Consider the following 57671-nt stretch of genomic DNA (forward strand, 5'->3'; position numbering starts at 1 on the left):
GCCCACTCCCGATCCAGGCCCCGTGCCGCCGCACCCGAACCCGGACCCCACCTTCTGACGCTCCTGGATTAAATACGACGGCGGCGGGGGGGGGGGGGGGGGGGCCCCCCCCCCCCCCAACACCTGCGAGGTGGTCAGTGTGCAATCGCATTGGTGCGTGCATTGCGAAACGTCATGCTGACCCTGCTTGCGGCTACCGCAGTCCTAGGATGAAAGGGATGACCGAGACCCAGACAAACCAAACTTTCAGCCTGCGCAGCATCGCACTCCCGGCCTTCGGGCCCGCGCTGCTGTTTTGTATTGGAGAAGGTGCGGTCCTTCCGGTCATCGCTCTCTCGGCACGCGACCTTGGCGCTTCCGTTGCAGTATCGGCGCTGGTAGTAACGCTCATCGGTATAGGCTCCTGGCTCTTCAACATCCCGGCGTCGATCATCACGGAGAAGTTCGGCGAACGTTGGTCCATCGTTGGGGCCGGCGCTTTGGGTGCCCTTGCCTTGGGCGCATCAGCCTTCGCGCCCCAGGTGGAGAACGGCCTGTGGTTGTTGGCAGTGTCCATGACCTTGGTGGGTATGTCGGCCAGCGTCTTCAACCTCGCCCGGCAAAAGTTCCTCACCGAAGCCGTCCCGGTCATCTTCCGGGCACGCGCCCTCTCCACCTTGGGCGGCGTGACCAGGATCGGCATCTTCATTGGGCCCTTCGTCGGTGCTGGCGTGATGCAGTTCGCCGGTATCAGCGGGGCCTACTGGGTGGGCTTCGCGGGCATGATGGCGGCTGCAGCCTTGTCGCTCACCATTCCGGATCTGGTGGCTCCTGAAACGTCCGACGGCGGTCCCCGCCCTCCGGCGTCGACGTTGCGGAGCGTCGCCGTTTCGCACGCGGGAGTGTTCCTGACCGTTGGTTTCGGGATCCTCCTGCTGAGCGCGTTGAGGGCATCGCGACAAGTTGTTATCCCGCTGTGGGCGGATCACCTGGGGCTCGACGCCACACACGCGTCGCTGCTCTTCGGGCTCTCCGGGGCGATCGACATGCTGGTGTTCTATCCGGCGGGAAAGCTGATGGACAGGAAGGGCAGGCAATGGGTAGCTGTCCCGTCCACGCTGATCATGGGCACAGCGCTGATATTGATCCCCTTCACTGGCGGATTCGTCTCCTTGCTACTGGCCGCCCTGCTGATCGGATTTGGCAACGGCATCAGCTCGGGGCTGATCATGACGTTGGGTGCCGACTTCTCACCGGACAACGGCCGCAGTCATTTTCTTGGCATTTGGAGGTTCATCGCAGATTCGGGGGCAACTGGGGGACCGGTGCTGCTGTCCGGGTTGACGGCCGCGGTCTCCTTGTCCCTGGGCGTCTGGGCCACCGGGATACTGGGGTTCGCAGCGGCGGCGGTGTTCGCCGTCGCGATTCCGAGGCTGAAGCACCGCCGTAACTACTAAGGAGGTCAGCGTTCGAACGGATTCAGGGCTCAAGGGATGTCACGGTTAGACTACCGTGGTGCCAGACAACCAGCCCGCTGATACACCCGTCCCGACTTCCTTCCAAGACCTTCAGGCGTTCCTCTCGGCGGAGGATGTACCCGAGGGACTGATTGAAATTCAGTACCGGGGCTTGCCCATCGAAGTCCTGAACCTGCCCTCAAACTCGGATACAACGCTGGTGTGTTTCCATGGCGCAGCTGAGAAAGATGTTCGTCTGCCGTGGTTCCTGGGTAAAGGCGTGACCGACGGGCTGTCCGTCAACCGGATCTTCATTTCAGATCCCAGCCTTAGGAAGTCCGCTGACCTCAATCTCGCGTGGTACGCCGGATCGAGCGAACAGCCAGACCTCCAGGAAACGTTGGCGGACGTCATCAGACGCATCGTACGGGCGACTGGAGGTTACAACGTGATCTTCTTTGGCAGCTCTGGCGGCGGATACGCCAGCCTGGCATTGTCGAGGTACTTCACGACGTCGCTTGCGCTTGCGGTCAATCCCCAGACTTCAATCTCCCGCTTCTATCCGGGAGCTGTAGGAAGGTACATGACTCACGCCTGGGAGATGGAAGGCCGAGACGTGTCTGAGCTACCGGGAACCGTGGCTCACGACCTGCTGCCGTCATATGCTGCCGGTTTTGGACACACCGTCGCCCTGATCCAGAACGCTAAAGATTGGTTCCATATTCAGAATCACCAGACCCCGTTCCTGGATGTCGTGGGCGAATCGGAGAACCTCTTCATGCTGATGGATCGCTGGGGACCTGACACTGGCGACGGGCACACTCCACCGCCAAAGGAGCTGTTGCGGGCTTGCTTCGAGGAGTTGGCTACTTGTCGGGGGGACTGGGCAGCGGCATTGTCATGTTGTGGATTCCAAACCGAAACTACCCGGCATGATGTGAAACGCCGTGTGGTGGACACCGCACCGGCTCCTGCCAAATAAGCCGTAAGAAGGGCCTATGTAATCTAGACGGCACATGGTTACTGCCTGTTGATGAACAAGGTCAGGGCGCAAGCAGGCGGTGCCCGTCGAGAGAGTCGTTCACTCACCTTAGCTGTCACGCATGGCAGCCTTACTTCCCCGGACGTCCGAAATCTCCGGCGGTGACCCCGATTCCCGCGTGCCAACGCCACGACTCACACCTCTGTAAGGGCGCCTGAGATGATATGCCTAGGGAATGCGGCTCGCTGTTGCACACTTGCCGATCGGTAGGGTGGACTGACGACAAACTTGCGCACCTTGGGCCTGTCTTCATGCTCCATCGATTTTCTGGCTTCGCTCAAGGGAAGCGTCCGGGTCGCGCGTCTGACTGCCCGAAGCTGAAGGCCGATCAGGATCCAACCACTTTTAGATGCGTAGATTCCCTCGGGCCGAGCCGCCTCAATTGTCCAGCAGACTTTTGAACAGTTGCCATGGGTCAAATCACAGTGCTCCTCGACAAGCTGGACACCGGCGCGGCAAGGACTTGTACGCCGCAACTGTTGAATACGGTGACTCCGCTGACTGCTGCTAAACAAGACCACTGGAAAGGACCGGTGCGGCACCCGCAAACATTGCCCAACGGCTAGTTAGGCCATTTCCCAGCTCGCCCAGCACTTCTACAACTTTCCTGCAACCTTGAATTTCTCGGGACGACAGGGGAAGTCGTTGGACGGGACCATGAGCTTGCCCTGACAAGCCGCGTCGCCAAAACTCTGCGTGAACTCGAACCAGGTTTTCATTCGTCGGCGGCAAGTTAGCTTTGCCGTCGACTGAGGACGACTACTTGGTCGATATGCTGTTCTTCCACATGGACGCGCGTTCACCGAGTGGAACTCATTACGCAGAAAGTTTACTGGGTTGATGGTTCTTTCAGGAGGGCTTCCAAAATTGCTCGACCTTCTTCCGGCGTCGGAGTTAACGCTATCGCCTTTCTCACGTATGCAAGGGCTGCGGATCTGTGACCGGCTAAGTGTTCTGCGATTCCGGATTGAATGAGGACCTGGGAATTGACTGGAGCGAGTTCCCGCGCTTTTGCCAACGTCCTCTGGGCGTCCCTAATAGATCCAAGTGCGAGTTGGCCCACTGCCAACGACGTCAGCGATTCGATGGAATCTGGCGTCGACCGCAGCGAACGGGTGGACCAATCCACGGCGAGGGAGGCGGCGGCGGAATCGCCTGCTGCTGCACGTCCTGCGAATGCCTGACCGGCAAGCAGCGCCACGTCTGAATCCCATGGCCGGGCACTCTCAGCTGTCTGGAAGTCTTTTGCCGCCTCGGCAAGCTGCCCGTTGATGACTGAATCATTCCCACTCTTCAAGTAGAGCTCGCCGACGGTGGCCATGCCCGCAACGACCATGAAGGCAGCCAACCCTCCAATCGCTCCCACCCTCCCTGCGCTCACGAGAACTCGTGTACCGCGGGTGGGCGACAGGGTGTGCTCCTGACTGTTGGGCTTTCTCACAGAGGGTTTTTGTTTCTTCGAAGGGATCCCGACGCAAAGTGATCCGGCGCAGAGACCTGCGAGTGCTGTTGTTCCGGGAGTCGGGAAGTGGGTGAAGAGGACCACGGCAAATGCGACAACGGCGGCGAGGGATCCAAACAGGAAGAGCCGGTCGTCAAGTAAGTGGGCGCGCCGAATGTTTTGGAAGGCCAGCCAAGTTACCGCGGCACAGAGTAGTAGGTTTGCGATTACGAGGAAGACACCGCCGTCGGTCCACCACTGCAACAGGATCAGGTGGGGGCTGTCCGCAGGGAAGTCGGTGCCGACTCGGGCTGCGAAGCCTTGGCTCTGGAAACGCGGAAGGGAATCGACGAAGTGTCCCGGACCAATTCCCCATAGCCAATTGGAGCGGATTAGTGCCCATGTATCTGCCCACAGATCCAGGCGTCCTGTGACGGTAGACGAGATGAGCAGTCGATCCCGGACAGCGGGTAGGGCAAATATCGTTGCGACGCACGTGACTCCAGCGGCGGCAAACCACAAGGAGCCTTTGGCGGAACGGGACGACTTCCAACGTTGTACCATCCGGTATCCAAGCATGCCCAGGCCCACAACAATCAGCACGATGATTACAGCGCGCGAACCGGAAGCAATGGCGACCATCGCTCCGGCCGCGGAACCCAAAATGTCCCCAGGTGTTACTTTCCATAGGGCAAACGGGAGCAACGCCAGACAGCCTGTCAGACCCACAATTCCCATGTCAGTAGCGTTACCGAGAGTCGCACCATATCGGAAACTGCTGGTGTTGCCAAGAATCTCCACCCCGGTGGCTTCCAATGTTGTCAGAAGAGCCAATAGAAGCATTGCCAGTGCCAGACATCGTCTCCACAAGGTCCTATTCGAAGCAGCAGAACCGGAACCGAGGGTTTTTGCTCCGACCAGAAGGAGCACAAGATAAGTGATGATGGCGGGCACGCCTTCGTAGCGAGGCCATCTGCCCCAAAACTCGGGGCCGAAACCGTCCGTCGCCACTATGCGGACAGTAAAGGCTACGAACACTAGACCAGCGGCCCATACGACGCCGGGAGCCACACGGATACGGGAACTGCTGGCAAGCGCCACAACACATGCCGCTGTCAAGACTGTGAATTTTGGTAACGCAAAGCGGAAAAGTCCATCAGGAACAAAAGCAAAAACCGTCATTATTACCAGAAGGATGGGCGCGAAAGCCTGCGATTTTTGGTTAGAAAGTGTCCGGGGCATGGCTCTCCACTTCATACAATCACGATGTCTCGACGGTACTTCCGCAGCAAGCTAGCATTGCGCCAGAGTCGCTGATTTGCGGCTTGTCCGTTCGCACCCATGGAGACATTATGAGGACTCATTCCCGTGTCCGTTTACGGCTCGGATTAATGCTCGCCGCGCTGACTATCTTAGCCACGCTCCCGGCCGGCATTGCCATACCGGCTTCCGCGGCAGCCACTGGAAGCATCTCGGGGACCGTCACCGTTCCTGCCGGCGTAGACGTCACAGGCCTAGCGGTCAACACCGTAAGCGGGCCGACCTACAAGTATTTGCCTATTTCTGCCGACGGTAAGTTCACTTTGACGGGCCTCGAAGCGGGCAAATACAAACTGAATTTCAGCACCAATGGTGGTCCTGAGCAGGTCTACCGCACGTTCTACGGGGGTCTTACTTTCAGTGCTGCAACCGTCATCGATGTCGGAGAGGGCCAATCTGTCACCGGCATCACGCAGGCGCTGAAGGCAGGGGGTAAAATTCGGGGCGCAGTAGCACTTCCCGAGGGCGTAAGCGCCAAGGACATCAGTGTCTCGGCTGGTTCGAGCACTTACTCGGACGAAGCAACACCCAGCGCCGACGGTACCTTCGAAGTAGGGCCGCTTGCCCCTGGAACATATCAAGTATCGTTTTCTGCCAGGATCGAGCCTTCACCTGTGGTTCCTGCCCGATACACGGCAGGCGCGTCCCAACCCAAGGACATCGCGATTTCCGAGGGCACGACGGCTACGGGAGTCAATCAAACGCTCAAACCTGCAGCTTTCATTTCCGGCATCCTGTCTGTGCCAACAGGCGGTGACCCCTTCAACGGCTACGTCGAAGCCGTGTCCACTACTACCCCGAACTCGTATGCAGGTTCTGCAGAAATCACGTCGGGAGGAACATACACAGTAGGCGGCCTCGAGGCCGGAACCTACAAGCTCAGATTCTCGTCCTTCAACGTCTCCACCTACGCCAACATGTGGCACGGCGGAGTTCCGATTGCAGATTCATCACCGGCAGTAACCGTTTCCGCAGCCCAGAAGCTGACCGGACTGAGTGATGTCGCGGTCAAGGCCGCAACTATTACCGGAACGGCAACTCCGCCAGCAGCAGACAAGACCGCAGACGTGCAGGCTATCTCGGCAGACGGACAGCTGATACGAGCTGGCCAGGCCTCACCTGGCTCCGCCTCGTTTACGATCAATGGCCTGTTCCCGGGAACATACAAAGTACAGTTCAACCGCTCAAGTGGCGTGGCCACGACTTCAGAGGGGCAGTTTTACAAAAATCTTCCCGAATCAAAGGGAGCCGCAGCTGCCACGCCCGTTACAGTCACCGCAGGACAAACGGTTTCAAACATCAACGCAACAGCGCAACTTGGTGGAACATTGACGGGAAAAATCATCGGCTCAGCTGGTACCCCGCTCAACAATGTCCCGATACGCGTGTATACCAAGGACGGGTCACTCGCGACACGTGGTGCCCAGACTGCAGCCGATGGGACATTTAAAGTTACAGGCCTAAGCACAGGGAACTACCTGGTCTCGGCCAATATGCTCGCAGCCACACCCGGGCCCATCTTCTCAGGAAACACCTTAACGGAAGCCAATGCGATGCCCGTCGGGGTAACGGTAGGCAAGAACACGGACCTAGGGACTTTGAGCTATGCCACCCCTGGTGGAAGCACGCCAACGTTCTCTGACGTCCCAGCAGGCTCTCAGTTCTCCACTGAGATCCGGTGGCTGGCGGAGAACGGGATATCCACAGGATGGACCGAAGCCGACGGTTCGGTTACTTTCCGCCCACTTCAGCCGGTAAACCGGGATGCGATGGCGGCGTTCATGTACCGGTTGGCTGGAAAACCAGCGTTCACGGCACCAGCGGTTTCACCGTTCGCCGACGTGCCCGCGGGGGCACAGTTCTATAAGGAAATAACCTGGCTTGCAGCGCAGGGAATATCCACTGGCTGGAGCGAAGCCGACCAGACTAAAACTTACCGCCCGTTGGAACCGGTAAACCGCGATGCGATGGCCGCGTTCATGTATCGTTACAACACCAAATTCGGCTCAAAGTAGACAATCCCGCATGTCGAGAAGGAGGCTACCCGGTAGCCTCCTTCTTCATTTTCGTGGCACGGATCTCTAAGCCATCACAGCGAGCGGGCAGGAAAACCCTCGATCCGCCAAGCGCTACGAGCTAGCCAGGAGTAGCATGCTTGGGAGCAATCTTCCACGACGCTCACGAAACCAGATTAGAACCGCCGCGGTCCACGATTTCCCCGTTCTAGTAAGCCGGAAGCCACCACCACCTGCAGAAGGGTGCCGGGCGTCTCTCTCCCTCATGGGACGAGGTTACGCTGACTCAACCGCGTCGCCGGCACTGTGGCGAGGAGGCTGATGCGCGTTACTCCCTGGAAGCTTGGCTTCAGATTGGAGGTGGCCTCCTGTCCTCCGCCCATAGTTGCCGCAAGGTGCGCGCTCTGATTGAAAGGCCCAGGTTAGTTCAACGTCACCAGCGACTGACTTCATTTAACAGTTGTCGGCTGGCTTCCGATGGGCTGGGTTAAAAAATGGCAAGAGCCTGACGTATCGGCCTGTTACTCCAATCAGTCGTGACGCCATGGCAGCCTTCCTTTACCGGCTGGCTGGGTCACCCCAATATGGGCCGCCGTACACTTCACCGTTCCAGGATGTAGCTGTCAGTCAGCAGTTCTATACAGAGATGGCATGGCTGGCTGAGCAGAAGATCTCCTCCGGTTGGACGGACGCCTACGGTGGCCGGACCTATCGCCCGCTCTCACCCATTAACCGCGACGCCATGGCGGCGTTCCTCTACCGCATGCCGTAGGGCGAACCGCGAATATCAACCTGAGCCGGTTGCAGGAATACCTGCAGCCGGCCCGTGGCGCCAAAACGGTCAGCTCAAAGTCCCACAGGAGATTCGCAGGAATCTCAAATTCTTGGCTAAACTCATTTTTGGCTGCGCTCGCGGCCATTTTTCAGCGCTCTTTGGGGGGCGTTTTGAGCAAAAGGGCGACTGTATATGCGTAACCAGCGGAAAGCCGTGGTTAGTTCTCGTTTAATCCTTCTCAGTGTCGTGGCCATGGTGGGCGCAGCCCTGCCTGCACTCCCGGCCGCAGCTGTCGACACGCCTGCGCCGCCGCTTCCCAGCGCCGCGCCTCTGCCGGTGACATCAACCATTCCGGCAACTCCGACAGACCAGTTCATTGTGAAGTTCAAGGAGCGCGCGGGGATCCAGTCCGTGGACCCGCAGAAGTCCTTCAATGAAGCCGCCGACGCTGTGGGCGTCCCCGTCAAGAGCCTGCGGACCACCTCCACCGGGGAGGAAGTGGTCAAAACCGACCGTAAACTCGCAGCCCAGGAGGCAAGCGCGCTGGTGGCCACACTGGCCGCAGACCCAGCCGTAGAGTACGCCGAACCCGATGCCATTATGCAGACCTTGGCCACGGCACCCAACGACACCTACTACAACCTCCAGTGGGGCCTTGGCGCGGGAACAGGGGGCATCAATGCTTTGGGGGCGTGGGATGTCAGCCGGGGCGAAGGCAGCACAGTCGCCGTCATCGACACCGGTATCCTGGACCACAGCGACCTGAACGCAAACGTCCTGCCCGGGTATGACATGATCTCCAACGCGACGACGGCCCGTGATGGCGATGGCCGCGACCCGAATCCCCGCGACGAAGGTGACGCAACCTCCGACAACCAGTGTGCAGCTGGGCGCGCAGGTGCCCGGTCGTCCTGGCATGGCACCCACGTCGCCGGCATCATCGCCGCAGTTGCCGGTAACAACAAGGGCGTAGCCGGCGTTGCTCCGAAGGCCAAGATCGTGCCCATCCGAGCCATTGGAACCTGCGGCGGTTACACGTCAGACATCGCAGACGGTATCAGGTGGGCAGCCGGTGGTGCGGTGCCCAGCGTCCCCGCCAACGCCAACCCTGCCCGTGTGATAAACCTCAGCGTGGGCGGCCGCGGGACCTGCTCAGCCACTTACCAGAATGCCTTGGACTTCGCCCGGAGCCAGGGTACAGCCGTTGTGGTAGCTGCTGGCAACGAGAACGTTGACGCGTCCCTGGTCAGCCCGGCCAACTGCAACAACGTCATCACGGTTGGAGCAAGCACCCGGACCGCTGAGAGGGCCTACTACTCCAACTTTGGCGCGAACGTGGACGTCATGGCTCCCGGCGGAGACATGACGAAAGACGCACTGAACGGGATCGTGTCCACGCTCAACCAGGGTGCTGATACAGCCACCATCGAGGATTACTACCTCAAATCCGGTACTTCCATGGCGGCCCCCCATGTCGCAGCTGTTGCCGCGATGATGCTTGCCACGCTTCCCGCACTCACCCCTGCAGACGTCGAACAGCGCCTGAAAGCCAATGCCCGTCCGGTAGCAGGTTGCACAGGGTGCGGCTCGGGTCTGGTCGACGCCAACGCCACGGTGAAGCAGGTGGCCGCGGACGCAGCACCGATCGTTGCAGGAACCCCGACCATTGCCGGCGAGGCCGCAGTGGGTAAGACCCTGACCGCCGACCGCGGCACGTGGTCCAATGTGGAGTCTGCACAATGGACGTACCAGTGGAACCGATGGGGCGCACCCATTGCCGGTGCCACTGACCCCACCTACACTTTGGTGGCAGACGACCACCAAGCTGCGATAACGGTGACGGTTACTGCCACTAAGTCCTATGTTCCGGCTGTGTCAGCTACTTCCGAACCCACAGCGCAGGTCACTCCAGGTACTTTGAGTGGCGTGGTTCCCCTCATTGTTGGCAATGCCTATGTCGGGAGCACCCTGACCGTCGATGCCGGAACCTGGGAACCTGCACCCGTGGAATTGCGTTACAACTGGACGCGCCATAAGGCGGGTACCACGGGCGACAACGTTTCCAGCCTGCCGGAATACACACTCACAGGCGAGGACGTTGGTTCCACGCTGACGGTGGAAGTAACGGGCGTAAAGACGCCGTACTGGTTGCTGCAAATGACCAGCAAGCCCACGTCCACCGTTGTCGCCGCAGACAAAGCGGTGACCCCCGCGCCTGTCGTCTTCAACGAAGAGCCATACATGGCCAATGACAGCTACACCATCCCGGAGTCGGAGTCAGTGAATTACCTGGTGGACGGTAAAACTGTCGTTGCCGGTACCCGCACTGCCCGCGGCCAGGTGAAGGTCACTGCCCAGCCGAAGGAAGGCTGGGCGCTGCTTAACGGCGCCACCTCCGAATGGAAGGCCTACTTCAGCAGCAAGGGCCCGGACTTCACTGCACCGGCCGTTTCGCCATTCAAGGATGTCCTGACCACCCAGCAGTTCTATAAAGAAATGTCCTGGTTGGCGGATCGCAAAATCTCCACGGGCTGGGTTGAAGCGGACCAGTCGGTCACCTACAGGCCGGTAACACCCATCAACCGCGATGCCATGGCTGCGTTCCTGTATCGGATGGCTGGATCTCCCGATTACACGCCGCCCGCGCAGTCGCCGTTCAAGGATGTCCTGACCACCCAGCAGTTCTACAAGGAAATGTCCTGGCTTGCCGATAGCGGCATTTCGTCGGGTTGGACCGAATCGGACGGATCTCGGACTTACCGGCCGCTGAACCCCATCAACCGCGATGCGATGGCGGCCTTCCTTTACCGTCTGGCTAACAAACCGGATTATGAAGCTCCCACGACTCCGCCTTTCAGTGATCTTGACCCGAACCAGCAGTTCTACAAAGAGATGGTCTGGATGAAGGTCACCGGCATTTCGACAGGTTGGCAGATCGGCGAAGGCAACTTCGTCTATAAGGCTCTCGAGCCCATCAACCGCGACGCCATGGCAGCCTTCCTCTACCGCATGCCATAGCAAGCAGTCCTGACCACAGAGAACGGCCGCAGAACACCCCCATCAGGTTGCTCTGCGGCCGTTTGGCGTACAAAGGAGGTCAGGAAGCCACCAGGGCAGGCGACTTCCACGCCCGGGCAGGAACGTTGCCTGTCACCAAAGCCACAGCACCTACAAGCAACACCAGTCCCCACGTCGCGTTGACTGTATCCAACGCTGTCCGCATCACCACGAAGGGCGGGATGATCGCCAATACGGTCCCCGTCAGGATGCGCCACATCGCGGGCCGGGCCGCACCTGGAGTGAGCGCGGTGCTGGCTAGCTCCAGCCGGACCAGTGGTGTGGACACCAGGAGCACAAGCGCCCATGCAGCCACGTAGAACAGGGGACGGCTCAACCACCACTCGGCGCTCGCCGGCTCGGGGAACGGAAGCCGGAGGAGCAGCGCGATGCCAAACATCGCGATGATCAGCGGGAGGTGCCACAGGTAGATGGTCATGGCCCTGCTGCCGACCACGAACATGGTCTTTTGCACCCAGCCGACCCTCACGAACCCCTGCAAAACGGGATACACGGCCTTGACCAGGAGGACATGGGCCAGACCCACAAGGATCAGCGGGAACATCGGCGGGTTTTGGTTGGTCAGCATGTCCACCGGGTACGGACCGGCGTGGGTCAGTGGAACCAGCGCAACGTAACAGGCCACAGCTCCCAGAATCAGCTTCCAGCGCGCAAATCGATCAAAGAATCCGTCCGCATAGAAGAACCCAAGTTGCTGCAGCAACCCCCAAACGAACACCATGTTCAGCAGCCCGATCGGATTTGAGTCGAAGCCCCAGGGATTGTGCTCCAAGCCCAGGCGAAAAACATCGACGACGACGGCGCCCGCGGCCAGCGCCGCAATGGTCCGGTAGGGTGACACGCTGTGGAGTTTGGCCATGGTGGGCACCATGGCTTGGCAGATGAGGTATGCGGCCAGGAACCACAATTGAACTCCGGCGCCCGCAGCGATAACCGTGAGCAGATCGCCGGGGACGCCGGCCGCCGTCGCACTCCACAACGCAACGGCGAGGAACGCGTACAAGGCAACCGTGGGGCGGACCAGCCGCAGCACCCGGTTGCGGAGGTAGTCGCCTGCGTCACCGCCGCGGCGCTGAAGGCTTCGCCACGAAGTCAGTGACGCGAAGCCGCCCACCACGAAGAAGAGTGGCATGACCTGACCGAACCACGTCCCTTGGGCGAACCAGCTCAGGGACGTCAACGGATTTCCGACTCCAATGCCGGACCCGTCCACACTGATGCCCATCATGAGCAAGTGGACAGCCACGACTGCGAACATGCACGCGACCCGGATAAGGTCCACAACCAGGTCCCGGGAATCGGGGATCGCAGTTGGCCCGGCGGAGGGTTGAGTCCATAGCTTGGCGGTGGGGGTGGAAGACATGAAGGCTCCTCGGATCTTGCACTGTTATTCCAACGATTGGATTAATAGTAATGCAAGGAATCCGGGGATGCCATGGGTAGATCTGTCGACGCGGTGAAAGGGCTGGGGGCGGGCCTTTAGCTTTTGCGTGCCGCCAGGCCGAACAGCCAAGTGCCGCCCAGAGCCGAAAGATAGCCGGCGATCACGATGAATGCGGTGCCGGCCCAGAAGTAGTCGACGGTACTGTCGGCGCTCAACCCGGGCATGACCTGCATCAAGGAGTAGCCGGCCACTGCGATGGCTATCAGGAGGGCGGCAACGGTGAGCCATACCCAGAGCCGGGAGGCTGCCCAGTGTTCGCCGTATCCCTTCCACGCGTTCCAACTGCTGCCGGTCCGGAGGATGAGCCAGCCCGCCGGGAGCATTACAGCGCCCACTACCAGGAAGGCCGCAACGACGTCGGCCGGGCGATGCCACTGGTTGATGAGCGTCGAGACGCCGGTGGCAACTGCGAAGGTGCTGCCCAGGAAGCCTGCCAGCGGGCGCCAGCGCGGTGAGACCATGAGGAAGACGGCGGCCGCTGCGGAAGCGGCCAAGGTGGTGTGCCCCGAGGGGAGCGAGTTGAGCTCCAGCGTCTGCACTCCGCGGTCGGGCCTGTCTGGAATGAGGAATTTGAGGATCTGGGTGGCCGCGTTGGCTCCGATGCAGGCGACTACGGCGATTCCCGCAGCAGTCCACCGCCGCCGGGCTACCGTGACAAAGATGACCATGAGGGTGGCAATGGCCAGGGAGAGCATGGGGAGCATATCCAGCAGGCTGGTGGATGCGCGCCCCGCGGTTCCACCCAGCTCGGTTGCTTCGACCAATGCGGACTCATCAATGAACTGGCCCATGGTGGTGCGCACGAAGAAGTAGTAGGTCGCAGCAAGGCCTACGACGCTGGCGATGGTGGCCAGGATGAAAAGGAATCCTGTGCCGGAGCCGGCATCGCGTGCTTGGAGCGGCCGTTTGCTTGACCTCCCGCTTGTGCGGAATTGCTGGGAACTCATTCTCTCAAGACTGCCACAATTCGCTGGACGCCTCGTGTGAAGTGTGCACCGGCGCGGCGGGCCGACGTGAGACCCTTGCAACATTCCTGTGACGCTTGACACGTGTTAGGTGCCGAGCATAGTCTACCTAACACGTGTTAGGAAAGGGAATCTACATGTCGGGAACCAATGGGGCTTTGCGTCAATTCACACGCAGAAGTGCCCTCACAGCCCTCGGCGCCGGGATTGTTGGAGTAACTGCGGCGTCGTGGCCGCGACTCACAGGAGCAGACATTCCGGGCAGGGGAGACAACAGCCTCAGTATCGCCATCATGGGCACCGCCGCAGACGCCGCAGCCCGCCAGAAGGTCATCGACGCCTTCGCCAAAGTCCACCCCGAAATCAAGGTCAAGGTCCAAGCCATCCAGGCCGTGGACTGGAAAGACTTCTTCACCAAAATCCTCACCATGGTGGCAGCGGGAACCCCGCCGGACGTGGTCTACGTGGCCACCGAAGGTGCCCAGCTGTTCGCGGAAAAGCTGGCCCACCCGCTGGACGAATATCTTCGCCGCGACGCAGCGGACATGAAGGAATACTTTGCGGACGTCCACCCCAGCCTGGTGGAAGCGTTCATGTACAAGGGCAGCCTGTTCCAGCTCCCCATCGACTGGAACGCCGCCAACATGTACTACAACACCACGGCGCTCACTAAAGCCGGACTCGAGCGGCCCGCCGACAACTGGACGCACACCGACTTCCGGAGCACCCTGGCCGCCATGAAGAAGGCCAACCCCAAGGACTTCACTCCCTACTACTGGACCAATCGTCTGTTCGGCGGAGTGGTGCCGTGGCTCTACGCCAACGACACCAGCTTCCTCAAAGAGACCAAGTCACCGGGCGGCGAGTGGTTCTGGGACAGCTTCTACGCCAACGACCCCACCCGAAGCCTCCGCTCCGGCGGCTACCAATGGCTGGAACCAAACGCCGACGATCCCCGGGTTTTCGAGTCCTTCGACTACCTCCGCGGACTGGTCAAGGACGGACTCGGTGTTCGGCCCGAAGAAGGCGGCGGCAGTTCGCTCATCGGCCTCTTTGCCTCCAACAGGATAGGTACGACGCCGGCAGGCGGCTATTGGGTGCAAGGCCTCCACGAAGCGGGGATGACAGAGAACGATTTCGACGTCCAGTTCTTCCCGAAGTGGCGGTCCCAGCGGCACCAGTTCGGTACGGCCGGGTACGCGATCATGAAGACCGCCAAGGATAAGGACGCCGCCTGGGAATGGGTGAAGTTCAGCTCCAGCCTCGAAGCCATGCAGATCGTGTTCCCCACGCCCAACACCACTCCGGCCCGGCGCTCGATGGTCAACGAGCAGCTCTACTCGGGAACCGGGCCCCGGAACTGGAAGGTCTTCTACGACACCCTGGACCGTTTCCCCACCACAGGTCCCATTCCAGCGCCACCCCAGCAGGCCGCCGTCGAGACCGCCCTGATGAAAAACGTCAGCCTTGCCGTCAGCGGAGACGAGCGCCAACTCAAGGACGCCCTCAGCTCCATGCAACGCGACCTTGAACTTGCCTTGAGGAGGCAGCCATGAGCACCGCAACCAGCACGCCCACAGGGACGGGACGCGAACCAGGACGCAAAACAACCCACAAGCACAGCCAGCCATCCAAGCGCGGCCGCGTGCAACAACGGTGGCTCCCGTGGGCCTTCCTTGCGCCAACGATCGTGGGCATGGGCATCTTCACCCTGCTTCCGATCATTGCCTCCATTGCGCTGGCGTTCTTTCGCTGGGACATCATCTCGGCACCGACGTTCGTGGGATTCGACAACTTTGCCGAAGTAGTCCAGGACCCCACCGTCCGCGTCTCGTTCGTGAACACCATCGTGTTTGTGGTGGTGGCCGTGGCGCTCCAGCTCGGACTGGCGCTGGGACTTGCGATCATGGTGCAGGAGAAGCTGCCGGCATGGCTCAGGGTGTTCTTCCGTTCCGCGTTCTTCTTCCCGCTGATCCTGTCCGCGGCATCGGTCTCCATCTTCATGCGCTACCTCTTTAACGAGCAGTTCGGCGTGGTGAACTGGATGCTCTCGTTGATTGGAATCCCGGCAGTCCCGTGGCTGACGACGCCGGGAGGGTCGGCCGCCGTCGTCATCCTTGTCTACGTGTGGCAGAACTTCGGGTTCTCGTTCCTGCTGTTCATCGGCGGCCTGGCGTCGATTCCCGTGGAGACGTACGAGGCTGCGTCGATCGACGGTGCCACGGGTTGGCGCAAGCACTTCTACGTCACGCTTCCGCTCCTCAGTCCCACCACCCTGGTGGCCTCCGTCATGGCCATCATCAACGCCCTCCAAGTGTTCGACCAGCCCTACGTCCTCACCCGCGGTGGGCCCGGCGACTCGACGCGGACGGCGGTGATGGTGATTTTCGAGTCCGCGTTCCAGCGCCTCGAGTTCGGCCAGGCTTCAGCGATCGGCGTGATCCTGACGCTCATCATCATGGCCATCACCGCCGCGCAGTTCCGGCTCAGCAAACGATTCGTCTTCTACCAGTGAGGCCCGCCATGACCACCATTCAAGAACGTGTCACCACCACGGCGCCCGCAGTCACCCGGAAGAAGCGGGACTGGTCAGTGGCCGGCCGCATCCTCGTCCTGCTGATAGCGTCCGTCTTTGTCCTTGGTCCGGTGTTGTGGACGCTGTCCACCTCGCTGCGGCCGCCTTCGGAATCCTTCAAACTTCCGCCCGCGTTCCTGCCGCTGAACCCGGACCTCACCTCCTATACGCAGGTCTTCAAGCAGCTCAACATCGTGCTGCTGGTGGTGAACAGTGCCCTGGTGACGGGGCTGATCGCCGTCGGACAAATGGTGACGGCGGCGCTGGCCGGCTACGCCTTCGCGCACCTTCGCTTCAAGGGGCGCGGTGCCCTGTTCTCAATTGTGCTGGCCACCATGATGGTGCCCGCACAGGTGACGATCGTGCCGGTGTTCATGCTCATCCGCGGCGTGGGGCTTTCCGACACACTGCTCGCGCTGATCATTCCGGCTATCCCGACGGCGTTCGGTACCTTCCTGATGCGCCAGTACTTCATGGGGTTGCCGGGTGAGCTCGCTGAAGCGGCTGCGATCGACGGCGCCTCGCCGTGGCGGACCTTCCGGTCCGTGTACGCTCCGCTGGCCATGCCGGGCCTGGCGATCGTGGGCATCCTGGCGTTCAACTTCCACTGGAACGAGTTCTTCCGGCCTCTCATCATGACCATCTCGGAGCAGAACTTCACGCTGCCCCTCGGCCTTGTCTCGCTTCAAGGCAACCTCGGCACTGGAAGCATCTCCGTGGTGCTCGCCGGTGTTGTCCTGTCCATGATTCCCGCACTGGTGGTGTTCATGTTCGGCCAGCGCGCGCTGCAGGACGGACTCACCGCAGGCACGGGCAAGTAATCTTCTCTTCGCTTTGAAAGGGGTTCCGTTGACGGACCTTGCACTCTCTTCCACTTTGTCTCTGGCGGCCACGCACCCGGATCCGGCCTTTCCACGCTTCCACCCGCGTCCGGCGCAAGGATGGATCAACGACCCCAACGGCGTCAGCTACATCAACGGCCGGTACCACGTGTTTTTCCAGTACAACCCCTTGTCCGCGCGGCATTCCCAGATCTGCTGGGGCCACGTGAGCTCCCCGGACCTGGTCCGCTGGGAAGAACACCCGGTGGCGCTGTCACCACAGCCGGGCGGGCCGGACTCAGCGGGCTGCTGGACAGGTGTGGTCACCTCCGACGACGGCGTGCCGACCGCTGCTTACTCCGGAGTCAAGGATCACGGCGGGCATTCGCAGGTGGTCATTGCCCGGGGTTCCTCGGACTTGGTGACCTGGTCCCAGGACGGGCATGTTGCCGCCTCCATGCCGGCCGATCCTCTTGTCACCGCCGTTCGCGACCCCTTCATCTTCCGCTTCAACGGTGCCCGCTTCGCCATGCAGGGGGCGGGACTTGCTGACGGTCGAGCTGCGCTGCTGCTGTACACGGTGGATACCCTCGATGACTGGAAGTACCAGGGAATCTGGCTGACCACGGCTGATCCCGTCGCTGGGGAGCACACGCCGGCAGAAATCTGGGAATGCCCGCAACTGGTCCAGGTGCCGACGGGGGAATGGGTCATGATGTTCTCGCTGTGGCTCTCGGGGGACGACCATGAGCACGCCAACGGTGTGGGCCACCTGATCGGCTCGCTCACCGCGGACCCCAAGACCGGGCTGCCGGTCTTTACGCCCGTTACTGGAGGAAAGTCCGATCTTGGACGGGATTTCTATGCGCCCCAGGTCCTGCAGCTTTCCACCGGTTCCACGCCGTCTGCCCTGCTGTGGGGCTGGGCCAACGAGGGGCCCGGGCGCGATGGTCGCCGGGGCCGCACCCAAGTGGAAATCGACGACGCCGGATGGTCGGGTGTGCTGACACATCCTCGCGTCTTGTCCGTGGCTGATGGTTCCTTGGTTGTCGCTCCTGCGCCTGAGGTCCTCGCATACCGTGGTGCTGCCGTGGCGATGGGTGCTGCAGGATCGGTTGCCGTGCCCGGGTTTGCCGAGGTACTGGTGCGGGGGTCTGGTGCTGGTTCTGGTTCCGGTTCCATCGACCTGGTGCTTGGCTCAGGTCCCGCGGCCCAGGCGGTTTACTCAGGTTCCCTGGCTGAAGGGGAGGAGCTGAGGATCTTCGTCGACGCCTCCCTCGTGGAGGTATACCGTACCGGGTCCGTGGCTACGACGGTTCGTGCCTACCCCGCTCCCGGGGAGTCGTGGGAGCTCACCCTGCCCCCGGGCGCGACTGCCGACGTGTGGGAGTTGGCGCTGCCCCGCTAAGGCGGCAGGCCGGCGTCGTTCGCTGACCTGCGTTGTGAGGCCCGCTCTGCAGGGTATTTCGCCCTTTTAGGGTGCAGAGCGGGCCTCACAACGTGGCAGGTCAGCGGGTTGGCGCCGGGCCAGTGGATTCGCGGATGACAAGGCGGCAGGGGACCATCGTTTCCTTCGTGGCTTCCTCCGCCGCGCCTTCGGTACGTTCCAGGGCGTCCAGCAGCGTGGTCATCGCCGCGCGCCCTACCTCCCGCAACGGCAGGGCCATGGTGGTGAGGGCGGGGACCATGGTGTCGGCGATCCGGGTCTCGTCGTCGTAGCCCATGATGGACAGGTCCGCAGGGACGTTCAATCCAAGGCGTGCGGCGGCGAGGGCTACCCCGACGGCCAGCCGGTCGTTCGCGCACATGATGGCGGTGGGTCGATCAGCCGGGGACACGCCGTCGAGCAGCTTCATGGCCCCGTGGAAACCGGCATCGATATCCCAGCCCGCCATGTGGATCCGCCCCTCGCTCGCTGCGAGCCCCGCAGTGGCGAAGGCGTCCCGGTAACCCTGCACGCGCAGGGGAGCCGCGGGAGAGTCCAAGGAACCGGCAAGCAGGGCAATATCCGTGTGGCCCAGTTGCAGGAGATGCTCCGTTGCCTCCCTGCCGCCGGTGACCTCGTCCGGGATGACATGGTGGAGCTGCGGCTCAGGGTGTGCGTCATAACAATTTGCCAGGACCGACGGGACGCGAAGCATGCCTTGTGGCACCTCGATCGGCTTCAATCCCACCGTCACGTACATGAGCCCGTCTACTTGGCGATCCAACAGTGTCTCGATGGCGCTCGCATCACGGGCAGTATCGCTCTCTGTGTCCATGACCACCGTCACGAAACCACGGCTCCGGGCGACATCGTCAGCCCCGCCGATGATGTTGCCATCGAAGGGGCTGACCACCACCTCGTCGGACAGGATGCCGATGACCCGGGACCGCTGGTTTCGCAGGCTCAGCGCAATGGCGTTGGGGGAGTAGTTGAGCTCCTGGGCCGCCTGGCGGATCCGGTCCTGGCTGTCCTTTGCCACATTGCCGTCGCCGCGGCCGTTCAGTACCAGCGAGACCGCGCTCCGGGAAACTCCCGCCCTCTTGGCGACGTCCAGGGCGGTGGCCTTGCGGTTCATGGGAACGTCCTTCCGTGCTCTGCTTCCTGAAGTCTATCTAACGCGTGTGAGGGTACGATTCTGCGGGACTGGCTCCGTTGATAGGGGGTACAGGTTGTGGCCCCCTTAGTGAGGCGAGCCAGCGATACTGTAAATCCATGAACAACCTGCCTGACAACCGTGCCGACATCAAGGACTTCCTCGCTACCCGCCGCGCGAAACTCCTCCCGGAACAGGTTGGGCTTCCATCGGGCAGCAGGCGTCGGGTGCCGGGCCTTCGGCGCGAGGAAGTAGCCGTGCTGGCAGGCGTCAGCCCGGAGTGGTACGCCCGCTTGGAAAAGGGAAACATCAGCGGCGTTTCGGATGACGTCCTCTACGCCGTAGCCAGGGCGCTGCAACTGAGCGACGAGGAGCGGACGTACTTGTTCGAGCTCGCCAAAGCGGCCCGGACCACGAATCGCGCCGCTCCCAGGCGGAAGGACACGGAAGTGGCCGCACCCGTCCAATGGATGGTGGACTCCATCACCCTGTCCGCGGCGTTCATCAGGAATGGCCGCCTGGACATCGTCGCCTCAAACGCCTTGGGACGGGCGCTGCACGCTCAAATTTTCGCCAGCGAAACCACTGCGGCGAATGGGCGTCCCAACTTTGCCCGCTTCCATTTCCTCGATCCGGCGTCACGGGACTTCTACATCGACTGGGAAGCCGGCGCCGCTGCCACGGCGGCCCTTCTGCGCGCAGAAGCCGGACGGGAGCCCAACGACCGGGCCTTGCGCGAACTGGTGGGCGAGCTCTCCACCCTGAGCCCCGAATTCAGCGAGCTTTGGGGATCACACGATATCCGGTTCCGCCACGAGGGCATGAAGCGGCTGCAACATCCCGTGGTGGGGTATCTGGAACTCACGTACCAGTCCCTCGCCCTGCCCACCCTGCCCCGGGCCGTCAACGAACTCAGCGTCTACACAGCGGAGCCAGGCACGGTCCACGAGGAACACATCAAGCTCCTGACCAGCTGGGCGGCGACCGCGGCTAAATTGTGAGCCGCGGGTGAGCTGCGTTGGGGGCTGCGGGTGAGCTACGTGGTAACCGAGTAGCCGAGCTGGTTGTACATGGACTGCATCATGTTGGACGTCCAAATACCTGCAACCACCATGGTGAGTACGAACACGGCGATGGTGACCCAGATCGGCCACAGCCCCCGTTTCGGGGCAACCTTGTTGACGATCACCGAGCGGCCAATCACGTACACAGCGGCGTTGAGGAACGCCCACGCCCAATGGAACGGACGCTCGACGCCGGACTTCAGCAGGCGCTGACGGTCCAGATAGGCGAAAAACACCGAGAGGCCATAGGCGATGAAACCCGATCCCAGGCTGAGGAAATACGCCGGGGTATACATCGAGAACGGGTCCACAGTGGTGGTGCCCTGGCGGGTAGTGATCATGCGGAACTCCGGCTGCCAGAACAGCAGGAAGATGACCGAGACCAGCGGCAACAGCGTGATAGCCCAGATGAAGGGGTTGTAAACAGGTGTCCCCTCACTGATCCGCGGGCGTTGCGGCGTGAAGGCTGGCTGGTACTGCCCCTGGCGCGGGGCCTGGTTGGCTGTCCACGCGTGGCCGTCCCACCACCGGACAAACCTGGGGTCCGAAGGGTCCGGATACCAGCCGGCAGGTGTTGGTGAACCGGGCATTGATTGAGTCATGTTTCCCCCGCATTGAGTCGTGACTTTGAGAATATCGCGGTTGCCGTCCCTTAGTTGCCAGATGGCCCTCCCCAGGCGCCGCGTGGCGGTGTAAGCATGGAATATGAGCTTCTTCGACGACGTCCCTGAATTGCCGGAACGGCCACGCCAACCGCAGCCCATCCGGCCCGGATGGTTCGGCCCGCCGTCGGACGAGCTGCCGGGCATCCTGCCCATCGGAGCTTTTGTGTACCAAAGCGCCCACGTGGTGGTGGCGTTGAAGATGGCGGAGGTGTACTCCACTGGCTGTTTGCTGGACCTCAAGTGGTCAGTGCGACGCGTAGACGAGTCGGCCCAGGAATGGCGGGACATTCTGGAGCAAAGCTTCAGCCGTCCGGGACTGCCGGGAATCAACGTCGGAGTCTCGCTCGCCGATGGGAGCAAGGCGATTGCCTCGCATCCCACGCCGGCAATGTTGGAGGACACCGAAGACGTCTCAGGGCCGGTCCTCACCCACCGGGGCGGCGGCGGAGGCAGTGCCGGGGATGAGCAAGTGGAGGGATCTGCGCAGTTCTGGCTATGGCCACTGCCCGGGGAGGGCGATATCCGCATCGTGGCCAAATGGGACGAACTGGGGGTACCCGAAAGCTCTGTGGTCCTTTCCGGAGCCCGGTTGGCTGATGTCCTTGGAACTGTCCAAAACTACTGGGCCGTTTGAGATGTCCACATAGGCCAACTGCCGCCGTGTGGCCCGCAAAGCCGCCGGTACAGTGGCACTATGCCTGCAAGCCTTCCTGCCCTCGAAGAACTCCTGGACTCCGCCCACGTTGTGTCGCTGCCCATGCGCGTGAAGTTCCGGGGCATCATGCAGCGCGAAACCCTGCTGCTTCAGGGACCTCGCGGCTGGGGCGAGTTCTGCCCGTTCCCCGAGTACGAAGACGAAGAGTCCTCCCGCTGGCTCGCTGCCGCCGTGGAGGCAGGCTGGGTTGGGTTTCCTTCACCATTGCGGCAAGTAATTCCGGTCAACGCCACGGTTCCGGCAGTTCGGGCCGAGCAGGTACCGGACGTCCTGGCCCGCTTTGGCCGGGTCGATGCTGTCAAGATCAAGGTCGCCGAGAAGGGACAGGAACTCGCTGACGACTTCGCGCGGGTAGCAGCAGTACGCCGGGCCCTTCCCGAGGCGGCCATCAGGGTGGATGCGAACGGTGGATGGAACGTAAGCCAAGCTGTCGAAGCGCTTGGGACGCTGTCATCGCAGGGCCTCGAGTACGCCGAGCAACCCGTTCCCACCATCGAAGGTTTGGCCGAGGTCCGCCGTCGTCTTGCCGACGCAGGTACGCCGGTCTTGATCGCCGCCGACGAAAGTGTTCGCAAAGAGGATGACCCCCTCCGTGTAGCCAAGGCGGGGGCTGCGGACCTCATTGTCGTCAAGGTAGCACCGCTCGGGGGAGTCAGGCGGGCGTTGGACATCGTCGGGCAAGCCGGGCTGCCTGCCGTCGTCAGTTCCGCGCTGGACACCTCGGTGGGAATCCGGGCCGGGCTCGCGCTCGCAGGCTCCCTTCCGTCCCTTCCCTACGCCTGCGGCCTGGGCACGGTGTCCCTGTTTGTCTCAGACGTCACCTTGGATCCGTTGGTAGCCGACGACGGCGCCATACCGTTGCGTGACACGCACCCCGATCCCGGACTGCTGGAGCAGTACGCGGCTTCGACGGACCGCCGGGATTGGTGGCTGGACCGGCTCCGACGGGTGCACGACGTCCTGGCGCGCGACCACCACCCTTTGTTCACCCAGCCTTAACCCGAGCGACCTCCCGGATTCGGATTCCGCTGAAAAGCTCAACGGGAATCCCGTACACCCTCTGGAAGGTCATCCCCATGTCTGAAACCACCGGACGCACGTTCCCGCTGCTCCCCATGCTCGGCCACACCAAAGGCAAGCGCAGCCCGGTCACGTGTGCTCTGAAATGCGACAACGCCTGCTCTGGCGATGTCTGCAACACCAGCACCAACGGCTACTTCAGGGACATCGCCTCCACGGCCATGTCACGCCGCGCGGCTCTTGGCCTCGGCGCTGCGGGTGCGCTCGCCGTCGTTCTTGGCAGCGCAGTGACCGGCACCGATGCCGCAGTCGCCGACTCCGGGAACGGACTCTCGGACGCTGCCAAGAAGGGCTTCGACAAGTCCAAGCTCAAGTTCACCGCGATCAAGCCGGTCGACGCCGCCGTCGACGAATTCACCGTCCCTGAGGGATTCGGCTGGAACCCGATCATCCGTTGGGGTGACCCGTTGTTCAGCGACTCGCCGGCCTTCGACATCACCAAGCAGACCGCGGCCGCGCAGGCACGCCAGTTCGGCTACAACAACGACTACACGGACATCCTTCCGATCCCCGATTCCAAGGATCGCCGCGCTGTCCTGTTCACCAACCACGAGTACACCAACGAGAACATCATGCTGCCGGTCGGCTTCGATGCTGCCGAGGGCCGTGCCATCGGCCGCGCCGCCCACGGCCTCGCAGTGGTGGAGCTTGAGCGCAAGAACAAGAACAAGCCGTGGAGCTACGTCCAGGGCGCACCCTTGAACCGCCGCTTCCTCACCAACACGGTCTACGAGCTGACCGGCCCGGCTGCGGGTACAAACCTGGTCAAGACCATCGATGACCCAGCCGGCCGCTGGATCAAGGGCACGCTCGGAAACTGCTCCGGCGGCACCACCCCGTGGGGCACCATCCTCTCCGGCGAAGAAAACTTCAACGGATACTTCGTCGCGCCCGGCACGAGCGACTCGGACAAGCGCTACGGCCTCTCTGCCAAGCCCACCGCGCGGCAGTGGGAGCTGGACGAGCCCCGCTTCGACACCCGCAACTCCGGCTACGCGAACGAAACCAACCGCTTTGGCTGGATCGTGGAAGTAGACCCCTTCGATCCCACATCCACTCCGAGGAAGCACTCGGCCATGGGCCGGTTCAAGCACGAGGGCGCCAACGTGATCGTTGCCCCCGATGGCCACGTGGTTGCCTACATGGGTGATGACGAGCGTTTCGACTACCTTTACAAGTTCGTCTCCAAGGGCAAGTACCAGCCCGGTGATTCGAAGGCTGCCCGCCAGAACAACATGAACCTTCTCTCAGAAGGCGACCTGTATGTGGCCCGCTTCACGGGTGACTCGCCCGCCGCCGAGATCGACGGTACCGGCAAGCTCCCGGCCGACGGCGCTTTCGACGGTTCGGGCGAATGGCTGCCCTTGGTGGTTGGTGGCGTCTCCGCGGTTCCGGGTATGTCCGTGGCCGAGGTCCTTGTGTACACCCGCCTGGCCGCTGACAAGGTCGGACCCACCAAGATGGACCGTTGCGAAGACGTCCAGCCCAACCTGCTCACGGGCAAGATCTACGTGGCCTGCACCAACAACTCCGACCGCGGCAAGGCCGGCAAGGAAGGCGCGACGGAGGTCAACCCCCGCACCCAGAACCGTGACGGCCACATCGTGGAGATCACTGAGGCGCCGGGGCAGACCGGCACCAAGTTCAACTGGACCCTCCTGCTTGTTGCGGGCGATCCGGCCAAGAACAAGTCCGCTTACTTCTCCGGCTTCCCGGCGGATAAGGTGTCGCCCATCTCCTGCCCCGACAACGTGGCATTCGACTCCGTCGGCAACCTCTGGATCTCCACGGACGGTGCCCCGTCCACCATCGGCTACAACGACGGTCTGTTCAAGGTGACGTTGGAAGGCCCGGAGCGCGGCAAAGTAGAGCAGTTCCTGTCCGTACCCCGCGACGCCGAAACCTGTGGCCCGATCGTCCACGACGAAGAGCGCACGGTGTTTGTCGCCGTCCAGCACCCGGGTGAGGAAGGCACGTTCGACGCGCCGCACTCGTACTTCCCGGACTACGTTGCTGCAGGCGCCCCCGCTCCGGCCGGTGCAGTGCGGGCCCCGCGCCCTGCGATCGTGCAGGTCTTCCGCAAGTAGCACTGACCTTTCCTAAAACCACGAATGCTCTCCCGCCCGACCCCCGGGTGGGAGAGCATTCCCACACTGTCCCTCTCTCACATCCCGCCCGGTTCCGGCGGACGCTCCCTCACGTCCCGCCCGGTTCCGGCGGACGCTCCATCACCACCCCAATAGACTGGGGCGGTGACTTCCCAGGACTCTCTGACATCCATCGCCGCCGCACGGATCGCCGTAACTACGCTGATCGACGGCGGTGTGCGGCATGTGGTGGTGGCGCCGGGTTCGCGGTCGGCCCCCATGGCCTACGCCCTCGCGGAAGCCGAAGCTGCGGGCCGGGTCCGGCTCCACGTGCGGATCGACGAACGCGACGCCGGATTCACGGCCCTGGGGTTGGCGCTCTCAACGGAAGCTCCCGTCGCTGTCGTTACCACCTCCGGGACGGCCGTGGGCAACCTTCTTCCGGCCGTGATGGAGGCCAACCATTCGGCCGTGCCCGTGGTTGTCATTTCAGCGGACCGGCCCGAAGAACTCCACGGGACCGGGGCCAACCAGACCACCATCCAACTGGACCTTTTCGGCGAGCACGTGCGATTCGCCGTCGACGTCCCCGCTGGGGACGATCCGCAGAAGGCTGTTGCCACTGCACTTTATGCCGCGACGGGCGCGCTGGAAGACACCCCGCCCGGCCCCGTCCAGCTGAACCTTGCGTTCCGTGATCCTTTGGTTCCAGCGGCCAACGACGCCCTCCCGGAAACGCAGGGACACGGCGTGTTCCATTACGACGCCGGTCCTCAGGCACTGGACCTGCCGGCGGCGTCCAGCGAACTCCCCGAGCGACGCACCGTGGTCCTCGCCGGTCACGATGCCGGACCCGTGGCCGAAGCTTTCGCGCGGGCACATGGCTTGCCGTTGCTTGCAGAGCCATCATCCAACGCGCGCTTCGGCCCTAATGCAGTGGGCCCGTATCGCGTGCTGCTTCAGCACTTCGGGCCCGAATCTTCAACCCCGATCGACCGTGTGGTCCTGTTCGGCCGGGCAACGCTGTCGCGTCCCGTCGCGTCACTGCTGGCGCGTGAGTCCGTACAGTCCGCCATCTACCAGCCGGTCCCGGTTGCCTGGTACGAGGCGGGCCGGCGACGCGAAACGCCCATTGAAACACTCCCGGAGCTCGCGGATTTCGCGGGTCGTGGCTCCGCGGAGTGGCTCGACTCCTGGCTCCTCGCCGCCGCCGCAGCCCAACATGGCTTGGACAGTGTGTTGGCGGGGGAAGGCGCTGCCAATGGCCCGTCCGTCGGGGCAGCGGTTTGGGAACACGCCCGCGGCCAGCTGGTCCTCGGCTCCTCCAACGGCATCCGCGATGTCGACCTCGCGGGGCAACCGCACACCGCGCCTATCGCAACGGTTTACGCCAACCGCGGCCTGGCCGGAATCGACGGCACCATCGCCACAGCCACGGGAATCGCGCTGGGCAGCGGCCGCGAAACCACTGCGCTCCTGGGGGATGTCACTTTCCTCCACGACGCCGGCGGTTTGCTCATGGGACACGGTGAACCTGTTCCGGATCTTCGCATCGTGGTCCTCAACGATTCCGGCGGGGCCATCTTCAGCCTCCTGGAACACGGCGCCGTCGAAGACTCGGGCGCCTACGGCACCGCCGTCGAACGCCTTTTCGGTACCCCGCACTCAGTGGACATCGCGGCACTCGCGGCGGCCTACGGCGTCGGACACCAAGCGGTAAGTACGACGGCGGAACTTGCCGAAGCGCTGAAGTCGCCGCTGAAGGGGCGCACCATTGTGGAGGTGCGTGTGGACCGGGCGGGCTTGCGCGGACTCCATGCCCGGATCAAGGAAGCCATCTCCGAAGCCGTGGACAGGGTCCTGACGGCGAGGGGTTAGCTCTCGAGGCTTTGGGGGCTTCCAAAGCGCCGAGAGCTAACCCCTCGCGGCAGAAAGTTACGCTTCCTCGACGCCGATGTGTGTCGGATCCAGGACACGGCGCAGGAATTCCTTGGTGCGCGGCTGCGTAGGAGCACTGATGACGTGCTCGGCCGGGCCTTCTTCCACCACAACACCGGCGTCCATGAAGACCACGCGGTCGGCGACTTCGCGGGCGAAGCCCATCTCGTGCGTGACCACCAACATGGTCATGCCTTCCTGCGCGAGTTTGCGCATGACTGCCAGGACATCGCCGACGGTCTCGGGGTCCAACGCAGAGGTGGGCTCGTCGAAGAGCATGAGTTGCGGGTCCATGGACAGTGCCCTGGCGATCGCGACGCGCTGCTGCTGTCCACCGGAGAGCTGGTCCGGGAAACGGTCGGCCAGATGACCCAGCCCTACGCGCTCCAGGTTGTGGCGGGCCACGTTGGCGGCCTCGGACTTGGAGCGCTTGAGCACCTTCATCTGGGAGATGGTGCAGTTGTCCAGCACACTGAGGTGCGGGAAGAGGTTGAAGTGCTGGAACACCATGCCCACGCTTTGGCGCATTTTGTTCAGGTCAACATCAGGATCCGTTGCTTCGAACTTGCCCACGTTGATGGTGCCCGCGTTGGGCTGCTCCAGCAGGTTGACGCAGCGCAGGAGCGTGGACTTGCCCGAGCCGGAAGGCCCGATCAAGCAAACCACCTGGCCCGGTTCCACGGTCAGCGAGATGCCCTTGAGGACTTCGTTGCTGCCGTAGGACTTGCGCAGGTCCTTGATGTCCACGCCAGCGGCGCGAACGGTGCTGTTTACGACGTCGTTCATGACTGTCCTGCCTATCGCTTCGTCCGCGCGGAGCGGCTTTCGAACTTCCGTGCCAGGAGGCTCAAGGGGATGGTGATGACCAGGTAGAAGGCGCCGGCCACGAGCAGCGGAGTCAGGCCCGCGCCGAGGCTGGAGATGCCGTCGCGGCCGAACTTGGTGAGCTCGTACTGGGAAGCTGTGAGGCCCAGGACGTAAATCAGCGAGGAGTCCTTGGTGAGCAGGATGATCTCGTTGGTCAGCGGGGGCAGGACGATCTTGAACGCCTGGGGAATCACGATCGAAACCATGGCGCGCCAGTGCGGCATGCCCAGTGAACGGGCAGCTTCCATCTGGCCCTTCGGCACGGCCTGAAGACCAGCGCGGAGGGTTTCAGCGATGTACGCGGATGCCACCATGCCCAGCGAAACCATGACCACGATGTTGACGTCCCACTGGACACCGAAGGCCAGGGGAACGCCGTAGCCGAAGGCGATGAAGACCAGCAGCGCAGGGACACCGCGGAAGAACTCGATGTAGCCCGTTGCGAGCCAGCGGTACAGCGGGAAAGAGGAGAGTTTCATCAGGGCAAGCAGAAGGCCGCCTGACAAACCCACTACGAAGGCCAACGCCGTGTAGATAAGGGTGTTCTTGAGGCCCACCAGGAAGATGTCCGGGAACATCGGCCCGATCTTGGCGAAGTTGAAGACGCTGTTCCCAACAGTCTTCCAGTCGACGGCAAGGATCACCGCGGCCAGGACCACTACGAAGATTCCGGCTTGGACGTACAGGCTGACTTTGGCTCGTTGACGTGCAGTCATTGCCATGGTGTTCTCACATTCGTGTTGCGCAGGTGGGCCCCGAAACAGCGTGTAGTTTCGGGGCCCACCTGTGTGGATGTCGGGAGCTACTTGGAGGTTTCGCCGAACCAGGTGCTCTGGAACTTCTTCATGGAGCCATCGTCCGTGAGGCGCTTGAGCGTGGCGTTCACGGCATCTGCCATGGCCGTGTTGCCCTTCTTGATGGAGATGCCCAGTTTCTCGCCCGTTGCGTAGTCTTCGACGCGCTTGAGGTTGGAGTCATCCTTGATGGCGTAGCCAAGGACGGACTGGTTGCCAATGGCGGCGTCGATGGTGCCGGCCTTGAGTGCCTGGACCAGGAGGCCGGAGTCCTCGAACTGCTGGGCGTCGATTCCCTTGTCCTTGGCGTACTGGGCGCCGGTGGTGGCCTGCTGCACGCCAACCTTCTTGCCCTTCGCGCTGTCGATGTTGCTGATGCCCGAGGAGGACGTGGCAACGAGGGTCAGGTCGTCATCCAAGTACGGGTTGGAGAAGTCCATGACGTTCTTGCGGACGTCGGTGATGGAGATCGAGGAGATGGAGACGTCGCAACCGGTCAGTGCGGTGCCGGTTTCGATGGCCTCGAAGGAGCTGTCCACCACGTTGAGCTCGGTCTTGGTGTCCTTGGCAATTTCGGCCGCGATGTCCATGTCGAAGCCAACGATCTTGCCGTCCTTCTGGAATTCAAACGGCTCGTAGGGAACATCCGAGCACACCGTGAGCTTGCCGGCGTTGATGAGCTTGAGGCCGGAGTCGTTGGAGGCTGCCGGAGTGGACGAGCCGCCACAAGCGGTCAAGGCCAGGGCGCCGGCTGCGAGCACGGCGGCCATCTTGGTGCCGGACAGAACCGAACGGGAGATCTGCATGTTGTTTACCTTTTGTTGCGGTGGATGCTGAACTGAGTCGGTTTTAGTGTAGCGCCGAACATGAGATGTGCATCACAGGAAACTAAGTTTCACTATTTGATAACTAGTTTACGCACTTATCAACCGCCAAAAGGGATGTGCTGTCCGGGATCCCAGATTCAGCGCCGGATACCCAAAGCCTCGAGCATTGGCCGGAATTTAGCCCAGGTTTCCGCCAGCTCGGCCTCCGGCTGCGATCCCTCCACAATGCCGCAACCTGCGTACAGGCGGACTGTGTTGGCGTCCTCGATAACGGCTCCGCGAAGCGCGATGCCCCATTCGCCGTTGCCCGCAGCATCCAGCCACCCGACGGGCCCGGCATACGGGCCCCGGTCCAGGTGCTCAAGCTTGCGGATCAGTGCCCCCGCTACCAGCGTGGGCGTTCCGCAGACAGCCGCAGTGGGGTGGAGCGCATTGATCAAGGCCAGGCACGTGGGGACGTGTCCCTCTATATCGGCCAATTCCGCCTTCACGTCGGAGGCCAAATGCCACACATTGGGCAGCTCCAGGATGAACGGCTCGCTATGCGAATTCATGGCCTCGGAGAACGGGGCCAACTGTCGCGTCAGGGAGTCGATCGCAATCTCGTGTTCGTGCCGCTGCTTCTCCGAACCGGCCAGCACCCGCTCGGCGTACTCCATCGGAGAACCGTCCATGCCGTCAGCGTCGCGACGGTCCAAGGTGCCAGCCAGCACGCGGGCCTGCGCCGTGCGGCCTTCGACCTGGATGAGCATCTCCGGTGTCGCGCCCACCAGGCCGTCAACGCCGTACGTCCAGCATTCGCGGTACCGGGCTGCGAGCTGGCGAAGAACCTCCGCAGCGTTGACGCCGTCCGGAAGGGTGGCTACGACGTCGCGGGCCAGCACGAGCTTCTCCAATTTGCCGGCGCGGATCTCCTCCACGCCATCGGCCACCGCCTGCATCCAGGCTTCTTCGCTGAGCGAGCCGTGGCTCAGGTAACCGTCCGCGGCAACAGCGTCCGGTGAGAGTCCGACGCCGGACCCGCCTGCCGCTGAATCCTCGCCGTTCGGCTCGCCGCCGCTCAGCCAGTGGTCAACAGAGGCTAGGACACCCGCCTCGGTGAGGTCGCCGTCGTCGAACGTTAGTTGGGTGGCCCAGGCGCGGCCATCACGGATGCCAACCACCAGCTCGGGCAGGATCAGGCGCGAGACGTGTGGGGACGTTTTGGAGAAGGCGAAGGAGCCGAAAGCGACCGGCCCGGTGCCCGGCAGCTCCACCTGGTCAGTGATTTCGGCCTCAAGAATGAGGTGCCGCCACCACATATCGGCCTCAAGGAAACGCTCGGGACCGGTGGCGCTGAAGCGGGTCAGCTCACCGAAGCCCACCAGGCCAGCCTCGCGGCGGGACCAGCAGAGAACGTCATCCCGCACCAGAAACGACGGCAGCCCCCCGGAGGATGATTCAACATCGAGGGGGACTGTCAAGGTGCGGAGCGTGCTGGTCATGATGGAACAACAGTACTCCCGCCCGCAGCCAGAATCTGAGCCGACTTCTACAGCGCAGCAAAGTCGGCGGAATGTCTGAGACAATTACAGGGTGAACCGAGCATCCTTGGAAAAGCGTCCGGACGAAGTTGCGACGATGTTTGATGATGTCGCCCCAAAATACGACGTCGTCAATGACGTCCTGTCCATGGGGCAGACCCGGCGGTGGCGCCGGATCGTGGTGGACGCCATGGACGTCAAGGTCGGCCAGAAGGTCCTGGACCTCGCCGCTGGAACCGGTACCTCCAGCGAACCCTATGCAGACGCCGGCGTTGACGTCGTAGCCTGCGATTTCTCCTTGGGCATGCTCAAAGTTGGCAAGCGCCGCCGTCCGGACATCGACTTCATCGCCGGGGACGCCACCAACCTGCCGTTCGCGGACAACAGCTTTGACGCCTCCACCATCTCCTTCGGCCTGCGCAACGTCGTGGAACCGCGCAAGGCTCTCGAGGAAATGCTGCGCGTCACCAAACCCGGCGGCCGGCTGGTCATCGCCGAGTTCTCACACCCTGTGGTCCCGCTGTGGCGCAACCTCTACACGGAGTACCTGATGCGCGCGCTTCCGGCCATCGCCACCAAGGTTTCCTCCAACCCGGATGCCTACGTTTACCTCGCCGAGTCCATCCGCGCCTGGCCGGACCAGGACCACTTGGCCCAGTGGCTCAGTGACGCCGGCTGGACTGACGTTACCTACCGCAACCTCAGCGGCGGCATCGTCGCCGTGCACCGCGCGCAGAAGCCCGCCGAGCACCGCGAAAGTGTCCCCGTAGCCAAGCTTCGCCGCCAGATAAAGCCGCGCCACCAGGCCGGTTAGCTCGTACTGCCTGCTGATTTAGGACGACGTGAAAGTACTGATTGTTGGCGCGGGCCCGGCCGGGTCCACCGCCGCGTATTACCTCGCCCAGGCGGGCATTGACGTCACGGTGCTGGAAAAGACCTCCTTCCCCCGTGAAAAGGTCTGCGGCGACGGACTCACCCCAAGGGCTGTCCGGGAAATCCAAAAGCTCGGATTGCCGCACGCCGTCTCTGAAGGTTGGAGGCGCAATAAGGGCCTCCGCCTCATTGCCGGCGGCCGCACCATCGAGCTGCCCTGGCCCGAGGTCGCCGACTTTCCCACGTACGGCCTGATCCGGACCCGCCTCGGTTTCGACGAGGACCTGGCCCGTCACGCGCAGGCCGCGGGCGCCGTCGTCCTTGAACACCACAGTGTCACGTCGGCCCTGAAGTCGGACGACGGCCGAGTCATCGGCGTACGTGCCGCCATCCTTGACGAGTCCGGACGCAAGACGGGCGAAACGCGCGACTTCCATGCCGACGTCGTTCTTGCCGCAGACGGTAACTCCACGCGGACCGCCGTGTCGCTGGGTATGCACAAGCGCGACGACCGGCCGTTGGGTGTTGCCGTGCGCACCTATTTCACGTCGCCGCGGCACGAGGACGACTGGATGGAAGGCTGGCTTGAACTGCCGGATAAGTCAGGCAAGCCGCTGCCCGGTTACGGCTGGGTTTTTGGTGTTGGTGACGGCACCTCCAACGTTGGCCTGGGCATCCTTAACTCCTCCAAGCAATTCGGCAAGCTCGACTACAAGCAAGTCCTGCGCGAATGGACCGCCGGGATGCCCGCTGACTGGGGCTTCACGCCGGAGAACCAGGTGGGGGAGATCCGTGGTGCCGCGCTGCCCATGGGCTTCAACCGCACCCCGCACTACTCGCCGGGGCTGCTCCTGCTGGGCGACGCCGGCGGCATGGTGTCCCCCTTTAATGGCGAGGGCATTTCCTACGCCATGGAGTCCGCCCGGTTCGCGGCCGAGTTCATCATTGATGCGTCCTCCCGCTCCGCTTCAGCCGGCTGGAACACGCACGACGCCGATGCGCACCTTTCGCGGTACGCGGACTATGTGCGGGACCAGTGGGGATCGCACTTCACGCTGGGACGGCTCTTCGCTTCCTTGATTGGCAAGCCGGCTGTCATGAAGCTGGCACTTCGCACGGGAATGCCGATTCCGGTGCTGATGCGGTTTGTGGTCCGCATGCTCGCGAACCTCACCGATCCGTCAGCGAAAGGCTTCGAGGACCGCGTGATCCGGGTACTCGAAATGCTGGTTCCGGCGACGTCCAACACTTCTTCGTCCGGCGCGCTGACCGCAGCCGGCTCCGACACCGCGGTTTCCGCAACAACTAGTTAGGGTTAACCCGTGACGAACTCTGCCGAACACAGTTGGACGCATGCCGGGCACGGCCTGCCTGACTCCAACAAGCCTTCCCTGAACACCACAGCGATTGCTACGGGACTGCAACTGCCCGCTGGTTTCGCTGCCATTGCAGGGGACGCCGAACTCGGCCCCGCCATCACCAACAACCTTGCCCGGGTGGAGAAGAAGCTTCGCGAAGCCATCTCCAACTCTGACCCCTTGGCTGACGCGACGTCGCGTCACCTGGTGGAAGCCGGTGGCAAGCGCATCCGACCACTGCTCACACTGCTGTGCGCCCACCTCGGTGATGCTTCGCGCCCCGAGGTTGTCCAGGCTGCCGTGGTTGTTGAGCTCACGCACCTGGCCACGCTCTACCACGACGACGTCATGGACTCGGCTCCGTTCCGTCGCGGGGCTCCCACTGCACACGAGGTCTGGGGCAACTCGGTGGCCATCCTCACCGGCGACCTCATCTTCGCCCGCGCCTCCATCCTTGTCTCCGAGCTCGGCTCTCGTGCCCTCGGTATCCAGGCCCGGACTTTCGAACGCCTCTGCCTGGGCCAATTGCACGAAACCGTGGGGCCACGCGAGGACGAAGACCCCGTGGAGCACTACCTTTCCGTCATCGCGGACAAGACCGGATCCCTGGTTGCGGCCTCCGGGCAGCTCGGCGCGATCTTCGCCGGTGCCGATGAATCCTTTGAGGATTTGCTGGTTGAGTACGGTGAAAAGGTTGGCGTCGCGTTCCAACTTGCCGACGACGTCATCGACGTCACCGGCGTGAAGGTCAAGTCCGGAAAATCCCCCGGCACTGACCTCCGCGAAGGCGTACCCACCCTCCCGGTGCTGTTGCTGCGCCGCGATGCTGCTGCGGGGGACTCGTCTGCCGCCGAACTCCTCAAACTGATCGACGGCGACCTGTCCTCCGACTCGGCTTTGGCTGAGGCTGTTGCAGGTCTTCGTGAACACCCCGTCACCAGTGAGTCCTGGAAGATCGCGCGCCAATGGTCTGCCGAGGCCGTTGCTGCACTCGCTCCGTTGCCGGAAGGCGTGGTGAAGGCGTCGCTGACCAACTTCGCCCACGCTGTGGTGGACCGCAGCAGCTAAGTTTGCGTTGGTTGCGCAGGCGTCCGGTCTTTGTAGGCCGGGCGCCTGTTTTGTTGTCGGGATTCCCGATGCAGGCAATTCGTCGTCGTGAAACCCGTACCTCCACCACCTACTTTGGGGGCTTGAGGGCGACGGCTTGCCCGTTGTTGCGGCGTGTTGGCCTGCTGCTGGACTCAAAGTGGGTGGTGGCCGCGCGCGCCCCAACTTGAAGCTTCCGGAAAAAGGAATGGCCCCGGTTCGTTGCAACGTTACGAGTCATACGCTGCACCGAACCGGGACCACAATCTCCGTTCGCATCAGACCCACCGGAGGCATTTAGTGGATCCGTGAAAAGCTTATGACAATCCTGTCACATATGCAACTCTTTGCGTCAACGGTTTTTTCTTATCTGCCGTGCGATTTACAGCGAAGCGCCGAGCCTCCACCACCCACTTTGAACCGCAGAGGGCCGGGACTCGCCGGAATTTAGTGCGCCATTGCCTCCTGGGCTTCCGAAGTAGGTGGGGGCGGGGCACAGAAGTTGTCCACATATGGGGCATAGCCACCCCAGTCAGGCTGACTATGGGCCAATCCTTGGCCTATGGACGTCTCACAATTCCTGGTCAGCCGCCATGGCGCGGCAAGGACCGAAACCCTCCGTAAGGCCGGATTTACTCGACGAGCCCTGACTAAGGCTGTCAACGACGGGGCTATCGCTCGCCTACACCGAGGTGTTTATACCTCGGCCGATGCGGATCCCGACGTTGTTGCAGCGTTCCGCGCCGATGGCCTGCTCACCTGCGTCTCGGCAGCCCGGTTCTATGGTCTATGGATTCTTGAGAATGCCGAGCAGCTCCATCTGAGCTGCAGCACTGGCCTTGCGCGGCGGCGCGTGGTGCATCACGGGGCCTGCACGCACCCTGTGCATCCCTATCTTCCTGTGGCAGGTGTTGGCGACGTGCTCCTGCACGCTATGCGATGCCTGCCTGAATTGGAGGCTTTGGTCATGGTGCAGAGCGCCGTAAGCCAAGCGCTCCTGTCCACCGGTTTCCTGCGGCGGAAACTCCCCGGAAACCGCAACGGAAAAGTCAGGGCTGTTTTGGACTTGGTCTTGCCGCGGGCCGACTCACTCTTGGAGGTGCTGGCTCACACCCACTTCACGAGGGCTGGACTACAGGTCCAGATGCACGTGGACGTGCCCGGGGTGGGCGAAGTCGACTGTCTGGTCAACGGGCGCGTGATGGTTGAACTCGACGGTGCAACCCATTTCGAACCGAAGCAGGTGAAGAAGGACCAATATCGGAACAACGCCGGCCTCCGAGGCGGACTTATCCCGTTGCGTTACTACTATGCCGATGTTGTGTACAACCCACAACGAATGGTGGACGAAGTCCTGGATGTGCTCAGGAACTGGGAGGACGGCCGTTATAGTCCGTTCCGGTACATAGCCAGCCCGCCGCCGTCGTGAATTCGCATCACGCTTGTACCGCCACCACCGACTTTGACCGCCACCTATCAACACCACACCCCCTTGGGCGGCGTGTCAGGGGGAATGCCACATCAGAGTGGGTGGTGGCCGAACACAGGTCACAACGAAAACAGCCCCTCCGCGAACCCAAGGGGTGCGAAGGGGCTGCTACGCCTGCAAATCAGTCTTCGTCGTTGAACGCCCACTCAAACATGTCGAAGACGAACTCGGAGAACGTTCCTTCTTCGCTCTTCCACTGTCCGCGGGCGTTGTTGCGGCGCCAGACGATGGGATCGGGGATGCCCAGATCGGCGGTGCGGAAGCCCCAGGTGAATTGCTCATCCTCGTCCTCCAGGAACATGAGGAAACCTTCGTCGTCGACTTCGAGTTCCTCGGGGTCCCAGAAATAGTGGTAGGCCTCCATGAGGTCTTGGCAACCGCCGATGGCCAGGTAGAACTCGCGGAGAACCAGCGGGATGGTGAAGGAGTGGTCGGCAAGGGCCTCGTCCAGCTCTTCGGGCGTGAGGCCATCCTCTTCCTGCCATTCATCCTCGAGATACTTTGGGACCAGCGCGCGGAACTTCTCGAGGAACATGTCAGTCATGCTCTTATCCTAGCTAATCCCGGGCACCCGAAATTGCGCCCGTTCCGCGGCCGGGCCGGTGCCATCCACGGACCGCGAGCGGCACGCGCCAGCTGCGTCGCCAGGCAGTGACGCGGAAAGCGAAAACGACGGCGGCGACGACGCAGGCAGAGAGCCCGGTGAACAGCCCCAAATGCCACAGCAACGTGGTCAAGCCGGCACCAACAAAGGCCGGCAGCGCATACAGGTCCCGTGCATTGAACAGTGTGGGGACCTCGTTCGCCGTAATGTCGCGCAGCAGTCCGCCACCCACGGCAGTGGTCACACCCAGCAGGATTGCGGCAACAGGATTTACGCCCGCGGTCAGGGCCTTCAGCGTCCCGGTGATGCAGAAGAGAGCCAGGCCGCCGGCGTCGAAGAGCGTTAAAAGGGAGGTGAAGCGCTGAACCGAGGAGAACAGGAAGTACACCAGCATTGCCGCCAGCAGGGGCGGGACCAGATAGGCGGGGTTGGTGAACGCGATCGGGGGACCGGCGTTGATGATGATGTCGCGGATCACGCCGCCGCCCAGCGCCACAATCGAGGCCAGGAGCACGGAACCCACAATGTCGAACTGTTTGCGGGCCGCCAACAGTGACCCGGAGACCGCGAAGAAAAACACGCCAAATAGGTCAAGCCACAGAAGAAGGATGTCGATGGAAATCAAGTGGACGGTTTCTTTCTGGGTACGGCTCTCAACAGATGCTGGCTCAACGTTACGCTAGCTCCCATGAACAGCCCCGTTTTGATCGCGTGCGCCCACGGAACCCGCAACGCCGAAGGCCAGGCAGCCATCCGCCAGGTCATGGCCGACATCGAGGCCCTTCGCCCCGGCTTGCGGGTGCTCGAGGCCTACGTGGACGTGCAGGAACCTGAGCTGGGGGGAGTGGTGGAGGGCCTGCCCGAGGGGACTGCCGCCGTCGTCGTCCCGCTTTTGCTGTCCACCGGCTTCCACATCAAAGTGGACGTACCCAAGGCGATCAAGAGTCGGCCCGAAGTGATCTCGGCCAGGCCGCTCGGCCCGGATCCGCGGCTGGCTGAGCTGCTTGCCGTGCATCTGCGGGCCGCAGGCCTGGAGGAGAACGACGGCGTGCTGGTGGCTGCCGCCGGCTCCTCGCTTCCGGACGGGTCGGTGGACTCGGAAGAGCAAGCGCGCCTGCTCGCTGAGCTGCTCCCCAACAAGGTCCGGGTCGCCTATGGTGCCAGTGCCAAGCCGACAGTGCCCGACGGCGTCGCCTCCTTGCGTGCGGAGCTCGCCGCCGATGGTGGGACGGGACGGGTGTTCATCGCGTCCTACCTCTTGGCGACCGGCTATTTCCACGATCAGCTGGCCAAGGCTGGAGCTGACGTTGTCGCGGCTCCGCTGCTGCCTTCACCGGTGCTCGCCGAGATCGCGTTGGAACGCTACGACGCAGTGCTGGCGAGCTGATTGCCTCCACATCCGCCTGCATATGTGGCGCCGCCGGACAAGGCCACTGGCGTGTTCGTGACGAAATGTTTCCCTAGGTGACTCAACATTTCCAGACCTTTGCTGGCTAAATCTGGCCAGACCTACCCTCGATATATGACAGATACAGCTGTAGCCGGCGCGTCCGCGGAGACCGCCAAGCGCCCGGCGCGCACCCGCCCTGCCGCCAAGCCCCACGGCCAGTGGAAAGTTGACGGCACTGCCCCGCTCAACGCCAACGAAACCTGGAAGCAGGAAGACAACGGGCTGAACGTCCGTGAGCGCATTGAGTCTGTCTACTCAAAAGAAGGCTTCGACTCGATCGACGGCACCGACCTTCACGGCCGTTTCCGTTGGTGGGGCCTCTACACGCAGCGCAAACCCGGGATCGACGGCGGCAAGACGGCAACGCTTGAACCGCACGAGCTCGAAGACAAGTACTTCATGCTGCGCGTGCGCATCGACGGTGGAGCGCTGACCACCGAGCAGCTGCGCGTCATCGGCCAAATCTCCGTTGACTTCGCCCGGGGCTCCGCCGACCTGACGGACCGCCAGAACATCCAGCTGCACTGGATCCGCGTTGAGGATGTTCCGGAGATCTGGCGTCGCCTTGAAGGTATCGGCCTGTCCACCACCGAGGCCTGCGGCGACGTTCCCCGTGTCATCCTGGGCTCCCCGGTCGCCGGCATCGCCAAGGATGAGATCATCGACCCCACACCGCTGATCCACGAGCTCGCCGAGCGTTTCATTGGCGACCCGGAGCTGGCCAACCTGCCCCGCAAGTACAAGACCGCCATCACCGGCCACCCCTCCCAGGACGTGGTGCACGAGATCAACGACTTCGCCCTGGTTGGCGTTGTCCACCCTGAGCTTGGTGCCGGCTACGACCTCTGGGTGGGCGGTGGCCTGTCCACCAACCCGCGCCTGGCCGAACGCCTGGGTGTGTTCGTCTCCGCCGATGTTGCCGCTGAAGTATGGCTGGGAGTCACCAGCATCTTCCGCGACTACGGTTACCGCCGCATGCGTACCAAGGCCCGCCTGAAATTCCTCATGAACGACTGGGGTCCGGCCAAGTTCCGCCAGATCCTTGAAGACGAATACCTCGGCTTCAAGCTCCCGGACGGCCCCGCCGCTCCCAAGCCCACCGCTCCCGGTGACCACATCGGCGTCCACGAGCAGAAGGACGGCAAGTTCTTCATCGGCGTCACACCCACTGTGGGCCGCACGTCCGGCGAAGCACTGGTCACCTTGGCCGACACGTTGGAGAAGCACGGTTCCTACCGGCTGCGCACTACTCCTCACCAGAAGCTGGTGATCCTGGACGTTGCCAAGGAACAGGTGGAACCCCTGATCGCCGAACTGGACACCCTGGGCCTCTCCGCCCGGCCGTCCGTATTCCGCCGCGGCACCATTGCCTGCACGGGCATTGAGTTCTGCAAGCTGGCCATCGTGGAAACCAAGGTCACCGCAGCAACGGCCATCGCTGAGTTGGAACGCCGCTTGGCCGACCTCGTGGAGACCAAGCAGCTGCCGTCGGCACTGTCCCTCCACATCAACGGTTGCCCCAACTCCTGCGCACGCATCCAGACGGCCGATATCGGCCTGAAGGGCATGATGCTGCCAACGCCCGACGGCGACCCCACTCCGGGTTTCCAGGTCCACCTCGGTGGCGGGCTGGCCAACAACGAGCGCGAAGAAGCCGGCCTGGGACGTACCGTCCGCGGCCTCAAGGTCACGGTGGAAGACCTGCCCGATTACGTGGAGCGTGTGGTCCGTAAGTTTGTCGCCGTCGGAGCCGAGGGCCAGACCTTCGCTGAGTGGGCACACACCGCAGATGAAGGAGACTTACAGTGACCGTAGCTGTAGCACTCAAGCGCTCCAACGAGGAACTCAAGGCCCTGGCTGAAGCCGGTGCCGCTGAGCTGGGTTGGAACGCCAGCGCCACCGAAGCGATCGCCTGGGTGGCCCGCAACTTCGAACTGCCCGCGGTGACGGTGGCCTGCTCCATGGCCGACGCCGTGCTGCCGGCTTTGGTGGCGGACCAGCTTCCCGGCGTCGACGTCTTGTTCCTGGAGACCGGCTACCACTTCAAGGAAACGTACGACACCCGCAACGAAGTTGCCGCGAACCTGCGCGTCAACGTTGTGGACGTCCTCCCGGAAACCACCGTGGAACAGCAGGACCGACTGCTCGGCAAGGACCTGTTCGCCCGCGACCCCGCCCAGTGCTGCGCCCTCCGCAAGGTCCAGCCGTTGCGCCGCTCCCTGGCCGGCTACGAGGTCTGGTTCACCGGTGTCCGTCGCGACGAGGCACCCACCCGCACCAACACGCCGATCATCACCTGGGATGAAGGCTTCGGGCTGGTCAAGGTGAACCCGATGGTCGACTGGACCTTCGATCAGCTGATCGAGTACTCCGAAGACAACATCCTTCCCGTCAACCCCCTCCTGAGCCAGGGTTACCCGTCCATCGGCTGCCAGCCCTGCACACGCCAGGTTGCCCCGGGAGAAGACCCCCGCGCCGGCCGCTGGGCAGGATCCGACAAGACAGAATGCGGACTACACACATGAGCAACTTCAGTACGACGACGGAAGCCTACGCAGCAGATGCCGCCCCCGCCCCTTCGCTGGACGGCAATGCTGCAAGCAGCATTGCGTCCAGCTACGACAGGCCCGATGCCACTCCCGGGGCGGCATCCGCTGCTTCGGCTCTGGAATCGACTCGCCTTTCGTCGCTGGACACCCTCGAGTCCGAGGCCATTCACATCATTCGCGAAGTTGTTGCCGAGTTCGAGAAGCCTGCGTTGCTGTTCTCCGGCGGCAAGGACTCCGTGGTGATGTTGCACCTGGCCACCAAAGCGTTCTGGCCTGGCAAGGTTCCCTTCCCTGTGCTGCACGTGGACACGGGCCACAACTTCCCAGAGGTCATCGACTTCCGCGACCGTACGGTGGAGCGACTGGGCCTGAAGCTGGTTGTGGGCTCGGTGCAGGAGTTCATCGACCGCGGTGAGCTTGCTGAGCGTGCCGATGGCACCCGTAACCCGTTGCAGACCGTTCCGCTGTTGGACGCGATCCAGCGCAACAAGTTCGACGCCGTTTTCGGTGGCGGCCGCCGCGACGAGGACAAGGCCCGCGCCAAGGAGCGCATCCTGAGCCTCCGCGACGAGTTCGGCCAGTGGGACCCGCGCAACCAGCGTCCCGAGCTGTGGAACCTGTACAACGGCCGCCACACGGTGGGCCAGCACGTCCGTGCGTTCCCCATCAGCAACTGGACCGAGCTGGACATCTGGCGGTACATCGAGCGCGAGAACATCGAGCTCCCCAGCCTGTACTACGCCCACGACCGCGAGGTCTTTGCCCGCGATGGCATGTGGCGTGCAGTGGGCGAGGTTTCCCAGCCGCTGCCGCACGAGGAAGTCATCACCAAGCTGGTCCGCTACCGCACGGTGGGGGACATGTCCTGCACCGGTGCTGTCGAGTCCGATGCCCGCACCGTGGCCGACGTCGTTGTTGAAGTCGCCGCCTCCACCCTGACCGAACGTGGCGCCACCCGAGCAGATGATCGCATCTCCGAGGCAGCCATGGAAGACCGCAAGAAGGACGGCTACTTCTAAATGAGCACCGAAACATTGGCTGCCGGGCTGGACACAGCCCTGCCCACTACTCTGTTCCGTTTCGCTACTGCCGGATCGGTCGACGACGGAAAGTCCACTTTGGTGGGCCGCCTCCTTCACGATTCGAAGGCGATTCTTGCTGACACGCTCGACGCCGTTGCCCGCACCTCCGCGGACCGCGGCTTCGGCGGTGAAAAGGGCGGGATCGACCTCGCCCTCCTGACCGACGGCCTGCGCGCCGAGCGTGAACAGGGCATCACCATCGACGTGGCTTACCGCTACTTCGCCACCGACCGCCGCAGCTTCATCCTGGCGGACTGCCCCGGCCACGTTCAGTACACCAAGAACACGGTGACCGGCGCGTCCACTGCGGATGCCGTCGTCGTACTTATTGACGCCCGCAAGGGTGTCCTGGAGCAGACGCGCCGTCACCTGTCCGTGCTGCAGTTGCTGCGGGTTGCCCACGTGATCGTGGCCGTCAACAAGATCGACCTGGTCGATTTCAGCGAGCAGGTGTTCCGAGACATCGAAGCTGATGTGCAGAAAGTGGCGCGTGAGCTCGGTTTGGGTTCGGACGGCGTTGCGGACCTGCTGGTGGTCCCTGTGTCCGCATTGGATGGCGACAACGTGGTGGACCGCTCCGACCGCACCCCTTGGTACACCGGTCCGGCGCTGTTGGAGGTCCTCGAAACCCTCCCGGCCGCTGACGAACTCGAGGCCGAGCTGGAGAGCTTCCGCTTCCCGGTCCAGCTGGTGATTCGCCCGCAAGGTGCCCTGGCTCCGGATGCTGTCGCTGCCGGGCTCGATGTGGAGGCATACCGCGATTACCGTGCCTACGCTGGCCAGATCACCGAGGGCTCCGTGAAGGTTGGCGACGAAGTGTCCGTCATCAGCCCCGGTCACGAACCGCGTACCACCACGGTGGTTGGCATCGACTTTGCCGGCCAGTCGCTGGAGGAAGCTGCCGCTCCGCAGTCGGTGGCTGTCCGTCTGGCTGACGAGATCGACATCGCCCGCGGCGACACCATCGCCGCCGCTGGCACCGTCCGCGAAAGCACGGCCGACCTGTACGCGTCGCTGGCTTGGCTCTCGCCGAAACCGCTCCGCGAAGGCCAGAAGGTCCTGGTGAAGCACGGCACGCGCACGGTTCAGGCACTGGTCCGCAACGTCACCGGCAAGCTGGACCTGGCCACGTTCAACGTGGAGCCGGCGTCCAACTTGGAGCTTAACGACATCGGACACGCACAGCTCCGGCTCTCTGCTCCGCTGCCGTTGGAGAACTACCTGCACCACCGCCGCACGGGCGCGTTCCTGGTGATCGATCCCATCGACGGCAACACCCTTGCCGCGGGCTTGGTCAAGGACCACCCGGGCGACCACGAGGACGAACGTTACGTCATCTAGGGTCACACGTAGTCACAAAACCGCAGCTTGTTCGCGACTCCTCACGCTGTACGGCGGGATCTTCGAACAAGCTGCGGTTTTCTTTTTGGGGAAGGACCCATGCCACAGAACACCACGCTCAGCACGTATTTAGCCGCCGGCAAGGACCTGGTCCTGGACGGCGCCTTAGCCACGGAATTGGAAGCCCACGGCTGCGACCTGGAAGACGCCTTGTGGTCCGCCAAGGTCCTGCTGGAACAGCCGTACCTGATCAAGCAGGTCCACCGCGACTATTTCGACGCCGGTGCGTCCGTGGCCATTACAGCCAGCTACCAGGCCACTCCGCAGGGCTTTGCGCGGCGTGGGCTGTCCGTGGAGGAATCGTTGGAGCTGGTGGCGTTGAGTGTCCGGCTGGCCGACGAAGCCCGTCAGGAATACCTGGCAGCCAACCCCGGATCCCGTCCGCTGCTGGTGGCCGGATCTGTTGGCCCCTACGGCGCGTACCTTGCCGATGGCTCGGAGTACCGCGGCGATTACACGCTTTCAGCCGCGGAATTCCGGGACTTCCACCGCCCCCGCATCGCCGCCCTCGTGGAGGCAGGCGCGGACTTCCTGGCCTGCGAAACGCTTCCGTCGTTTGCCGAAGCTGAGGCGCTGTTGGCGCTCGTGGCGGAGTTCGACGTCGAATCCTGGTTCACGTTTACGCTGCGGGACAGCGGCCACATCAGCGACGGAACGCCTATTGAAGACGTGGCCGCGCTGCTCCGCGCCGAACCGCGGGTCGCCGCCGTCGGGGTTAATTGCGTGCCGTTGGAGTTGGTGACACCAGCACTGGAGTCCCTCCAGGCTGTGAGCGACAAACCCCTGGTGGCCTACCCGAATTCGGGGGAGACCTACGACGCCGTGACCAAAACATGGGGTCCGGCTGTGGGTGTTCAGGGGAGCGGAACCCTGGCCGGCGCCGCTGCAGATTGGCACGACAGGGGAGCCCGTCTCATAGGTGGATGCTGCCGCACAACTCCGCGTGACATTGAAGGCCTCGTGGCCAATATGACGCCACGTGAACCTGCGTGAACCTTGATTTCTACGGGATTGAAGCCGAAATATGACAGTCCCTACTGTGAAGGCATGACCTCTCCGGAATGGTCCTTGCTTGCCCTCGACGGGCGATGTCACGGGGCCTGATCTTCGCCCCACTCGCATCCCAAATCTCCGAAGGACCCCTCATGTCGAACAACCCCGAGTCACCCAACACCGGTACCACCCGCATCGTCGCGGGTGAGACCGCCAAGCCCAAGCGCCGCCGCACCGTTGAGATCGCACTGGCCGTCGGCCTGGTGCTGCTCATCGGCGCAGGTGCCGCAGTTGCTTCCGCTGTTTCGCAGAACAACAACCAAGCCGCCCCGGCCCCCGCCACGACGCCCGCCGCCGAACTCAAGCTCGGCTACTTCAGCAACGTCACCCACGGTCCGGCCCTGGTAGGAATCAGCAAGGGCATCATCGCCAAGGAACTTGGTGAAACCAAGCTCAGCACCCAGGTCTTCAACGCCGGTCCCGCCGCTATCGAAGCCCTGAACGCCGGCGCCATCGACGCCACGTACATCGGCCCGAACCCGGCCATCAACTCCTTCGTCAAGAGCAACGGCGAGTCCATCAGCATCATCGCCGGTGCGGCTTCCGGCGGTGCCCAGCTGGTGGTCAAGCCGGAGATCAACTCCGCTGCCGACCTCAAGGGCAAAATCCTCAGCTCGCCGCAGCTCGGCGGCACGCAGGACGTAGCACTCCGCGCCTGGCTGGGCGCGCAGGGTTTCAAGACCAACGTTGACGGCAGCGGTGATGTGAACATCAACCCCACCGAAAACGCCCAGTCGCTGAAGCTCTTCCAGGACGGAAAGCTCGACGGCGCGTGGTTGCCTGAACCGTGGGCGTCCCGCTTGGTCCTCGAAGCCGGAGCGAAGGTCCTCGTTGACGAAAAGGACCTGTGGGAGAAGGGCGACTTCACCACGACCATCCTGATCGTGAACAAGAAGTTCGCTGCAGAACACCCTGAAACTGTGAAGGCACTGCTCAAGGGCCACGTGGAATCCGTGAACTGGCTCAACTCCGCCTCAGCGGCAGACAAGGCAACCACCATCAACGCTGTCCTGAAGGACACGGCCGGCAAACCGCTTCCGGCCAACGTGATTGAGCGGGCGCTGCAGAACATCAAGTTCACCACCGACCCGCTGGCCGGAACGTACAAAAAGCTCCTGGATGACGGCGTGAAGGCCGGAACCACAAAGCAGGCCGACATCAACGGCATCTTCGACCTCCGCACCTTGAACGAGGTTGAAGGCAAGAAGACCTCGGCTGCAGGTCTCGGCCAGGACTAAGCATTAACAGGCTGGTCCGCTTTCCTCCCCTTGGGCGGGAAGCGGGCCGGCCTTCAGCCACATCAGCTCTACCAATCAACATGAAGGACGGGACCATGCCAGTCGTACTCGAGAACCTGGGCAAGCGCTTCGGCGACGGCGCCCCGGTGCTGGACGACGTCAACGCCACCATCGCCCAAGGCGAGTTCGTGGCCCTCCTCGGTGCGTCCGGCTGCGGCAAGTCCACCCTGCTGAACATCATGGCGGGACTGGAAAAACCGACGTCGGGCGCCCTTGAAGTCCCCAGCGACGGCGCCGCCTTCATGTTCCAGGACGCGTCCCTCTTTCCGTGGTTGACCGCCCGCGGCAACATCGAACTCGCGCTGCAACTGGCCGACAAGTCCAGCACCAAGGCGAGCCGGCGTGCCCGCGCCACGGAGCTGCTCGACCTGGTTCACCTGGGCGGCGCCGGCGATAAGCGACCCCACGAACTTTCCGGTGGCATGAGGCAGCGCGTGGCGTTGGCCCGTTCACTGGCCCAGGACCGGCAGTTGCTGCTGATGGACGAGCCCTTTGCTGCGCTGGACGCCATCACTCGCGACCTCCTGCATGATGAGCTCGAGCGGATCTGGAAGGAAACCGGCCGGACCATCGTGTTCGTGACGCACAACGTCCGCGAAGCCGTGCGACTGGGCCAGCGCGTGCTGCTTTTGTCCTCCCGCCCCGGCCGTGTGGTGGCCGAGTGGGAGGTCACCGAGGAACACCGTACCGATGCCGGTCGCGCTGGGGAACTGACCGGAGTAATTACCCGCCGCCTTCGCGAGGAGATCCGCCGCCATGCCAAGTAACCCCCTCACCACCGAAGAGCGGACCCTTCCCGTGACCGAATCCAAAGAGCACATCACTTCGCCGCTGCTGAAAGGCAACGCCTCGGAGCTCCGCGACCTTGAAGCCGGCCTGGACAATCTGCAGTCGGACAATGGCCGAAAGCGGGGCATCGAGTGGAAGCGGGTGCTGCTGCCCGTCGCCGCGTTGTTGGTACTGATCCTTGCGTGGCAGCTCTACGTTTCCTTGGAGTTCAAGCGGCGCGACCTCGTGCCCGGGCCCCTTGACGTACTCACCCAGTTCGTGACGATGTGGGGAGAAGGCAAAGTCCAGGAAGCGGTGTGGACTTCGCTGCAGCGTGGTGTCATCGGCTTCCTGATCTCGGTGGTCATCGCGACGCCCGTTGGTCTTTTGCTCGCCCAGGTTGCTCCTTTGCGCCGGGCGTTTGGACCGCTGATTTCCGGGCTGCAGGTGCTCCCGTCCGTGGCATGGGTTCCTGCTGCCATCATCTGGTTCGGCCTGACCGATGCCACCGTCTACTTCGTGGTGTTCATGGGTGCCATCCCGTCCATCATCAACGGCCTCATCTCCGGTGTGGACCAGATCCCGCCCCAGTACCGGAGCGTCGGAACGGTGCTTGGCGCCAACCGGCTCCAGATGGCGTTGCAGATTGTCTTGCCCGCGGCCCTTCCCGGCTACATCAGTGGTCTGAAGCAGGGCTGGGCTTTCTCCTGGCGCTCCCTCATGGCCGCCGAGATCATCGCGGTGGGCGGCACCATTGGTTTCGGGCTGGGCTCACTGTTGGATCAGGGCCGGTTGCTCTCCGATATGACCATCGTGATGTCCGCGATCCTGCTCATTCTGTTCGTGGGCATCCTGATTGAGCTTTTGGTGTTCGGGCCGATCGAGAAGCGCCTCCTGCAGCGCAGGGGCTTGCTGGCGGGCAGTTCCCGCTAGGGTTCCTTTGGTCGGCGCGCCCGACCTGAACGCAAGGGCCCGACGGCGACCTACCGCCGTCGGGCCCTTGCGTTACGTTGGCGTGAGGCTAGAGTCCAGCCAAGAGATCCTTCATTTCCTGGATCTCCTCTTCCTGCGAGGCCACAATATCCTTGCTGAGCTGGACGGCCTCAGGATTCTGACCCTGGCTCGTTTCGGTTTTGGCCATGGTCACGGCACCTTCGTGATGCGCGATCATCTGTGTCAGGAAGAGTTTGGCAGCTTCTGCGCCTTGTGCCGCTTCGAGTTTTTGCAGGTCAGCGTCGCTCATCATGCCGTCCATGCTGTGGGAGCTGTGATCACCGGCTGCCATGGTGGCCGATTCATTCCAGCTTGCAAGCCACCCGGTCATTTTCTCGATTTCAGGGGCCTGTGCGGCCCTGATCCTGGTTGCCAGCTCCGTTATGGCCGCCGGGATGTCACGCTTGGACAGCATCGTGTCGGACATTTCCACGGCTTGGGCATGATGGGGAATCATCATCTGCGCGAACATCGTATCCGCCGCGTTGTGGACCGGATCCGTGCTGCCCGCCGACGGGTTTGCCGATGCACTGGAGGTGCCGTGATCCATGCCCGGCATCGAGCCCGAGCCGGAATTGGATCCGCAGCCGGCCAGTGCGAGCAGGGTTGCCAAAGCGGTTCCCGTGACAATGTAGCGTGTTTTCTTCATCAGTGATTGGTCCTTTGCCAATTCAGGCGGCACCATCGTCTGCCGCCAAGGGTAAGCAGTTGGGCACCCGGAGCCATAGGGGTCCGGGGTGTGGCGAAGGGCCCGCATGTTGGCGGCCCCTACCAGTGCTTACGTCCTGCTGATGCTGAGTTGCCCGGGCGTGGGCTGGTCTGGTCGGTAGGACCAGGATGGCAATGGATCTTGGTACCCGGTGGCAGTGAGAGTGTAGGTAGCCGCGCTGGCTGGGAGCGGCGCAACCAAGGAACCGGTTTTTAGCGACGGTGTGCAGGTAGCACCTACCGCCTCGGCGCAGGAACAGCTTCCGGACGTACACTGTTCCGCTTCCGCAGGATGACCGGCAGGGAGGGGTTGCGAAGTGTCGTGCACATGATGTGAAGCGCCCTGCCCGTGAAGGGTGATCGCGTCAGTGGCTGTTGGCGTGACGGAATGTTCCCCATGGGATCCGCTAATCACATGCATTCCGAACAAGCCCGCAATGATGGCAGCCACGAGCATCAAGAGCGATCCTCGTCTGAGAAGGGGCGATGAAACCCGCGACGATGACCCGCTCACGCGCACTCCTCCTTTGCGGTCCATACGCGACACTATACCCCTGGAGGGTATCGGTCTTTGCAATGCAAGAATAAGCGCACTACTGCGGCAATCCCGCTGCGCTAACGCCGGCAACGGCCTAGAATCGGCGAATGGGCCTTCTCACGTTCAGCATCAACGTCACTCTGGATGGCTGCGTCGACCACCGGGAGGGGATCGCAGATGATGAGACCCACGCCCACTTCACACGCCTCCTGGATCAGAGCGGTGCGATGCTCTGGGGACGCACCACCTACGAAATGATGGAGGAGTACTGGCCCTTGGTCGCCCGGGGCGAGGTCGAAGCGCCGCCAGCCCTTCGTGAGTGGGCGATTACCTTGGAGGATAAACCTAAGTACGTCGTTTCCACAACGCGGAGCGACTTCCCCTGGACCAACAGTCATCGGCTGGTCGGCGAACTGGGTACGGCCGTTCAGGAACTCAAGGACAGGACTCCGAAGGGGGTACTTGTTGGCAGCGGGAAACTAGCAACAGAGCTGGACCGGCTGGGCTTGATCGACGAGTACAAATTTCTCATCCACCCCATGATCACCGGACACGGCCCCACCCTGTACCAAGGCGGCCTGCCCAGCACCCGGCATCTTGAGCTGATCTCGGCCGAGCCGCTCAGTAACGGGGCGGTGGCCATGCATTATCGCCGGGCTGCTTGACGATTGTGGAGGCAACGTGAAAACGCCGAACCACTCTCATGAGCTCTGGTTTAGAAGTCCCCGCCCGGGTAGATGCCCTCGGGCAAAGTGAAGCACGGCGAGCCCGAATCGATGTCAATCTGGTTTGGGGCCAATCCTTCAGAGACGATGTAGTTCTCCCCAGGCGCAGGCAGGTCGATCTGGATTCGGTAGTTTCCGCTTGGATTCCAATCGGCGGATACTTTGGTTCCTTTCGCCCGGTAGTGGGCCTCGATGGCTCTCACCATGGGCTCGATTTTGGTTCCTTCGGCAACGGTGATGGTCGTGAGACCCTTCCAGTTGTGCTCGGTTTTGTTGCACGACAGAAGCATGCCCTCCTTCTTCTGATCAGTCGAGACAACAGCATCTTTTGGGATCAGGGCGGCGATCTCCAGTTCCATTGCATGGGCCTTGGCTTTCGCTTCCTGCCACGTCAGTTCAGCTTTTATCGGTTCACCTGGCCTCTTTGTTGCGGTGGGTACTGGTGGTTCGATGTGTGTCCCTCCGGGGCTTCCGGAACAGCCTGCCAGAACCATCGCACCCACCAGCAGCAACGAAGCCATGGCACCGCGACGCGCCCTCATCGAGCCACAACTCCCGGCATGTCGTTGAGCGCATGCTCGTTGTCTTCACTGTTGGAGGCGATGAGATCACGGTTGCTCAAAAGCATCTAGAAATCCCCACCCGGGTAGGTACCCTCGGGCAATGTGAAGCATGGCGAACCCGAATCGATCCAAATCTCACCAGGTTTTACGCCTCCACCGACGAGGTAATTCTCCCCAGGAGCAGGTGGATCGAATTGGACCAGTAGCTTTCCGTCTACATCCGTATCGGCTGACACCTTGAGTCCATTCGCCCGGTAGTGGGCTTCGATGTCCTTCACGATTGACTCAATTTTGGTTCCGTCCTTTACCGTGATGGTCGTGGAGCCCTTCCACTTGTGCTGTGTCTTGTTGCAGGACAGCAGCACGCCCTTCTTCTTTTGATCGATCGAGACAACCGTGTCTTTTGGGATCAGGGCGGCGATCTCTAGTTCCATGGCTTGGGCTTTGGCCTTCGCTTCCTGCCAAGTCAGTTCGGTTATCAACGGTTCCTCCTGTGTATCAGTGGCAGTTGGCACGGTTGACTCCGTCGAACTCACGCTTGGGTTTCCGGCGCAACCGGCAAGTCCGATTGATACGACCAGCATCAACGCCACGGCGCCGCTCCGAATCCTCATCGAATCGCACTTCCCAGCATGCACTTGGGCTCCCGTACGTTGTCCTCGCTGTACGAGGCTAGGAGGTTCTGGTTACTCATGAGGATCTAAAAATCCCCGCCCGGGTAGATGCCCTCGGGTAAGGTGAAGCACGGCGAACCGGAATCAATGCGAATCACATTTGGGGTTAGGCCTCTACCGATAAGATATCCTTCACCGGGAGCGGTCCCAAGCAAATGCACTTGATAGTCGCCATCAATTCCCTTCCGGGTTGTCACCTCAAAGCTGCCCCCGCTGTAGTGCAGTTCAAGGCTTTTAATAACTTCCACCACGTTGGCGTCGGCCGTCAGCGCAATATCTATCCAACCGTTCCAGTTGTGATCGGTCTTGTTGCACGACAGGAGTACGCCGGTCTCCTTCTGAAAGACGGAAGCGACTTTGTCTTTCGGGATTAGGCCGGCGATCTCCAGTTCCATTGCTTGGGTTTGGGCTTTCGCCGCCTGCCAGGTCAGTTCAGCTTTCACCGGTTCCTCTTGTGTTTCAGTAGGCGTTGGCACGGTCGACTGGATTGAACCCGTGTTGGGGTTTCCAGCACAAGCGGCGAGCCCGATCGAACCTGCCACGAGCAACAACGCCATGGCGCAGTGTCGCGCCCTCATCGAGCCACAATTCCAAGCATGACTCTGAGTACTTGCACGTTGTCCTCGTTGTTGAGGCAATGAGGTTGTGATTGTTCATGGGATCTAGAAAACCCGCCTGGGTAGATGCCCTCGGCCAAGGTGAAGCACGCAGATCCTGATGCAATACGGATTTCGTTGGGGGCCAAACCTTCTGCGACGATGTAGTTCTCCCCGGCTCCCAGATCGATTTGGATCCGATAGTCTTCGTCGACATTCCTGTCGGCGGATACTTTCGTTCCTTTCGTCCGGTAGTGGGCTTCGATGTCCTTCACGATCGGCTCGATGTTGGTTCCTTCAACGAAAGTGATGGTAGTCGAACCTTTCCACTTGTGGTGGGTGCTGTTGCAGGACAGAAGCATGCCCTTCTTCTTCTGATCGATCGAGATAACAGCGTCTTTTGGGATCAGGGCGGCGATTTCCAGTTCCATCGCTTGGGTCTGGGCTTTCACCTCCTGCCAGGCTAGTTCAGCTTCCATGCTTGCTTCCCGTGCCTCTGTTGCGGTGGGCGCTGCTGGTTCGATGTGAGTCCCTCCGGGGCTTCCGGCACAACCGGCCAGCACCACCGCACCCGCCAACAGCAACAACGCCATAGCGCTGTGTCGCGCCCTCACCTAGCCACAATTCCCAGCATGTCGGTGAGCGCATGCTCGTTGTCTTCACTGTTGAAGGCGATGAGATCACGGTTGCTCAAAAGCATTTAGAAATCCCCACCCGGGTAGGTACCCTCGGGCAATGTGAAGCAAGGCGAACCTGATGCAATGCGAATGACGCCGGGATCGTCCTCCCTGATGAGATACATTTCCGAGGTGGCCGGATCGCTTATCTCAACACGAAAGGTGCCTTGTATGGTCCGGTCGCTTGAGACCTCAAAACGATGATCCGTGAAGTGTGCCCGTGCAGCCGTCTCAAGTTCTTTCACGACAGATTCAGCTTCGCTTCCCTCAGCCAGCGTGATCGAAGTCGAACCGTTCCAGTTGTGTTCTGTCTTGCTGCAGGATAGGAGAACGCCCGTCTCTTTCTGGACTATGGAAGTAATCTTGTCCTTTGGGATCAACGCGGCTATCTCCAGCGCTTCCTTTTCTGTGTTTGCTTTAGCTTCCTGCCACGTCACTTGCGTAACCACGTTATGTTCCTCTCTTGGAATGTCCGAAGTTGCGCAGCTTGAGACGCCACCAATGGTCACGATCGCGGCGATGTAGGCTGCGAAGTTGGAAATTTTCATCGTTTCAGCACCTCAGAAACTTCATCCAAAACCCTCCGGTTGTTTTTACTGTTTGAGGCAATGAGGTTGTGGTTTTCCATGAGGATGTTCCCTTCTTCGACAGTGGTGATTGCCCTAAGTTGGTCGTCGTGGGGGCCGCGGTAGTAGTGCTGTTCAAACTCATCGCGATGAATCGGATTGTTTCCCTCCCACACCACCCCCTTTTTTCGTGACGGGGTTGATAACTCCCTGGCCATGGATGAGCAGATCATAGTAGTACAGGTTCGAATATTGCGTGGTTGGCTGTGGTTTCCAGTCCGGGAGCATGCCTGCCCCAGCGAGAGAGATCACCTTGTCGTATCGGGCTCCGGCAACTTCGGAGCTGGTGAGGTTTGCCAGGCCCCAGCTGTGCCCGATGCCGGTTTGTTCGGCACCGTTCAGGTAGGGATCAGTGCGCATCCCGGCCTCGAACGATGCCAGTTGCTGACCGGACGTGCGTGCCAGGTTCTCATCGTTCGCCTCCCCGATTCTCGCCAAGTTGGGACCGCCGGCGGTGTTCTCCTCCCCTGGGAACCGCCCATCCTTATAGACGAAAGCCACCGTCCCCGGCACGGCGCCACCGAGGTACTTCGAGACCTGCTGTACACCGCCTGTGTAAAAGATGTCCATCCCGGTGAAGGTGCCCGGAACGTAGGTGATCACATGCCGTGTGTCGGAGCCCGGAGTGCCGATCATTTCCACAATCCTGGACCGGTCCCGGTCATAGAGGTAAAGCTGTACCTCCCCGGCCTTCACCTGATTCAGGTACGCCACCTCATTTTCGAGCATTTTTGTTCGGTTCGGGTCGTGGTGGCTTTGCCCGACCTCGGACAACTTCCGGGTTGTTTCCAGGTCTTTCTCCGCCGCGCGAAGCAGGCTTGGCGCGTTCAACTGGTTCGCGCGGACCCTGGCCAGTGCGGGCATCCCGTCCAAAGCGCCGAACACGGCCGGAGCAGCAGCCAACAGCAACTCCTGCACCCGCGAAAACCCGGGCACGCCCGTGACGGTGCCGGCCGGAGGGTTCATGCCCGCCCACCAAGTCCCGATTTTCGACGCGTCCAGGCCTTGCAGCGTATGCTGCCATCCAGGCATTGTGGCCAACGCTTTCACGTCCGCCTCGGTGGCACTGGACAAGTAGCTCAGCAGCGCCGCGCCCGACAACGACATCGGTGCCGTGGTAAGCACCAGCAGGCCGTTCGATACCGTTATCTGGCCGACGTCTCCGTTGCCACCGGCAGCGCGGAACGTGGACGCGATATCGGAAAGCCGGCTCGCGTCCTGATGGTTGTCTTCGAGGAACCGTCGTAGCCCGCCTCGGACAGCGTGGAGGTCAGAGTGCACCCAGGAGCACTTCTCCTCGAAATCGGACACAGCTGCACTGACTTTGTCAGCGGAAGCTCGGTCTGAGTCGTCGTGGATCCTGAAGGTCGACACTGCTGTGTCCAAGGTGCCCGGATCAGCGGAACTCGCCCCAGCAGTGCTTCCGCTCGCCCAGACACGCAACCCTTGCCGGGCCGTCTCCACGCTCACCACCGGACGGTCAGTCTCCGCCGTCGACGGGCGGGGCCCTACATCCACCCCAAAACCGCCGCCAGCACGGGCCCAGCCGGAGGCCAGCGCCCACTCGGTCAAGTCATCCAAGCGACGCTGCTCAACCTCGGCCGCGTTCTTCGCGTCCTGGACCTGACGGGCAACATCTTCCAACATATGGACCAGCTCCGACCGGGCCGCCCTTTCAGAGGCAACGTTTTCCCGGAAGTAGTCTGCGAACACGCCCCGAAATTCCGTGAGAGCAGCAGTCGAGGCCGATTCCCGTCCGCCACGTTGATCCTGCAACGTACGCGCGGCGTCACGACATGCGGCGATCAGGCGATCAGCAGCATGAGCATCGAATTCCATAGAAACTCCATCGAATAGATAAAGCACCCCCGGGCCCACTCTACCTAACATCGAGGACCTATTTGCACAGGTAATGCGAAGTGACGGACTATGGACCCTGAGCGGGCACGGTGCCGGTGGAATTTCCCGGCACCGTGAAGAGTTGTCCCGAACATGCACAACAAACGGATCGGTTTCCTCTCCTTCGGTCACTGGGCCCGCGTCCCGGGTTCCCTCGTGCCAACGGCTGGGGAGGCCCTGAAACAGGGCATTGAACTCGCTGTGGCCGCTGAGGAACTGGGCATCGACGGAGCCTTCTTCCGGGTGCACCACTTCGCCCGGCAGCAAGCATCGCCCTTTCCACTGCTGAGTGCTATTGCGGCGCGGACCAGCCGGATCGAGATGGGCACCGGCGTCATCGACATGCGCTACGAAAACCCGCTCTACATGGCCGAGGAAGCAGCCGCCACAGACCTCATCAGTGATGGGCGGTTGCAGCTCGGAGTGAGCCGTGGTTCACCCGAACCCGCACGGAACGGAGCAGCGAACTTCGGCTACGTCCCCGAGGACGGTGAGGACGGCGGCGACATGGCCCGCCGCCACACCGCATTGTTCCGCAAAGCCATCGCCGGGCACGGGGTGGCCGAAGCGGACCCGCACTACGCCGGTGGGACCACAGGTCTGCTGCCCATCCAACCCCAGTCACCCGGCCTCCCTCAGCGGATCTGGTGGGGCGCCGGAACCCGCAAAACGGCCGTGTGGGCTGCTGAGCAGGGGATGAACCTGATGAGCTCAACCCTTCTTACCGAGGACACCGGTGTTCCCTTCGACGAACTGCAGGCAGAGCAGATCCGGATGTTCCGCGAAGCTTGGGCCGCCGCCGGGCACGACTTCGAGCCAAGGATCTCCGTCAGCCGAAGCGTGATTCCGATCGTCGACAGCCAAGACAACCACTATTTCGGTCTGCGTGCCCAAGCGGACAGCCAGGACCAGGTAGGAATTCTCGACGGCGCGTTGTCCCGTTTCGGGAAAAGCTACATCGGCGAGCCGGATCAATTAGCGGACGAACTGGCGAAGGACGCAGCCGTGCAAGCAGCCGACACGGTCCTGCTTACAGTGCCCAACCAGCTAGGCGTCGACTACAACGCCAAGCTGCTGGGCAACGTCGCCAAGCACGTCGCCCCTGCTTTCGGTTGGAACGCGAAAGCCTAGGACGCCACCGCCAACAGCTCGAGAACAGAAGAAGAAGCAGGCTCCACGAATACCCGGTACCCCCGTTCGTGATCGAATCCGTGGATTTCCCGGGTATCCAAAGCAGCCATGAATTCGAGGGTCTCCCGCGTGATCACCTGCCCAGGGACAAGGATGGGGAACCCGGGCGGATACGGCGTAACGAACCCTGCCGAGATCACTTCCTGTCCTTCGGCCACCGCCGCAGCCACTTGGGCTGCGGACAGGTACACCGTGGAATCGGGCTTGTAACTCTCAAAGTAGGCGGCCCGGATATCACCGTCCTCGCAGGAATCATCAGTACGGAAGCGCGCGGCGAAAGTGCTGAAATCCGGGAGCGGGGGAGTGGGACGCGGGGCATCGGATGAGGCAGGTAACGTCCGAGCCCGCGCCGAAGGATGTGGATTCTCAAAACCCTCGGCCAGCTTGACGAGGACCTCGATCAGGTACGCTACGGAGCTGCGGGACGTGCCGATGTTGGTCATGAACAGCACCGTGTTCCGGGACGTTTTGTTCACTTGGATGCCGTGATCATCCATGAGGTAGCTGTGGCGGAAAGTATCGCCGTCGATCCCTGTCCTGCTGATGTCCAGCGTGAGGCGGCTGGGGTCGATGACGAACTCGTCACGTAGCCACGCATCTTCCAACTCAGCCAGCCCATCCCGCAGCGGCATGCTGGAGCCGGTTTCCCTGTAGCGCGGACCGATGAGGTCCCGCGAGGAAAGCACCCGGAAGTACTTCTTCAGCAGGGGGTGCCGGGCTACGGCTTGGGCCACGGACATGGCAAGGTCGGATTGCCGTTGCACCAGGCCGAAACCTTCCAGTTCCACCTGTCGTCTGCCAATGTCCAAGGACGCCAGAATCTGGTAGTTGGGCGAGGTGGACGTGTGGGTCATGTACGCCTCGCGGAAGGATTCCCGGTTGGAGCCGGCAAAGTCCTGGTCAAACACGTGGATCATTGAACCCTGCCGCAGCGAGGTCAACGTTTTGTGGGTCGACTGCGTTGCGTAGACCCGCAAACGTGCCTTGGCAGGATCCGGAATCAGCCTGGTGGTGAGCCAGGTTTCGTCATCAATGGGTTCGCCGGTGACCGGGTCATGAAGGGCGGCTGCCTGTTCCGCGTACCGGGCTGCGTAGGCAGAATCGCTGAAGGAAGCTTCCAGGGAGGCTGCAGCCGCCATGCCGGTTCGACGGCGGTACACCGGATGGGAGCGGGCGAAGGCAAACCACGCCTCATCCCACAGGAAGACGAGATCCGGTTTGATGGCCAGGCATTCCTCCATGACCCTTTCCACGTCGTACACAACGCCGTCAAAGGTGCAGTTGGTGAGAGTCACCATTTTCACCTCGTGAAGCCTGCCTGCCCGCCGGTATTCCAGCAGCCTGCGTTTGAGGCTGGCCAGGGGGACAGCACCATAAAAGGCGTACTTGTCCAAGGGATAGGCGTCCAGGTACGAAACCCGGGCGCCCGCGAGCACGAACGCGTAGTGGTGCGATTTGTGGCAGTTCCGGTCCACCAGCACAACATCGCCCGGGGCAAGCAGCGATTGATGCACAATTTTGTTGGCCGTGGACGTGCCGTTGGTGACAAAGTAGGTTCGTTGCGCCCCGAAGGCCCGGGCCGCGAGTTCCTGCGCGCGTTTGATGGACCCATGCGGATCCAGCAAAGAGTCCAGACCGCCCGAGGTGGCGGAGGTTTCGGCCAGCAGCAGGTTTGTCCCATAAAAATCGGCCATGTCCCGGATCCACGGTGAAGTCCCCACCGACGCGCCCCGGGAAATCGGCAGGGCGTGGAAGACGCTGGCCGGGCGGCGGCTGTAGTCCTGCAGAGCGGTGAAGAACGGCGTTTCGTAGCGTTCAGCCACCCCGGACAGCAGTGACAGATGCAGGTCCAAATGATCCTGTCGCCGGAAAATCCGCCGGAACTTCCTGGTGAGGGATCCCGCCAGGGACTCGATGGAAACCCCTGCCACCAAGTAGACGTCCAGTTCCGGCCGCAGCCCGGAAATTGCATCGGCCAGCGCAAGGATCCGTCTGATGGGTCGCGAGTCCTGCAAGTCTGCGGAGGTATGCCGGGCCAGGAACCTCCGGAGGTCGCTGCCCAACAGGTGGGAGCTGCGGAGGGAGAAGCCCGGGCGAAGAACAACGGACTGGATATCGGGGTTCAGCATGATGGCCACCAAGGCATCCTCATAGCTGGGAACCACGTTGACCGTGTACGTGAACGCATCCGAAGGGCGGCGCTGCGCAGCCATGGTGTTCTTGAGCGCCTCGGCTTCTTCGGGCTCAATGGTATCCACCACCAGGACCTCAAAGCGTGGCCGCTCCGCCGGCTCGGACTGGTCAACAACTTCCTCGTCCGGGAGCTCAGCGCGCGGCACCGCAGCTGTTTCCCCGGCAGAGGCGAGCGGGAGGTGGGACAAACCGCCCAGAAGCTGGAGCGCGGCCTGGGGTTCGCCGT

The 57671-nt window shown here is 62.3% G+C and carries 47 protein-coding genes and 1 pseudogene (1 of these 48 running past the window's edge); 29 read left to right on the forward strand and 19 right to left on the reverse strand.

The genetic code is table 11. The annotated features are described in order from the left end of the window. Positions 1-218 precede the first annotated feature (218 nt). Entirely contained in the window at positions 219-1436 is a 1218-nt protein-coding gene (locus ACNQOP_RS13900; protein WP_416404834.1) for an MFS transporter, read from the forward strand. Positions 1437-1494: 58 nt separating this feature from the next. Further along, positions 1495-2418, forward strand: coding sequence for a hypothetical protein (locus ACNQOP_RS13905; protein WP_416404835.1), 924 nt, complete (start codon positions 1495-1497; stop codon positions 2416-2418). Between the two features lie 889 nt (positions 2419-3307). Here the strand turns inward: ACNQOP_RS13905 and ACNQOP_RS13910 are convergent. Continuing rightward, positions 3308-5161: an O-antigen ligase family protein gene (locus ACNQOP_RS13910; protein WP_416404836.1), complete on the reverse strand. Its 1854-nt coding sequence runs from the start codon at positions 5159-5161 to the stop codon at positions 3308-3310. 110 nt (positions 5162-5271) lie between these two features. Here ACNQOP_RS13910 and ACNQOP_RS13915 point away from each other — a divergent pair, with 110 nt between their 5' ends. The 3 genes and pseudogenes from ACNQOP_RS13915 (at position 5272) to ACNQOP_RS13925 (ending at position 11047) form a co-directional block, all read left to right on the forward strand. Then, positions 5272-7254, forward strand: a complete 1983-nt coding sequence (locus tag ACNQOP_RS13915) for an S-layer homology domain-containing protein (protein WP_416404837.1) — start codon at positions 5272-5274, stop codon at positions 7252-7254. A gap of 499 nt (positions 7255-7753) precedes the next feature. After that, positions 7754-8026, forward strand: a pseudogene (locus tag ACNQOP_RS13920) (carboxypeptidase regulatory-like domain-containing protein); the annotation flags it as partial. Between the two features lie 255 nt (positions 8027-8281). Next, a complete protein-coding gene (locus ACNQOP_RS13925) occupies positions 8282-11047 on the forward strand; it encodes a S8 family serine peptidase (RefSeq protein WP_416404838.1) in 2766 nt (921 codons plus the stop codon). Positions 11048-11126: 79 nt separating this feature from the next. Here the strand turns inward: ACNQOP_RS13925 and ACNQOP_RS13930 are convergent, their stop codons facing one another. Both ACNQOP_RS13930 and ACNQOP_RS13935 read right to left on the reverse strand, forming a co-directional pair. Further along, positions 11127-12470, reverse strand: coding sequence for an acyltransferase family protein (locus ACNQOP_RS13930; RefSeq protein WP_416404839.1), 1344 nt, complete (start codon positions 12468-12470; stop codon positions 11127-11129). Positions 12471-12586: 116 nt separating this feature from the next. Next, positions 12587-13600, reverse strand: a complete 1014-nt coding sequence (locus tag ACNQOP_RS13935) for a phosphatase PAP2 family protein (RefSeq protein ID WP_416404840.1) — start codon at positions 13598-13600, stop codon at positions 12587-12589. A gap of 53 nt (positions 13601-13653) precedes the next feature. Between ACNQOP_RS13935 and ACNQOP_RS13940 the strand changes: the two genes are divergently transcribed. Genes ACNQOP_RS13940 through ACNQOP_RS13955 form a run of 4 tightly spaced genes read left to right on the forward strand, consistent with a single transcriptional unit; the run spans position 13654 to position 18320 of the window. Next, positions 13654-15072, forward strand: coding sequence for an ABC transporter substrate-binding protein (locus ACNQOP_RS13940; RefSeq protein WP_416404841.1), 1419 nt, complete (start codon positions 13654-13656; stop codon positions 15070-15072). After that, a complete protein-coding gene (locus tag ACNQOP_RS13945) occupies positions 15069-16031 on the forward strand; it encodes a carbohydrate ABC transporter permease (protein WP_257370678.1) in 963 nt (320 codons plus the stop codon). Before ACNQOP_RS13940 ends, ACNQOP_RS13945 begins: the two co-directional genes overlap by 4 nt. 8 nt (positions 16032-16039) lie before the next feature. Next, the gene (locus tag ACNQOP_RS13950; protein WP_416404842.1) at positions 16040-16912 is read left to right on the forward strand and encodes a carbohydrate ABC transporter permease; all 873 of its coding nucleotides are present in this window, start codon (positions 16040-16042) and stop codon (positions 16910-16912) included. A 28-nt stretch (positions 16913-16940) separates the two neighbouring features. After that, entirely contained in the window at positions 16941-18320 is a 1380-nt protein-coding gene (locus ACNQOP_RS13955; RefSeq protein ID WP_416404843.1) for a glycoside hydrolase family 32 protein, read from the forward strand. A 100-nt stretch (positions 18321-18420) separates the two neighbouring features. Here the strand turns inward: ACNQOP_RS13955 and ACNQOP_RS13960 are convergent, their stop codons facing one another. Beyond that, complete coding sequence (locus ACNQOP_RS13960; protein ID WP_257370675.1) at positions 18421-19473, reverse strand: LacI family DNA-binding transcriptional regulator; 1053 nt, start codon at positions 19471-19473, stop codon at positions 18421-18423. A 137-nt stretch (positions 19474-19610) separates the two neighbouring features. Between ACNQOP_RS13960 and ACNQOP_RS13965 the strand changes: the two genes are divergently transcribed. Further along, complete coding sequence (locus tag ACNQOP_RS13965) at positions 19611-20492, forward strand: helix-turn-helix transcriptional regulator (protein ID WP_416404844.1); 882 nt, start codon at positions 19611-19613, stop codon at positions 20490-20492. Between the two features lie 35 nt (positions 20493-20527). Here the strand turns inward: ACNQOP_RS13965 and ACNQOP_RS13970 are convergent, their stop codons facing one another. Continuing rightward, complete coding sequence (locus tag ACNQOP_RS13970; RefSeq protein ID WP_416404845.1) at positions 20528-21157, reverse strand: DUF2510 domain-containing protein; 630 nt, start codon at positions 21155-21157, stop codon at positions 20528-20530. A gap of 103 nt (positions 21158-21260) precedes the next feature. Between ACNQOP_RS13970 and ACNQOP_RS13975 the strand changes: the two genes are divergently transcribed. The 4 genes from ACNQOP_RS13975 to menD all read left to right on the forward strand — a co-directional run bounded on the left by ACNQOP_RS13975 (position 21261) and on the right by menD (position 26980). Continuing rightward, complete coding sequence (locus ACNQOP_RS13975; protein WP_416404846.1) at positions 21261-21854, forward strand: hypothetical protein; 594 nt, start codon at positions 21261-21263, stop codon at positions 21852-21854. 60 nt (positions 21855-21914) lie between these two features. Continuing rightward, a complete protein-coding gene (locus tag ACNQOP_RS13980; RefSeq protein ID WP_416404847.1) occupies positions 21915-22934 on the forward strand; it encodes an o-succinylbenzoate synthase in 1020 nt (339 codons plus the stop codon). A 77-nt stretch (positions 22935-23011) separates the two neighbouring features. Next, complete coding sequence (locus ACNQOP_RS13985) at positions 23012-25102, forward strand: PhoX family protein (RefSeq protein WP_416404848.1); 2091 nt, start codon at positions 23012-23014, stop codon at positions 25100-25102. A gap of 165 nt (positions 25103-25267) precedes the next feature. Next, positions 25268-26980, forward strand: coding sequence for a 2-succinyl-5-enolpyruvyl-6-hydroxy-3-cyclohexene-1-carboxylic-acid synthase (gene menD / locus ACNQOP_RS13990; RefSeq protein ID WP_416404849.1), 1713 nt, complete (start codon positions 25268-25270; stop codon positions 26978-26980). A gap of 57 nt (positions 26981-27037) precedes the next feature. Here menD and ACNQOP_RS13995 read toward each other — a convergent pair whose 3' ends face one another. The 4 genes from ACNQOP_RS13995 to ACNQOP_RS14010 form a co-directional block, all read right to left on the reverse strand. Further along, positions 27038-27826: an amino acid ABC transporter ATP-binding protein gene (locus tag ACNQOP_RS13995; RefSeq protein ID WP_235517248.1), complete on the reverse strand. Its 789-nt coding sequence runs from the start codon at positions 27824-27826 to the stop codon at positions 27038-27040. Between the two features lie 11 nt (positions 27827-27837). Further along, positions 27838-28629, reverse strand: coding sequence for an amino acid ABC transporter permease (locus tag ACNQOP_RS14000; RefSeq protein WP_211711986.1), 792 nt, complete (start codon positions 28627-28629; stop codon positions 27838-27840). An 80-nt stretch (positions 28630-28709) separates the two neighbouring features. Then, entirely contained in the window at positions 28710-29507 is a 798-nt protein-coding gene (locus ACNQOP_RS14005) for an ABC transporter substrate-binding protein (RefSeq protein ID WP_257370664.1), read from the reverse strand. 158 nt (positions 29508-29665) lie between these two features. Beyond that, positions 29666-31012, reverse strand: a complete 1347-nt coding sequence (locus ACNQOP_RS14010; RefSeq protein ID WP_349471208.1) for an isochorismate synthase — start codon at positions 31010-31012, stop codon at positions 29666-29668. Between the two features lie 91 nt (positions 31013-31103). Between ACNQOP_RS14010 and ACNQOP_RS14015 the strand changes: the two genes are divergently transcribed. The 4 genes from ACNQOP_RS14015 to ACNQOP_RS14030 all read left to right on the forward strand — a co-directional run bounded on the left by ACNQOP_RS14015 (position 31104) and on the right by ACNQOP_RS14030 (position 35797). Beyond that, positions 31104-31865 carry a demethylmenaquinone methyltransferase gene (locus tag ACNQOP_RS14015; RefSeq protein ID WP_211711989.1) on the forward strand — a complete coding sequence of 254 codons (762 nt, stop codon included), beginning with the start codon at positions 31104-31106 and terminating at the stop codon, positions 31863-31865. A gap of 28 nt (positions 31866-31893) precedes the next feature. Then, positions 31894-33237: a geranylgeranyl reductase family protein gene (locus tag ACNQOP_RS14020; protein ID WP_416404850.1), complete on the forward strand. Its 1344-nt coding sequence runs from the start codon at positions 31894-31896 to the stop codon at positions 33235-33237. Positions 33238-33246: 9 nt separating this feature from the next. Continuing rightward, the gene (locus tag ACNQOP_RS14025) at positions 33247-34350 is read left to right on the forward strand and encodes a polyprenyl synthetase family protein (RefSeq protein WP_416404851.1); all 1104 of its coding nucleotides are present in this window, start codon (positions 33247-33249) and stop codon (positions 34348-34350) included. Between the two features lie 580 nt (positions 34351-34930). Then, a complete protein-coding gene (locus ACNQOP_RS14030) occupies positions 34931-35797 on the forward strand; it encodes a type IV toxin-antitoxin system AbiEi family antitoxin domain-containing protein (protein ID WP_416404852.1) in 867 nt (288 codons plus the stop codon). 181 nt (positions 35798-35978) lie between these two features. On the opposite strand, the gene ACNQOP_RS14035 is transcribed toward ACNQOP_RS14030, so the two are convergent. After that, positions 35979-36401: a hypothetical protein gene (locus ACNQOP_RS14035; RefSeq protein WP_416404853.1), complete on the reverse strand. Its 423-nt coding sequence runs from the start codon at positions 36399-36401 to the stop codon at positions 35979-35981. A 13-nt stretch (positions 36402-36414) separates the two neighbouring features. Continuing rightward, a complete protein-coding gene (locus tag ACNQOP_RS14040; protein WP_235517241.1) occupies positions 36415-37086 on the reverse strand; it encodes a trimeric intracellular cation channel family protein in 672 nt (223 codons plus the stop codon). Between ACNQOP_RS14040 and ACNQOP_RS14045 the strand changes: the two genes are divergently transcribed. From ACNQOP_RS14045 to ACNQOP_RS14085, 9 genes are all read left to right on the forward strand, one after another. Next, positions 37087-37848 carry a sirohydrochlorin chelatase gene (locus ACNQOP_RS14045; RefSeq protein WP_284986391.1) on the forward strand — a complete coding sequence of 254 codons (762 nt, stop codon included), beginning with the start codon at positions 37087-37089 and terminating at the stop codon, positions 37846-37848. It abuts the gene before it with no gap. A gap of 135 nt (positions 37849-37983) precedes the next feature. Continuing rightward, the gene (locus ACNQOP_RS14050) at positions 37984-39720 is read left to right on the forward strand and encodes a nitrite/sulfite reductase (RefSeq protein ID WP_416404854.1); all 1737 of its coding nucleotides are present in this window, start codon (positions 37984-37986) and stop codon (positions 39718-39720) included. Next, positions 39717-40436, forward strand: a complete 720-nt coding sequence (locus ACNQOP_RS14055; RefSeq protein ID WP_416404855.1) for a phosphoadenylyl-sulfate reductase — start codon at positions 39717-39719, stop codon at positions 40434-40436. Before ACNQOP_RS14050 ends, ACNQOP_RS14055 begins: the two co-directional genes overlap by 4 nt. Further along, entirely contained in the window at positions 40433-41479 is a 1047-nt protein-coding gene (gene cysD, locus ACNQOP_RS14060) for a sulfate adenylyltransferase subunit CysD (protein WP_416404856.1), read from the forward strand. The genes ACNQOP_RS14055 and cysD overlap by 4 nt, the downstream gene beginning before the upstream one ends. Further along, positions 41480-42883: a sulfate adenylyltransferase subunit 1 gene (locus tag ACNQOP_RS14065; RefSeq protein ID WP_416404857.1), complete on the forward strand. Its 1404-nt coding sequence runs from the start codon at positions 41480-41482 to the stop codon at positions 42881-42883. It begins immediately after the preceding gene. Positions 42884-42982: 99 nt separating this feature from the next. Further along, positions 42983-43936, forward strand: coding sequence for a homocysteine S-methyltransferase (gene mmuM, locus ACNQOP_RS14070; protein ID WP_416404858.1), 954 nt, complete (start codon positions 42983-42985; stop codon positions 43934-43936). A 152-nt stretch (positions 43937-44088) separates the two neighbouring features. Then, positions 44089-45234 carry an ABC transporter substrate-binding protein gene (locus tag ACNQOP_RS14075; protein WP_257370652.1) on the forward strand — a complete coding sequence of 382 codons (1146 nt, stop codon included), beginning with the start codon at positions 44089-44091 and terminating at the stop codon, positions 45232-45234. 95 nt (positions 45235-45329) lie between these two features. Beyond that, positions 45330-46061, forward strand: a complete 732-nt coding sequence (locus tag ACNQOP_RS14080; protein WP_211712002.1) for an ABC transporter ATP-binding protein — start codon at positions 45330-45332, stop codon at positions 46059-46061. After that, positions 46051-46995 carry an ABC transporter permease gene (locus ACNQOP_RS14085; RefSeq protein ID WP_416404859.1) on the forward strand — a complete coding sequence of 315 codons (945 nt, stop codon included), beginning with the start codon at positions 46051-46053 and terminating at the stop codon, positions 46993-46995. Before ACNQOP_RS14080 ends, ACNQOP_RS14085 begins: the two co-directional genes overlap by 11 nt. A gap of 88 nt (positions 46996-47083) precedes the next feature. Here ACNQOP_RS14085 and ACNQOP_RS14090 read toward each other — a convergent pair whose 3' ends face one another. Next, positions 47084-47704, reverse strand: a complete 621-nt coding sequence (locus ACNQOP_RS14090; RefSeq protein ID WP_416404860.1) for a DUF305 domain-containing protein — start codon at positions 47702-47704, stop codon at positions 47084-47086. A gap of 704 nt (positions 47705-48408) precedes the next feature. Here ACNQOP_RS14090 and ACNQOP_RS14095 point away from each other — a divergent pair. Beyond that, a complete protein-coding gene (locus ACNQOP_RS14095; RefSeq protein WP_416404861.1) occupies positions 48409-48966 on the forward strand; it encodes a dihydrofolate reductase family protein in 558 nt (185 codons plus the stop codon). A 50-nt stretch (positions 48967-49016) separates the two neighbouring features. Here the strand turns inward: ACNQOP_RS14095 and ACNQOP_RS14100 are convergent, their stop codons facing one another. The 6 genes from ACNQOP_RS14100 to ACNQOP_RS14125 all read right to left on the reverse strand — a co-directional run bounded on the left by ACNQOP_RS14100 (position 49017) and on the right by ACNQOP_RS14125 (position 54001). Next, positions 49017-49547, reverse strand: coding sequence for a hypothetical protein (locus tag ACNQOP_RS14100; RefSeq protein WP_416404862.1), 531 nt, complete (start codon positions 49545-49547; stop codon positions 49017-49019). A 107-nt stretch (positions 49548-49654) separates the two neighbouring features. Then, a complete protein-coding gene (locus ACNQOP_RS14105; RefSeq protein ID WP_416404863.1) occupies positions 49655-50104 on the reverse strand; it encodes a hypothetical protein in 450 nt (149 codons plus the stop codon). Between the two features lie 185 nt (positions 50105-50289). Continuing rightward, positions 50290-50820 (reverse strand): hypothetical protein, encoded by a 531-nt coding sequence (locus tag ACNQOP_RS14110; protein ID WP_416404864.1) that lies wholly within the window; start codon positions 50818-50820, stop codon positions 50290-50292. A gap of 17 nt (positions 50821-50837) precedes the next feature. Then, positions 50838-51452 carry a hypothetical protein gene (locus ACNQOP_RS14115; protein WP_416404865.1) on the reverse strand — a complete coding sequence of 205 codons (615 nt, stop codon included), beginning with the start codon at positions 51450-51452 and terminating at the stop codon, positions 50838-50840. A 107-nt stretch (positions 51453-51559) separates the two neighbouring features. Continuing rightward, positions 51560-52084, reverse strand: coding sequence for a hypothetical protein (locus tag ACNQOP_RS14120; protein WP_416404866.1), 525 nt, complete (start codon positions 52082-52084; stop codon positions 51560-51562). A gap of 159 nt (positions 52085-52243) precedes the next feature. Then, complete coding sequence (locus ACNQOP_RS14125; RefSeq protein ID WP_416404867.1) at positions 52244-54001, reverse strand: hypothetical protein; 1758 nt, start codon at positions 53999-54001, stop codon at positions 52244-52246. A 153-nt stretch (positions 54002-54154) separates the two neighbouring features. On the opposite strand from ACNQOP_RS14125, the gene ACNQOP_RS14130 reads away from it, so the two are divergent. Next, positions 54155-55192 carry an LLM class flavin-dependent oxidoreductase gene (locus tag ACNQOP_RS14130; protein ID WP_416404868.1) on the forward strand — a complete coding sequence of 346 codons (1038 nt, stop codon included), beginning with the start codon at positions 54155-54157 and terminating at the stop codon, positions 55190-55192. Here the strand turns inward: ACNQOP_RS14130 and ACNQOP_RS14135 are convergent. Then, on the reverse strand, positions 55189-57671 hold the 3' portion of the coding sequence (locus ACNQOP_RS14135; RefSeq protein ID WP_416404869.1) for an aminotransferase class I/II-fold pyridoxal phosphate-dependent enzyme. It continues 235 nt past the right edge of the window; 2483 of the gene's 2718 nt are visible here — the last part of the coding sequence; its start codon lies off the right edge, out of view; it ends in the stop codon at positions 55189-55191. The genes ACNQOP_RS14130 and ACNQOP_RS14135 overlap by 4 nt on opposite strands.

Origin of the sequence: Arthrobacter sp. LFS091 (assembly GCF_047977885.1) — a bacterium.
Classification (GTDB): Bacteria; Actinomycetota; Actinomycetes; order Actinomycetales; family Micrococcaceae; genus Arthrobacter.

Coding starts and splice junctions, on each gene's coding strand:
- ACNQOP_RS13930 (WP_416404839.1), bottom strand. CDS start 12,470: ATGTCTTCCACCCCCACCGCCAAGCTATGGACTCAACCCTCCGCCGGG.
- ACNQOP_RS14110 (WP_416404864.1), bottom strand. CDS start 50,820: ATGGCGTTGTTGCTCGTGGCAGGTTCGATCGGGCTCGCCGCTTGTGCT.
- ACNQOP_RS13965 (WP_416404844.1), top strand. CDS start 19,611: ATGAACAACCTGCCTGACAACCGTGCCGACATCAAGGACTTCCTCGCT.
- ACNQOP_RS14075 (WP_257370652.1), top strand. CDS start 44,089: ATGTCGAACAACCCCGAGTCACCCAACACCGGTACCACCCGCATCGTC.
- ACNQOP_RS14000 (WP_211711986.1), bottom strand. CDS start 28,629: ATGGCAATGACTGCACGTCAACGAGCCAAAGTCAGCCTGTACGTCCAA.
- ACNQOP_RS14065 (WP_416404857.1), top strand. CDS start 41,480: ATGAGCACCGAAACATTGGCTGCCGGGCTGGACACAGCCCTGCCCACT.
- ACNQOP_RS13925 (WP_416404838.1), top strand. CDS start 8,282: ATGGTGGGCGCAGCCCTGCCTGCACTCCCGGCCGCAGCTGTCGACACG.
- ACNQOP_RS13900 (WP_416404834.1), top strand. CDS start 219: ATGACCGAGACCCAGACAAACCAAACTTTCAGCCTGCGCAGCATCGCA.
- ACNQOP_RS14085 (WP_416404859.1), top strand. CDS start 46,051: ATGCCAAGTAACCCCCTCACCACCGAAGAGCGGACCCTTCCCGTGACC.
- ACNQOP_RS14130 (WP_416404868.1), top strand. CDS start 54,155: ATGCACAACAAACGGATCGGTTTCCTCTCCTTCGGTCACTGGGCCCGC.
- ACNQOP_RS14095 (WP_416404861.1), top strand. CDS start 48,409: ATGGGCCTTCTCACGTTCAGCATCAACGTCACTCTGGATGGCTGCGTC.
- ACNQOP_RS13980 (WP_416404847.1), top strand. CDS start 21,915: ATGCCTGCAAGCCTTCCTGCCCTCGAAGAACTCCTGGACTCCGCCCAC.
- ACNQOP_RS13945 (WP_257370678.1), top strand. CDS start 15,069: ATGAGCACCGCAACCAGCACGCCCACAGGGACGGGACGCGAACCAGGA.
- ACNQOP_RS14115 (WP_416404865.1), bottom strand. CDS start 51,452: ATGGCGTTGTTGCTGTTGGCGGGTGCGGTGGTGCTGGCCGGTTGTGCC.
- ACNQOP_RS14035 (WP_416404853.1), bottom strand. CDS start 36,401: ATGACTGACATGTTCCTCGAGAAGTTCCGCGCGCTGGTCCCAAAGTAT.
- cysD (WP_416404856.1), top strand. CDS start 40,433: ATGAGCAACTTCAGTACGACGACGGAAGCCTACGCAGCAGATGCCGCC.
- ACNQOP_RS14090 (WP_416404860.1), bottom strand. CDS start 47,704: ATGAAGAAAACACGCTACATTGTCACGGGAACCGCTTTGGCAACCCTG.
- ACNQOP_RS13985 (WP_416404848.1), top strand. CDS start 23,012: ATGTCTGAAACCACCGGACGCACGTTCCCGCTGCTCCCCATGCTCGGC.
- ACNQOP_RS13910 (WP_416404836.1), bottom strand. CDS start 5,161: ATGCCCCGGACACTTTCTAACCAAAAATCGCAGGCTTTCGCGCCCATC.
- ACNQOP_RS13970 (WP_416404845.1), bottom strand. CDS start 21,157: ATGACTCAATCAATGCCCGGTTCACCAACACCTGCCGGCTGGTATCCG.
- ACNQOP_RS13915 (WP_416404837.1), top strand. CDS start 5,272: ATGAGGACTCATTCCCGTGTCCGTTTACGGCTCGGATTAATGCTCGCC.
- ACNQOP_RS14100 (WP_416404862.1), bottom strand. CDS start 49,547: ATGGCTTCGTTGCTGCTGGTGGGTGCGATGGTTCTGGCAGGCTGTTCC.
- ACNQOP_RS14080 (WP_211712002.1), top strand. CDS start 45,330: ATGCCAGTCGTACTCGAGAACCTGGGCAAGCGCTTCGGCGACGGCGCC.
- ACNQOP_RS13995 (WP_235517248.1), bottom strand. CDS start 27,826: ATGAACGACGTCGTAAACAGCACCGTTCGCGCCGCTGGCGTGGACATC.
- ACNQOP_RS13975 (WP_416404846.1), top strand. CDS start 21,261: ATGAGCTTCTTCGACGACGTCCCTGAATTGCCGGAACGGCCACGCCAA.
- ACNQOP_RS13960 (WP_257370675.1), bottom strand. CDS start 19,473: ATGAACCGCAAGGCCACCGCCCTGGACGTCGCCAAGAGGGCGGGAGTT.
- ACNQOP_RS14005 (WP_257370664.1), bottom strand. CDS start 29,507: ATGCAGATCTCCCGTTCGGTTCTGTCCGGCACCAAGATGGCCGCCGTG.
- ACNQOP_RS14125 (WP_416404867.1), bottom strand. CDS start 54,001: ATGGAATTCGATGCTCATGCTGCTGATCGCCTGATCGCCGCATGTCGT.
- ACNQOP_RS14120 (WP_416404866.1), bottom strand. CDS start 52,084: ATGAAAATTTCCAACTTCGCAGCCTACATCGCCGCGATCGTGACCATT.
- ACNQOP_RS13950 (WP_416404842.1), top strand. CDS start 16,040: ATGACCACCATTCAAGAACGTGTCACCACCACGGCGCCCGCAGTCACC.
- ACNQOP_RS14030 (WP_416404852.1), top strand. CDS start 34,931: ATGGACGTCTCACAATTCCTGGTCAGCCGCCATGGCGCGGCAAGGACC.
- ACNQOP_RS13940 (WP_416404841.1), top strand. CDS start 13,654: ATGTCGGGAACCAATGGGGCTTTGCGTCAATTCACACGCAGAAGTGCC.
- ACNQOP_RS14050 (WP_416404854.1), top strand. CDS start 37,984: ATGACAGATACAGCTGTAGCCGGCGCGTCCGCGGAGACCGCCAAGCGC.
- ACNQOP_RS14010 (WP_349471208.1), bottom strand. CDS start 31,012: ATGACCAGCACGCTCCGCACCTTGACAGTCCCCCTCGATGTTGAATCA.
- mmuM (WP_416404858.1), top strand. CDS start 42,983: ATGCCACAGAACACCACGCTCAGCACGTATTTAGCCGCCGGCAAGGAC.